58 protein-coding genes, 1 tRNA gene, 1 pseudogene and 1 riboswitch (2 of these 61 cut by a window edge) are annotated in these 57,671 nt (G+C 34.0%); of the genes and pseudogenes, 12 read left to right on the forward strand and 48 right to left on the reverse strand.

The genetic code is table 11. The features are described 5' to 3' along the window. From AB9L17_RS18095 to AB9L17_RS18105, 3 genes are all read right to left on the reverse strand, one after another. On the reverse strand, positions 1-560 hold the start of the coding sequence (locus AB9L17_RS18095; protein ID WP_375199555.1) for an aldehyde dehydrogenase family protein. The gene continues 913 nt to the left of window position 1, outside the view; only the first 560 of its 1,473 coding nucleotides appear in the window; it begins with the start codon at positions 558-560; the stop codon falls past the left edge of the window. A gap of 300 nt (positions 561-860) precedes the next feature. Further along, a complete protein-coding gene (locus AB9L17_RS18100) occupies positions 861-2,480 on the reverse strand; it encodes an amidohydrolase (RefSeq protein ID WP_375199556.1) in 1,620 nt (539 codons plus the stop codon). A gap of 922 nt (positions 2,481-3,402) precedes the next feature. Continuing rightward, on the reverse strand, positions 3,403-4,455 hold the full coding sequence (locus tag AB9L17_RS18105; RefSeq protein WP_068983844.1) for a zinc-dependent alcohol dehydrogenase family protein: 1,053 nt from the start codon (positions 4,453-4,455) through the stop codon (positions 3,403-3,405). Between the two features lie 824 nt (positions 4,456-5,279). Here AB9L17_RS18105 and AB9L17_RS18110 point away from each other — a divergent pair. Next, on the forward strand, positions 5,280-6,110 hold the full coding sequence (locus AB9L17_RS18110) for a glycerophosphodiester phosphodiesterase (RefSeq protein WP_068983845.1): 831 nt from the start codon (positions 5,280-5,282) through the stop codon (positions 6,108-6,110). Between the two features lie 284 nt (positions 6,111-6,394). Here the strand turns inward: AB9L17_RS18110 and AB9L17_RS18115 are convergent, their stop codons facing one another. The 3 genes from AB9L17_RS18115 to AB9L17_RS18125 form a co-directional block, all read right to left on the reverse strand. After that, positions 6,395-6,763 (reverse strand): hypothetical protein, encoded by a 369-nt coding sequence (locus AB9L17_RS18115; RefSeq protein WP_375199557.1) that lies wholly within the window; start codon positions 6,761-6,763, stop codon positions 6,395-6,397. 1,604 nt (positions 6,764-8,367) lie between these two features. Then, positions 8,368-8,763, reverse strand: coding sequence for a four helix bundle protein (locus tag AB9L17_RS18120; protein WP_375199558.1), 396 nt, complete (start codon positions 8,761-8,763; stop codon positions 8,368-8,370). Between the two features lie 2,066 nt (positions 8,764-10,829). Then, positions 10,830-12,563 carry a hypothetical protein gene (locus AB9L17_RS18125; protein ID WP_375199559.1) on the reverse strand — a complete coding sequence of 578 codons (1,734 nt, stop codon included), beginning with the start codon at positions 12,561-12,563 and terminating at the stop codon, positions 10,830-10,832. Positions 12,564-12,804: 241 nt separating this feature from the next. Between AB9L17_RS18125 and AB9L17_RS18130 the strand changes: the two genes are divergently transcribed. Both AB9L17_RS18130 and AB9L17_RS18135 read left to right on the forward strand, forming a co-directional pair. Beyond that, positions 12,805-13,785 (forward strand): hypothetical protein, encoded by a 981-nt coding sequence (locus AB9L17_RS18130; protein WP_375199560.1) that lies wholly within the window; start codon positions 12,805-12,807, stop codon positions 13,783-13,785. Beyond that, positions 13,778-14,056 (forward strand): hypothetical protein, encoded by a 279-nt coding sequence (locus tag AB9L17_RS18135; RefSeq protein ID WP_375199561.1) that lies wholly within the window; start codon positions 13,778-13,780, stop codon positions 14,054-14,056. The genes AB9L17_RS18130 and AB9L17_RS18135 overlap by 8 nt, the downstream gene beginning before the upstream one ends. A 424-nt stretch (positions 14,057-14,480) precedes the next feature. Here the strand turns inward: AB9L17_RS18135 and AB9L17_RS18140 are convergent, their stop codons facing one another. The 4 genes from AB9L17_RS18140 to AB9L17_RS18155 all read right to left on the reverse strand — a co-directional run bounded on the left by AB9L17_RS18140 (position 14,481) and on the right by AB9L17_RS18155 (position 16,265). Further along, positions 14,481-14,876, reverse strand: a complete 396-nt coding sequence (locus AB9L17_RS18140; RefSeq protein WP_375199562.1) for an NUDIX hydrolase — start codon at positions 14,874-14,876, stop codon at positions 14,481-14,483. A 48-nt stretch (positions 14,877-14,924) separates the two neighbouring features. Continuing rightward, positions 14,925-15,494 carry a GNAT family N-acetyltransferase gene (locus AB9L17_RS18145; RefSeq protein ID WP_375199563.1) on the reverse strand — a complete coding sequence of 190 codons (570 nt, stop codon included), beginning with the start codon at positions 15,492-15,494 and terminating at the stop codon, positions 14,925-14,927. A gap of 18 nt (positions 15,495-15,512) precedes the next feature. After that, entirely contained in the window at positions 15,513-15,899 is a 387-nt protein-coding gene (locus AB9L17_RS18150; RefSeq protein WP_375199564.1) for a hypothetical protein, read from the reverse strand. 150 nt (positions 15,900-16,049) lie between these two features. Next, positions 16,050-16,265, reverse strand: coding sequence for a hypothetical protein (locus AB9L17_RS18155; RefSeq protein WP_375199565.1), 216 nt, complete (start codon positions 16,263-16,265; stop codon positions 16,050-16,052). A 380-nt stretch (positions 16,266-16,645) separates the two neighbouring features. Here AB9L17_RS18155 and AB9L17_RS18160 point away from each other — a divergent pair, with 380 nt between their 5' ends. After that, positions 16,646-16,774, forward strand: coding sequence for a hypothetical protein (locus AB9L17_RS18160; RefSeq protein ID WP_375199566.1), 129 nt, complete (start codon positions 16,646-16,648; stop codon positions 16,772-16,774). A gap of 139 nt (positions 16,775-16,913) precedes the next feature. Further along, positions 16,914-17,138, forward strand: coding sequence for a DUF2188 domain-containing protein (locus tag AB9L17_RS18165; RefSeq protein ID WP_375199567.1), 225 nt, complete (start codon positions 16,914-16,916; stop codon positions 17,136-17,138). 200 nt (positions 17,139-17,338) lie between these two features. Here AB9L17_RS18165 and AB9L17_RS18170 read toward each other — a convergent pair whose 3' ends face one another. Continuing rightward, positions 17,339-18,418: an S-layer homology domain-containing protein gene (locus AB9L17_RS18170; protein ID WP_375199568.1), complete on the reverse strand. Its 1,080-nt coding sequence runs from the start codon at positions 18,416-18,418 to the stop codon at positions 17,339-17,341. A gap of 357 nt (positions 18,419-18,775) precedes the next feature. Between AB9L17_RS18170 and AB9L17_RS18175 the strand changes: the two genes are divergently transcribed. Continuing rightward, positions 18,776-19,102 (forward strand): hypothetical protein, encoded by a 327-nt coding sequence (locus AB9L17_RS18175; RefSeq protein ID WP_375199569.1) that lies wholly within the window; start codon positions 18,776-18,778, stop codon positions 19,100-19,102. Between the two features lie 126 nt (positions 19,103-19,228). On the opposite strand, the gene AB9L17_RS18180 is transcribed toward AB9L17_RS18175, so the two are convergent. The 6 genes from AB9L17_RS18180 to AB9L17_RS18205 all read right to left on the reverse strand — a co-directional run bounded on the left by AB9L17_RS18180 (position 19,229) and on the right by AB9L17_RS18205 (position 21,451). Beyond that, entirely contained in the window at positions 19,229-19,465 is a 237-nt protein-coding gene (locus tag AB9L17_RS18180; RefSeq protein ID WP_375199570.1) for a hypothetical protein, read from the reverse strand. 89 nt (positions 19,466-19,554) lie between these two features. Then, the gene (locus AB9L17_RS18185; protein ID WP_375199571.1) at positions 19,555-19,815 is read right to left on the reverse strand and encodes a hypothetical protein; all 261 of its coding nucleotides are present in this window, start codon (positions 19,813-19,815) and stop codon (positions 19,555-19,557) included. Further along, entirely contained in the window at positions 19,816-20,010 is a 195-nt protein-coding gene (locus tag AB9L17_RS18190; protein WP_375199572.1) for a hypothetical protein, read from the reverse strand. Positions 20,011-20,196: 186 nt separating this feature from the next. Beyond that, entirely contained in the window at positions 20,197-20,373 is a 177-nt protein-coding gene (locus tag AB9L17_RS18195) for a hypothetical protein (protein ID WP_375199573.1), read from the reverse strand. A 258-nt stretch (positions 20,374-20,631) separates the two neighbouring features. After that, positions 20,632-20,889, reverse strand: coding sequence for a DUF2442 domain-containing protein (locus AB9L17_RS18200; RefSeq protein WP_375199574.1), 258 nt, complete (start codon positions 20,887-20,889; stop codon positions 20,632-20,634). A 67-nt stretch (positions 20,890-20,956) separates the two neighbouring features. After that, positions 20,957-21,451: a Holliday junction resolvase RecU gene (locus AB9L17_RS18205; RefSeq protein WP_375199575.1), complete on the reverse strand. Its 495-nt coding sequence runs from the start codon at positions 21,449-21,451 to the stop codon at positions 20,957-20,959. Positions 21,452-21,780: 329 nt separating this feature from the next. Between AB9L17_RS18205 and AB9L17_RS18210 the strand changes: the two genes are divergently transcribed. Continuing rightward, complete coding sequence (locus tag AB9L17_RS18210; protein ID WP_375199576.1) at positions 21,781-22,038, forward strand: hypothetical protein; 258 nt, start codon at positions 21,781-21,783, stop codon at positions 22,036-22,038. A gap of 74 nt (positions 22,039-22,112) precedes the next feature. Here the strand turns inward: AB9L17_RS18210 and AB9L17_RS18215 are convergent, their stop codons facing one another. From AB9L17_RS18215 to AB9L17_RS18250, 8 genes are all read right to left on the reverse strand, one after another. Next, on the reverse strand, positions 22,113-22,340 hold the full coding sequence (locus AB9L17_RS18215; protein ID WP_142508885.1) for a hypothetical protein: 228 nt from the start codon (positions 22,338-22,340) through the stop codon (positions 22,113-22,115). Positions 22,341-22,986: 646 nt separating this feature from the next. Then, the gene (locus AB9L17_RS18220) at positions 22,987-23,709 is read right to left on the reverse strand and encodes a M48 family metallopeptidase (protein ID WP_375199577.1); all 723 of its coding nucleotides are present in this window, start codon (positions 23,707-23,709) and stop codon (positions 22,987-22,989) included. A 13-nt stretch (positions 23,710-23,722) separates the two neighbouring features. After that, complete coding sequence (locus AB9L17_RS18225) at positions 23,723-26,824, reverse strand: type I restriction endonuclease subunit R (protein ID WP_375199578.1); 3,102 nt, start codon at positions 26,822-26,824, stop codon at positions 23,723-23,725. 44 nt (positions 26,825-26,868) lie between these two features. Further along, positions 26,869-28,074: a restriction endonuclease subunit S gene (locus AB9L17_RS18230; protein WP_375199579.1), complete on the reverse strand. Its 1,206-nt coding sequence runs from the start codon at positions 28,072-28,074 to the stop codon at positions 26,869-26,871. A 116-nt stretch (positions 28,075-28,190) separates the two neighbouring features. Next, positions 28,191-29,720: a type I restriction-modification system subunit M gene (locus AB9L17_RS18235; protein ID WP_375199580.1), complete on the reverse strand. Its 1,530-nt coding sequence runs from the start codon at positions 29,718-29,720 to the stop codon at positions 28,191-28,193. Between the two features lie 1,010 nt (positions 29,721-30,730). After that, positions 30,731-31,111 carry a hypothetical protein gene (locus AB9L17_RS18240; protein WP_375199581.1) on the reverse strand — a complete coding sequence of 127 codons (381 nt, stop codon included), beginning with the start codon at positions 31,109-31,111 and terminating at the stop codon, positions 30,731-30,733. Positions 31,112-31,206: 95 nt separating this feature from the next. After that, positions 31,207-32,031 (reverse strand): hypothetical protein, encoded by an 825-nt coding sequence (locus AB9L17_RS18245; protein WP_375199582.1) that lies wholly within the window; start codon positions 32,029-32,031, stop codon positions 31,207-31,209. Positions 32,032-32,156: 125 nt separating this feature from the next. Then, positions 32,157-32,768 carry a hypothetical protein gene (locus AB9L17_RS18250; protein WP_375199583.1) on the reverse strand — a complete coding sequence of 204 codons (612 nt, stop codon included), beginning with the start codon at positions 32,766-32,768 and terminating at the stop codon, positions 32,157-32,159. A gap of 116 nt (positions 32,769-32,884) precedes the next feature. On the opposite strand from AB9L17_RS18250, the gene AB9L17_RS18255 reads away from it, so the two are divergent. Both AB9L17_RS18255 and AB9L17_RS18260 read left to right on the forward strand, forming a co-directional pair. Beyond that, positions 32,885-33,355 (forward strand): DUF4365 domain-containing protein, encoded by a 471-nt coding sequence (locus tag AB9L17_RS18255; protein WP_375199584.1) that lies wholly within the window; start codon positions 32,885-32,887, stop codon positions 33,353-33,355. A gap of 846 nt (positions 33,356-34,201) precedes the next feature. Next, positions 34,202-34,396 (forward strand): hypothetical protein, encoded by a 195-nt coding sequence (locus AB9L17_RS18260; RefSeq protein WP_375199585.1) that lies wholly within the window; start codon positions 34,202-34,204, stop codon positions 34,394-34,396. 274 nt (positions 34,397-34,670) lie between these two features. Here the strand turns inward: AB9L17_RS18260 and AB9L17_RS18265 are convergent, their stop codons facing one another. The 4 genes from AB9L17_RS18265 to AB9L17_RS18280 all read right to left on the reverse strand — a co-directional run bounded on the left by AB9L17_RS18265 (position 34,671) and on the right by AB9L17_RS18280 (position 37,935). Then, positions 34,671-35,129 carry a helix-turn-helix domain-containing protein gene (locus AB9L17_RS18265; RefSeq protein WP_375199586.1) on the reverse strand — a complete coding sequence of 153 codons (459 nt, stop codon included), beginning with the start codon at positions 35,127-35,129 and terminating at the stop codon, positions 34,671-34,673. Positions 35,130-35,347: 218 nt separating this feature from the next. Continuing rightward, entirely contained in the window at positions 35,348-35,530 is a 183-nt protein-coding gene (locus AB9L17_RS18270) for a hypothetical protein (RefSeq protein WP_375199587.1), read from the reverse strand. 835 nt (positions 35,531-36,365) lie between these two features. Then, the gene (locus tag AB9L17_RS18275) at positions 36,366-37,133 is read right to left on the reverse strand and encodes a hypothetical protein (RefSeq protein WP_375199588.1); all 768 of its coding nucleotides are present in this window, start codon (positions 37,131-37,133) and stop codon (positions 36,366-36,368) included. A gap of 13 nt (positions 37,134-37,146) precedes the next feature. Next, a complete protein-coding gene (locus AB9L17_RS18280) occupies positions 37,147-37,935 on the reverse strand; it encodes an SMODS domain-containing nucleotidyltransferase (RefSeq protein WP_375199589.1) in 789 nt (262 codons plus the stop codon). Between the two features lie 174 nt (positions 37,936-38,109). On the opposite strand from AB9L17_RS18280, the gene AB9L17_RS18285 reads away from it, so the two are divergent. After that, entirely contained in the window at positions 38,110-38,829 is a 720-nt protein-coding gene (locus tag AB9L17_RS18285; RefSeq protein WP_375199590.1) for a hypothetical protein, read from the forward strand. Positions 38,830-39,774: 945 nt separating this feature from the next. Here the strand turns inward: AB9L17_RS18285 and AB9L17_RS18290 are convergent. Next, positions 39,775-40,764, reverse strand: a complete 990-nt coding sequence (locus tag AB9L17_RS18290) for a tyrosine-type recombinase/integrase (protein ID WP_375199591.1) — start codon at positions 40,762-40,764, stop codon at positions 39,775-39,777. 164 nt (positions 40,765-40,928) lie between these two features. Continuing rightward, a tRNA-Arg gene (locus AB9L17_RS18295) sits at positions 40,929-41,002 on the reverse strand. 406 nt (positions 41,003-41,408) lie between these two features. Here AB9L17_RS18295 and AB9L17_RS18300 point away from each other — a divergent pair. Then, complete coding sequence (locus tag AB9L17_RS18300; protein ID WP_375199592.1) at positions 41,409-42,074, forward strand: hypothetical protein; 666 nt, start codon at positions 41,409-41,411, stop codon at positions 42,072-42,074. 40 nt (positions 42,075-42,114) lie between these two features. On the opposite strand, the gene AB9L17_RS18305 is transcribed toward AB9L17_RS18300, so the two are convergent. From AB9L17_RS18305 to AB9L17_RS18365, 13 genes are all read right to left on the reverse strand, one after another. Then, positions 42,115-42,816, reverse strand: coding sequence for a YqjF family protein (locus AB9L17_RS18305; protein ID WP_375199593.1), 702 nt, complete (start codon positions 42,814-42,816; stop codon positions 42,115-42,117). Between the two features lie 61 nt (positions 42,817-42,877). Next, a complete protein-coding gene (locus tag AB9L17_RS18310) occupies positions 42,878-43,051 on the reverse strand; it encodes a DUF2639 domain-containing protein (protein ID WP_375199594.1) in 174 nt (57 codons plus the stop codon). 101 nt (positions 43,052-43,152) lie between these two features. Further along, a complete protein-coding gene (locus tag AB9L17_RS18315; protein WP_375199595.1) occupies positions 43,153-44,613 on the reverse strand; it encodes a protein adenylyltransferase SelO in 1,461 nt (486 codons plus the stop codon). 133 nt (positions 44,614-44,746) lie between these two features. Beyond that, the gene (locus AB9L17_RS18320) at positions 44,747-45,250 is read right to left on the reverse strand and encodes a metallophosphoesterase (RefSeq protein ID WP_375199596.1); all 504 of its coding nucleotides are present in this window, start codon (positions 45,248-45,250) and stop codon (positions 44,747-44,749) included. Positions 45,251-45,262: 12 nt separating this feature from the next. Then, positions 45,263-45,856, reverse strand: coding sequence for an XTP/dITP diphosphatase (locus tag AB9L17_RS18325; RefSeq protein ID WP_068983908.1), 594 nt, complete (start codon positions 45,854-45,856; stop codon positions 45,263-45,265). Between the two features lies 1 nt (position 45,857). Then, entirely contained in the window at positions 45,858-46,607 is a 750-nt protein-coding gene (gene rph, locus AB9L17_RS18330; RefSeq protein WP_375199597.1) for a ribonuclease PH, read from the reverse strand. A 130-nt stretch (positions 46,608-46,737) separates the two neighbouring features. After that, a complete protein-coding gene (racE, locus tag AB9L17_RS18335) occupies positions 46,738-47,535 on the reverse strand; it encodes a glutamate racemase (protein WP_375199598.1) in 798 nt (265 codons plus the stop codon). Between the two features lie 10 nt (positions 47,536-47,545). Beyond that, positions 47,546-47,998: a MarR family winged helix-turn-helix transcriptional regulator gene (locus tag AB9L17_RS18340; protein WP_068983911.1), complete on the reverse strand. Its 453-nt coding sequence runs from the start codon at positions 47,996-47,998 to the stop codon at positions 47,546-47,548. A 74-nt stretch (positions 47,999-48,072) separates the two neighbouring features. Further along, the gene (locus AB9L17_RS18345) at positions 48,073-48,294 is read right to left on the reverse strand and encodes a helix-turn-helix domain-containing protein (RefSeq protein WP_004226437.1); all 222 of its coding nucleotides are present in this window, start codon (positions 48,292-48,294) and stop codon (positions 48,073-48,075) included. A 247-nt stretch (positions 48,295-48,541) separates the two neighbouring features. Continuing rightward, complete coding sequence (locus AB9L17_RS18350) at positions 48,542-49,000, reverse strand: acyl-CoA thioesterase (RefSeq protein ID WP_375199599.1); 459 nt, start codon at positions 48,998-49,000, stop codon at positions 48,542-48,544. A 449-nt stretch (positions 49,001-49,449) separates the two neighbouring features. Next, entirely contained in the window at positions 49,450-50,202 is a 753-nt protein-coding gene (sdhB, locus tag AB9L17_RS18355; RefSeq protein WP_375200812.1) for a succinate dehydrogenase iron-sulfur subunit, read from the reverse strand. Between the two features lie 32 nt (positions 50,203-50,234). Beyond that, a complete protein-coding gene (sdhA, locus tag AB9L17_RS18360; protein ID WP_375199600.1) occupies positions 50,235-51,989 on the reverse strand; it encodes a succinate dehydrogenase flavoprotein subunit in 1,755 nt (584 codons plus the stop codon). Between the two features lie 66 nt (positions 51,990-52,055). Further along, positions 52,056-52,670: a succinate dehydrogenase cytochrome b558 subunit gene (locus AB9L17_RS18365; protein ID WP_068983915.1), complete on the reverse strand. Its 615-nt coding sequence runs from the start codon at positions 52,668-52,670 to the stop codon at positions 52,056-52,058. 272 nt (positions 52,671-52,942) lie between these two features. On the opposite strand from AB9L17_RS18365, the gene AB9L17_RS18370 reads away from it, so the two are divergent. After that, positions 52,943-53,377, forward strand: a complete 435-nt coding sequence (locus AB9L17_RS18370; RefSeq protein ID WP_068983916.1) for a YslB family protein — start codon at positions 52,943-52,945, stop codon at positions 53,375-53,377. A 465-nt stretch (positions 53,378-53,842) separates the two neighbouring features. Here the strand turns inward: AB9L17_RS18370 and AB9L17_RS18375 are convergent, their stop codons facing one another. From AB9L17_RS18375 to uvrC, 4 genes and pseudogenes are all read right to left on the reverse strand, one after another. Beyond that, a complete protein-coding gene (locus tag AB9L17_RS18375) occupies positions 53,843-54,280 on the reverse strand; it encodes a CZB domain-containing protein (RefSeq protein ID WP_375200813.1) in 438 nt (145 codons plus the stop codon). A 45-nt stretch (positions 54,281-54,325) separates the two neighbouring features. Beyond that, a pseudogene (locus tag AB9L17_RS18380) lies at positions 54,326-54,667 on the reverse strand (methyl-accepting chemotaxis protein); the annotation flags it as partial. A 563-nt stretch (positions 54,668-55,230) separates the two neighbouring features. Further along, positions 55,231-56,457, reverse strand: a complete 1,227-nt coding sequence (locus AB9L17_RS18385; RefSeq protein ID WP_068983919.1) for an aspartate kinase — start codon at positions 56,455-56,457, stop codon at positions 55,231-55,233. A 114-nt stretch (positions 56,458-56,571) separates the two neighbouring features. Beyond that, a riboswitch (Lysine riboswitch) is annotated at positions 56,572-56,750 on the reverse strand. 238 nt (positions 56,751-56,988) lie between these two features. Next, positions 56,989-57,671: the 3' portion of an excinuclease ABC subunit UvrC gene (gene uvrC, locus AB9L17_RS18390; RefSeq protein ID WP_068983920.1), read on the reverse strand. The gene runs 1,105 nt beyond the window's last position; only the last 683 of its 1,788 coding nucleotides appear in the window; its start codon lies beyond the right edge, outside the window; it ends in the stop codon at positions 56,989-56,991.

The raw sequence follows: 57,671 nt of genomic DNA on the forward strand, positions 1-57,671 counted from the left end.
AAGAGTTTAACAGCAGTAATCGGTGTAACTTCTGATGGTTTTAGTATAAAAGTATTGCCAGCCGCTAACGCCGGAGCAATCTGCCATGCCGCCATAAGGAGGGGGAAATTCCATGGAACAATAAGACTACACACGCCGATAGGTTCACGAATGACGATTGTTTGAACTGAATCGCCTACATTATATATTTCGCCTTCTGATTGAGTAATAAGACTTGCATAGTATCGGAAACACTCAATTGCATTTTGAACATCTGTTTTTGCAGCAAGTAACATTTTTCCACTATTTAATGTTTCTAGCATTGCTAAATCATCTGCCTCTTCTTCCAACAGATTTGCGATTTTATGCAAATACTTTGCACGAGTTTTAAAAGGGAGTTGTGACCAAATTCCACTATTGAAAGTACTACGTGCTACTGAGATTGCATATTGTGCATCCTCAGCAGTACCGTCAGCTACTACTGCAAGTAGCTCACCATTTGCAGGATTTTTCACTTCTCTTTTTTCTTTAGAAATTGAAGTAATCCATTTACCATCAATATACATCCTAAGTTCCAACATTTATCTCTTCTCCTTTTCGCCAGTCGATATAGGAAACGATGATACTTACTAGGAAGCTCTTATATTCTGATTTGATCCTACGGCAATAATTTGATTTTCACTAACTTCTCTAATTAGTAATTCAATATCAGCACGACGTTATTTCATTCTTTTAACTCAATTTCTAAACAGCAAAACAAGTAGGATCTCGGTATTGCATGAATGTTCTGTCAACACAACATTTGTTAGGCTTAACTTTTAAAATTTCCTAACACAAAAATCTTGTTAAAACATTCTTTTCAAGTTATACGAAATGTTATGCTAAGCTTTTACTAGAGCTTCATTTTTGTATAAAATTTGTCCATCTATAATCGTCATCTCTACTTTTAAATCTTTTATACTATTATTGTTTTGACTTAGAATACTATTATCTAATACTACAAAATCTGCTAATTTCCCTACCTCTAAGCTACCTTTAATATCTTCTTCGAAACTCGCATATGCTCCATTGATCGTATATATTTTTATAGCTTCCAATATTGTAACTTTTTGATTCACTCCAATTTCAGAATTACTGCTACTTATTCGATTGACTGCTGTATGAATGCCTATTAGAGGATTATAATCCGTAACTGGTGCATCAGAACCACCTGCACATATAATACCTTTATCAATAAAGTCACGTACTGGATACATATAATTAACTCTTTCCCCATAATTCTTCACATAAATATCTCCAAATTCAAACGGGAAAGGTGGATTTGGAATTGGAATAACACCAAGATTCTTCATTCTATCTTGTAAATCTGGTGTAGAAATTCCCGCATGCTCAATTCGATGGCGATGATCTTCTCTTGGGTGCTCATTAAGCGCTTTTTCTACACAATTCAAATACATTTCAATTGCTCGATCCCCCTGAGCATGTACTGTTATTTGATAGCCTTTTTTATGAGCTTCACCTAATACACGATAGATTTCATCTTCACTATAGTAAAGAATTCCATGATCATTTGGATTACTTGTATATGGCTCTCTTGTTGCAATAGTAGGACCTGTACTACTTCCATCCGTAAATATTTTAGCTGGACCAATTTTAAAGCGTTCATCACCCGTACCTGTTAGTACCCCTGCAGATAGCATTTTCCCTACAAATTCATGTGAATTATTTAAAGTACAAATGATTGCATAAACACGAACAGCAATATCCTTATTTTTTACTGCTTCCTGTAAAAGACGATAAGTATCTGTATCAGAAACACCTGCTTCATGGACACTAGTAATACCGGCTTGAACAAAATGATCAGAGGCTATTTTCATCGCTTGTCTTAACTCACCCTCTGAATATTTAGCAATTTCATTCATTCGCATATTCGCTTTTTCAATTAATTTACCTGTTAATGCACCATTAGCATCTCGCTCAATTACTCCCCCATCAGGATTGCTTGTATAAACATCAATTTCGGCTAATTCTAATGCTTTACTGTTTACAATAGAAATATGACCACAAGTACGAGTAATCATAATCGGATGTTCTGAAGAAATTTCATCTAGCTCCTTAATAGATAAGTAACGCTTTTCTTTTATTGTCGTTTCATTAAAGCCCCACGCTCGAATCCATTGACCTTTAGGAACAGTTTGAACTTTTTTTCGTAATTCCAGTTTTATGTCCTCATTTGAAGTAATATTTTGAGCCTTGCAACTGATAGCTAGTTGGTTTAATCCATACATAACTAAATGAATATGAGCATCTATAAACCCTGGGAGCAATGATTTTCCGCACAAATCAATAACTTCTGTTTTACTGTCTATCAGTTGCTGTACCTCTAAGGTAGAACCTACAAAAATAATACGATTTTCCTTAACTGCAACAGCTTCTTCAATTCGAGAATCCGCATCCATTGTAATCACTTCACCATTTATAAATACTAAATCTGCTTTCATTTGTTACATCCTCCTTCGACTCTTTGAATTAATCTAATAAATATGATTCTATTATGATAGAACATTTTTTCCTAAATCATCATTTTGCAAAACGGTACTTTTTCTAGCAAAAGCACTCATCCAAGCATGACTAGACTAAAAAATGCAGTAGAAGCTAACTGAATAATGAGACTATAGGACATAATATTTAAAAGCGCTATCCTTTTGCAACAATCACTTTTTAAAATTTTGTGTTAATCCAGCTGCACTAGACATAAGCATGCCGGAAGTTGGAACCAACGCAATTAATAAACCAGCTGCACCAATAATTCCTATAATCCATGGAATCAAATGTTTTTATTGCTAAATGTAACAGAGATAAATCTCCATTTTCTAAACCAAGTGTAATAATAGCCCCTGAAAAAACAATGAAGAATTGTATAGAAAGGTAGAGTAATTTTTTGCGAAGATTTTTTTCATTTTTTGCAGATAGAATAACCATGAAGCCACGCGGAAGAATATAAAAACCAATAGCCTAATTAAAACAGTAGAAATAAACCAGGAATTAAACAAACCTTGATTGCCAATCACATCAAAAACCAATTTCAATGATGGATGTATAGCGGTTGTTAAGTAACTCATGTGTCCATCAGCACATAATCAGCCATTACACTAGCTTCCAAAGAACGTATAATAATATAAGTTTTTGTTGACTAATAAAATCACTGTATCTAATGTCCGTGAATGTTAAATGTTGGGTAAATCTTAGATGAAGTCATTAAAAAAATCATTAAACCGTACAAATAGATCATTATAAAATTACCTCTTTACAAATATTGTATAAAGGATATTGACGATCATAAGCAAAATGACTGTAGCCAAATTCATTATTTAATCGAGGTTGTCTACCGCCTGAGCTAGTTAAAATAAACCCCTTATACATTCACCACTTATTAACAACCGTAACACCCATATTTGCATAAGTCCCCATGGATTCAATTACACTTCCCGCTTCTTCTATAGATATTGTTTGAGTTACTAAATCTTTAGGACTTAATATCCCATTTTCAATCATTCGTAACATTTGAGGAAATCTTGGTGCTTGCATACCATAAGAGCCAACAATCTGTATTTCATTAATGACCATAAGATCAATAGGAACGGGGATCATCCCTTTTTCATTACTGGTTGTTAATCCTATTTGTAAATGGCGCCCTCTTTTAGCTAAGCTATTTATAGCTGATTGACAAGTTTCAGTTATTCCAAGAGCATCCACCGACACGTGAGCACCGCCTTTTGTTAATTCTTTAATCAACTCAGCAGCATTTTCTTTTTTAGAATTGACTGTGGCTACAGCACCTAATTTCTTTGCAAAAGCTAATTTTTCATCATTAATATCAACTGCTATAGCGTGTGCTCCTAGTGCTGTAATAATTTGAATTGCAGAAAGGCCAACTCCCCCACAACCATGGACAGCAACCCATTCCCCCGGTCTTACCTGTGCTTGATCAGTAACCCCGTGAAATGCCGTCATAAATCGACATCCAATACCAGCTGCCTCAACAAAGTCAATATTTTCCGGTAAAATTACTAGATTGGTATCAGCATTAGGGATATGAACAAATTTTCCGTATCCACCCCAAATGGTGATTCCAGGTAACGTAATGTTATCGCAAACATTATGGTGTCCAGCTTGACACATAGGACATGTGCCATCACCTTGAGTAAAAGGAACAATTACTCTGTCGCCTTTCTTGAACCTTGTAACGTCTTTCCCAACATCTTCTACAACACCACAAAACTCATGTCCCATTATATGAGGAAGAGGAGTCTCAACTCCCAACCAATTCCAATGCCCTAACCAGCTGTGCCAATCACTTCTGCAAACTCCGTTAGCTTCAACACGAACAATTACTCCATCTGCTGTGTTCGTTGGATCTGGCATATTTCTAATAACTAATGGCTTGCCGATTTCTTCTAAGACAAGTGCTCTCATAAAATCCCCGCCTTTTATATTTTCTTTACTTTACCAGAAATCAGAATTTTCCATCATCTCTCATATAGTTAAAATAAGAGAGTATTTTTTTTTACATTATGTCCATTGTGAAATCAAAGAGAACAGTTTATCAAGTTTAATGTTACTTTCACTTATTCATAGACTTACTGATGCAGCAACCAAGTCTAAATATACTTGTAGTAGTGCCACCTCTCTTCCCTCACATTGAATCTTACTGCTATCCTAAAACAACAAACGATTAGCTGGTTAGTTCAAAATAACATCAATCTTTAGAAAACAGCCGAAAATTTATTACAAAGCTATAAGGTGTTCGAGTGGGCATACAATCGGCATTCGTTTGCTTCAGTTATTTTCCATTCATTACTGTTACTCGAATTATTTATCTTAATTAAAGTACTACCATCCTCACGTCTCAAAAAAATCAGGGCAGTTCGATACAGAACAGACAAGTACCACATTCGTACCACTTTTATTTGTGTAGAAACTTTTCATTTTATATCCTTTTCTAACGTATTCTCAAAAAAGGAAAAGCGCCTAAAACCCTTGATGTCAAAGGATTTGAAGCGCTTTTCAGTTAGTTCAAACTTATTCTATCTGAACCTTGAAACGTCGTAGGTGAAATGGAGTAGTAGAGTATATCTATTCTATTAATTACATTAGTAGCTTTGTAAAAAAATCTAAGAGAAAAGATCGAATTTAGTTTACACAGTCTTTATTAAGCTTTAAATATATCTACATACTAGTTCAACATCCCTTTTCTAAAATATAGTTGAATACATATTTTAAGATAGGAGATGGAGAAAATGAGTAAAAAATTATTAATAGGTGCAGGGTTGGCATTATCATTGTTATTCACCCCGTTCAATCAAGCGTTTGCAGAAAAACCAACAGTAGGCGAAAGAAAACAGGTAGAAAATGTAGCACACCGTGGTGCAGCAGGTTATGCACCTGAAAATACGATTGCTGCTTATGATTTAGCAGTTGATATGAAAGCCGATTATATTGAAATAGACGTTCAAAGAAGTAAAGATGGGGAATTAGTATCGATTCATGATACAACAGTAGATCGTACAACAGATGGAACAGGAAAAGTAGGGGATTTAACACTTGAACAGCTTAAAAGTCTTGATGCAGGTAGTTGGAAAGGGGAACAATTTACAGGAGAACAAATTCCAACATTTGAAGAGATTCTTGATCGTTACCATGGGAAGGTTGGAATTTTAATAGAATTAAAAGCTCCAGAGTATTACCCTGGTATTGAACAACAAGTGGCAGAGTTAATAAAAGAACGAAATCTCGATAAACCACAAAATAAAAAAATCATCATTCAATCTTTTAACTTCGAGTCAATGAAAAAAATGAATCAGCTTCTTCCTCAAGTTCAAATTGGTGTATTAACTTCTAATCGTGCACATACAACTACGGATGCTTTAAAAGAGTTTTCTACCTATGCGGATTGGTTTAACCCAAGCTATGGAATTGTGACAAAAGAGTTAGTGGATCAAGTTCACTCTAATGGTATGAAAATTGGATCATGGACGGTACGTAGTCAAGAAGCTGCAGACTTTCTATTTGAAATGAAGGTAGATGCAATAATTTCTGATTATCCAGATTATGTAGATCCTAGAAATTAATCTTTTTGTAGAGAAGTTAAGAAGGAGTAGTTGCTACTCCTTTTTTGTTTGGACGGAAATCAATCTTTTAGTTATTTGGCAAGAGTACGCCCCCTTTGACACGGTGCTAACATCAACATGAACGTTATTCAGCTTTGCTGATATACTGTTGCTGTAATCCTGTCTTTTGAACATATAAAAAATGCCTTCAGCATATTCATCAAAATCAACATAATCGATTTTCCCTATATACCGCATTCTTCGTTCACAAAAAATTTTATAATAAGGACTAAAACAACAAATTGTTACCGATTTTTATTTAAGTATTGTAATAAATAATCAACAATCACAAATATCGTTATATAAATACTACCTATTGAGGAAGTTAGATAAAAAATATCTTTAAAAATATCAATATTAGCTAAACTAAATAGTATTGAAAAAATGAATGCGCAAATTAAGTGTTTAATATATATAAATACAACATTTTTATTTCTACTGTATTTTTCAATCACAATTGATACCACCACAGCTACAAGCATGGCAGGTGCAGTAAAGGCAGTACCATAAATACCATATGAAATGCTATACGTATATTCAATAAATAATGGAATAATAAATATTCCTAGAATTAATGTAATGACAGCTGAAATAATTTTGTTTTTCAACATCACACTTCACATCCCTGATTCATTTTTTATGCTTTTAAAAAATGCCATGGAAATAAGACATAATCAACAATATGTAAAAATTCAATTCATCATTAAATTTATGTACCTCTTTATTAAATCATATAACCACAGTAAATAGTAAAAATTTTACTTTTTTCATACGAATTTATAAGTAATTTTTAAACCAATACGGCAATTAAGTAATCTAGGTCTTTATTGTTACTAGAATAGATTCGTCATACGATAAATGCCAAGACATTTCATTTCAGCAACTGCTTGTATTGCGTATGTTCTAGTAATGAATCGTCAATTGTTACTATATCGGACGATTTGTACATAATTAGCATTTACAATCTTGTATTTACCAAGTGCTTACTTCGTTGCATTCGCTTGAGCTTGCGTTGAATAGTTGCCTGATTGAACTCGATACAATTTGCAATCATTAACACCTTCTACAGCTTGCTCCTTATCGTTAACAATAAGTTGAACTTTATTTTGCTATTACTCGGGTACAATAACAGTACCCTCTAACTAAAAAAGCCTTACAACCGATATGGCTGTAAGGCTTACATTGACGTCCCAGGAGGGATTCGAACCCCCGACCGACGGCTTAGAAGGCCGTTGCTCTATCCTGCTTTTAATTCAGGCTTTATAGGGTGCGAAGGCAATTTTTCAAATTGTTAGGGATTCGTTCTTTTTACGAACTTAGACCGTATTCATCTTCAATATCATATTATCATTATTTTTTCTTATTTTAAAGGCACTTTTTAATCGCACTTTTACGCTTCCCAAACAATAATTCAAGTATTTTCTCTGACACTACCTTCCTAATTTCGCTCTCAGTTTGTATCTTATTCAAAAATAACAATTTTAATCATTTTTAGTTTTCAAACTTTTATTCGCAAATTAATTCGCATTTTCCAACATTTTTTAATTAATATTGAATGAAGTGTAAAAAAATCTTCAAGAAGGAAATACTTTTTACTCTGTGTTATTTTTCGAAAATTCAAATTTTATATTTTCATTTGCAATCATAATTTCATAATTTTATTTATAGAAAACATTCATCTTTTATTGTCTATTTTTTTGCGTACTCTGTGACAAATTAACATTATAGTTAATGAAAAGACCGTTTCAACATTTTACTCTTTTAAAGTTTCTATTTTTCCGTACTCTGTGGCATTTATGACCTTTTTTATTTTGAAATTCATGACTTCAGTAAAAATATTAAAAAAACTTCTTAATATTCCTTGCTCAATACCTATACAAAAGGATTTAGTGCCATTGTCGACACTTTTGCGTACTCTGTGACATAATTAACATTATAGTTAATGAAAAGACCATTATATCAACATTTACTCTTTTAAAGTTTCTATTTTCCCGTACTTTGTGGCAGATATAAATACGCTTATTGGTATGTACAAAAACACTCGTTTAACTATGTACATTTTTGATTTACACTGTATATCACAACTTTACATAGAGGGGCGAGCATGATAACCTTGTTCGGCCAGTTCTTGCAATAGTTGGCTTTGGCTGTCTAATCATGCGAGTAGAGGTCTCCACGAACATGTGAGTTGTCCTCAATCCTCTCCCCTGCATTTAATCTATGCAACCTCATTATTACTTTTCAGCTTTCTCATCATCCCTATTAACATTTTAATAATTTCTTGCGTCAATTCAGTTGCTTGATTATATTGTTGTTTCGAGATATAACCATTCTGCAACGATACATCTAACCAGTAAATTAATTCGTTTGCTGAACCAATACTATTATTGTAGAAGCTATTCTCTTTCAATGGAAAAATCTGTCCATTTCCTTCCGCTAAATTAGCCCCGATGCTCGTACATGAACGAGTTGTCTGCGATGACATCGCATATTTTTCCTCGGATGGATACTGTTTGACCAGATGATATATTATCTTATTTAACTCCATACATTTTCCATATACTTTTAAATTCTTTGGATTTTTTACTCTAATCTCTTCATTTTTATATGCCACCTTTTTCTCTCCTCCCATTTTTTATAATGCTATTCTATATAACTTTTCGAGCCTTTTTATTAATTATTTTTATAACGCCTTTTTCTGAATACCTGGCGATTCAGTTCTCTGAGCAAATAGTTCCCTGCAGATTATATTTGTAGCAATAGATATTACCTTTACTTGCATCACCTCTTTTTAGAGAATCCACAATGTGTCCCCAAATCCATAAAAAAATCCTACAGTTTCATCACTTGTTGCCCTACAAAAATGGAATCAACGTTTGATGGTACTCCTCTTTATTAATATCTTTCGTATACACCATAACAATTTCTCTAAACCCATTCGGTTCTTGTTTATCTACAATTTGTGCACCAATATAATTGGAGTCACCTTCAAAATATTTTTCTATCGTTTCTAAAATTCTCTGAGTTCTTTTTTATTTTAATTCTCATCCCTTCATTTTATTTTTTGGAAACGCAAAAAAGGCTAACCTATTTAGCTTACACAACCACATAGATAGACATTAATTAGCATAGGTATGTCCTTGCAAATCAACTCTAACTATATAGATGTATTAAACTAAATACGTTAGCCTCTTACTAACATCAGATAATAATACATTTAAAAATAAATGTATAGATTAGTTTCAAAAATCTCCTTAGACAACTAATCATTTGGCGTTGCCTATGTCCATAATTTACATTAAAGCTTGTTTTATGTCAATAACTTTTTTATCAACTATTGCTTTACTGATGAAACTTCTCAGAAGTATACTCGTTGAAAAATAAAGACAATGATAATATTCGGCTACTACATCAAATTTATAATATTTATAGGAGATTTCATTACCTCATTAATGGGATTATCTAAAGCATCTGAAATTTTTATAAGCAAAGGACAATTATTTAAAATTATAAATATGGTATTTTGTACGTTCATTAGACGCATTTCATAACATTTCACCTCTGCCAAATTCCACTTTTCAGAGAATGTTGTTTTGCACACTCGTTCGAAAAAAGAATGTTTTGTATCAAGATGGTCTGTAAAAGAATTAAGATATTCAAAGATACAATTTTTTAATGTGAAATGCTCTTCTTCCAGTAGTATCAAGGATTTGTAAGTATAACAACTTTTTGAAAACATAAACCTATATAGTGTAAAAAACAAACCCAAATTTCAAATTAAAACTAAAAGTCAAAACATTTAATTTCAAAAAAATAAAAACACTTTTAACCAAACAGCAAGCTGTTTAAAATCCTACCAGCGTATACTAACACCATATGTCTCTATCTAATGTTTGGTAGTTATTGACCCGTTTAGTGAAGAAAACATACTTCAGGGTATATAGCAAACCCATAATTTTTTTAATTAAAAGTGGTTTTTTAATTTTTAATTATCTTAGATGTTTGGATTTTATGTTTTTTGTGTGCATGTACTAAGTAGGTTGATAGTACATGGCTATCCATCTAAGAACAATGAATAACACAACACACCTTATATATATTGTATAGGTCAATGCATTACATCCAATTATATATAAGTACCAAATTCTATGAATACCCCAAGATATTAAAAAAAACCCACTTCTAACAAACAGCAAGCTGTTTTATAATCCCTCCAAATGTATATCAGCTCCCATATGTACCTATCTCCAAAGTGTATAATGTTTCCTTATCCATTTCGTCTACCCATCACCTCTGGTAAACTAATATGATTAGGGAACGATATAACCCAAATCATGTTTTTGATTATGAGTTTTTTTAATTCACATGGTATGAACAAAAATTACAATACACCGTTATTGCTATAGCAACCAAATACCCCTCCAGAACAAAGATTATTAACAATTAGTATATAATCTCATAAGTGAAAATTCCTTTTAACTGTTCATTAAAATGTGTAAAAGTTGTAGTGAATTTTATCTCTCCTTTATATAAGGATTTAGATACAACTTTCTTAGAGAAATAGATATGATATTTCTCCATTCTTTTTTTCAAACGAGAGTGCAAAGATACTTTTGTCTTTCACATCCGTATTCAATTACGATATACATACTTTTTATGGAAATGAAAAAAGATGCCTAATTAAACGACATCTTTGGATTTTGAACATTTTTTAAAGTTAAATTTTTGTTTACAATTTTCTATTTGATTGGTTGTCAAAAATGGTTCAAGATGCTTTACAATTCTGGAGAACTGTGATTTATCTAAAATTCCAACTTTGTTTCTAATTTCCTTCTTTCGAATACTATCCTTATGGGTGTTAACACATTCAATCAAGACCTCTTGAACCAAGTTGATTTTCTTCACAAATTCAGACTGTTCTTCACGTTTGGTGTTGTCATATTTTTTTCGTCTTTTCTCAAACTGCATTTCCTGTTTTACGTATTGAACATTTTCCAATTGTTGCATAACGATATCTACTTCTTCATTACTATCGCAAAATAGATAGATTTGAGCATTTTTCTTCATATCTCGATTAATTCGTTTAATGGCTTGATATATTTCTCCTGCCACCGCTGTCTTTCTTATGGTCTCAACATCCTGATTCTCAAAAATACAAATGTTTTCCATAGGCTTCCCACTTAGGGTTTGGAGATAAAAATATTTCAACGTATAGTCTAAATAAGAGTAATTTGGTGTTTTTAAAATAACAACTATATCAAAATCCCGAAAATTATTTCTTCCTATAATGTTCCCAAAATACTCAATTTCAAACTTTATATCGAAAAAAGCCTCTAACTCTTCTATCTTATCGCCTATATAAGCAAACTTAGTTAAAAGAGCTTCTTGCACCTTACTCACGCTATTTTTCTCTGTAACAAACAAAATCTTACTACCCTTGTTGAATTCAATTTCCCCCAACATTTCCCCATAAAAGTTAAGATATTTTTCTAACTGTCCTTTGCTTGTATTTATATTAAAATGTTTCAAAACCGTTTGAGAATAATCAAATACAAGAGGTTGATTTTTAATCCGAAAAATATCCTGATTAAGTTTATAGGTCGCATCAAAATTTCCGTTTGCATCTAAAATTACATTATTCTCTAACATGCGAAAAGAGATATCTTCAAAAGTATGAAGTGTATTTTCATAAAAAAGCCCTCCATTTTTTAATAATTGCTGTATTTTTATTAATAATCGCTTTTGAGCTTGATTATGAACGGCGGTAATTAATGATTCTATCGCTCTTCTATATGTCGTATAAATACTATCTTCGAAGTCCAAGTAGAATATTTCTCGTTTGTTAACTGCATTCAACAATGTGGAATAATGATAATATTTCCCCTTTAGTATTTCAGCTAATGCTATCATTTCTTTCCCTTGTTTATATAAATCAAAACTGCACCATAAAGAAGAAACTTCTTCAATGGTGATTGAGACTCTTTCTACCAAATCGATATATTCATCTATAATTAAAATTTCACGCTCTTTCAATAATTCTGGGTGTAATCTCCTACAAAATTGTTTGTACATTGAATGACTACAAACTATGATTTGAGCTTCTTTAGCCTTGTTTAATCCATTTTTCTTTTTATTATCTTCTCCTGTGATACCAACCGCCACTTCCCTGCCAGCAAATTTATTGATACGATTCACGGTCTCCTCAAGCAGGTTATCTTTAATAAAACGTTGTACATAGATAGCTTTATAATTAAAATCCTTTGTCATTTCCCCTAAGAAACGTTGACTTTCTCTTGATTTTCCACTTCCAGCCTCATAAGGGAAAACTGTAAAAGATTCTTTGCTCCAATTATCTTTATTAACAATTTGTTGACGTAATTCATCAAAATCATAACTATTTGATACTTTATTCAATACTTTTTCTCTCCTTTTTTATGCTATCTCTAACATACCAACAGGAGCAAAAATTATACATAGATTATCGGTTCTATAACGTCTGACGCTTCACAATATGCTTTATCCTATATTGAATGAGATTCCGCCCTTATCTCACTACTTCGCACTATGTTCGACATAGTTAGTACGAAACGTAGGAATTATTCTTCCTATTCTGCTTATCATATAAAAATATCATTTTAAGGAGGTTTCAAATTATATGAATAATCATTTTGCAATTGCTGTTGACAGTGGCAAACACACGACAAAAAGTGTGTTTTCGATTAATGGCAATTTACACAAATATAAATTTAGAACTTTAGTACAAGAGGTTCAAGAACTGGGGGTAGAGTTAACACCAACGAATCAAATTGTTGAGTTAGATGGGAAAACCTTTTTGATTGGGGATATGAACTCGGAGGCACAATCTAACTATGATATATCCAAACAATCTATAGAGCACTTATTATGTATTTACCTTTCAATTACAAAGTACCTTACCAAAATAGACAGTAAGAACAGTGGCATTCCCAGTCTTCGTCTTGCAGTAAATGTCCCACTTAACATCTATAAAAATTCGGTTCTGAAAGAAGAATATGAGCAATTTATACAGAACCAACAAAAAAACATCTCACTCCGAGTGAATGGCAGGGCATTTATTTTCCGAATTGATAAGATTATTTTATTACCTGAAGGGACGGGTCCCATTTATCAACGAATTAATGAATTTAAATCAAAACGGTGCCTTATCATCGATGTAGGGGGATTGAATTCTAATTATTGCATGTTTGAAGGGCTTGTGCCTATGTTGGATTCTATGGTCATAGGTAATAGTGGAATTAATATACTACGCTCCAAAATAGCTGAAAAGATGGCTTCACATTATGGTATCACTGTCTCTGATGCAGATGTTGAGCATATTTTGAAAGAAGGCTATCTATATGTAAATGGGGTGAAACAAGAGGAAAGTAAGGGGATTTTGCAAAAACTTATCGAAGCTCATGTAACAGAAATATTTAATTTCGCTAAATCACGTAGCATCACCTTTAACAATATTTCTGTTATTTTCTGTGGTGGTGGCTCTCTTTTGCTGAAAGATGCAATCCTTAGTCAATTTCCAACAGCAGTAATCGAACAAGACAGTCAATACGCAAATGTGCTTAGTTTCTTTAGAGTACTGGAAGTGAAGAAACTTGTCTAAATACAAGGTTTCCATTAGTTTTAAGCAAAATACTGTTCATATCTACGAGTTTATTAAAACAAAAGAAAATATAAGTAGCTATCTCTGCAAATTAATAGAAGCAGATATGAATCGTGAACATTCATCTTTAGATTTGGAATCACAGGTGGAGCAAATAGTGCATAAACTTCTTCAAAATCAAAAGTTTTTACAGCCATTCCCAATAAATTCTAATGAAAGTAAAGATAATCTTTCTGCAGAAGATATCGATTTAATCAATAATTTATTTTAACGGAGAGTCCAAAACGACTCCCCGTTTCTTTTTTCAAATATTTTATCCCTATTCATCTATTCTATTAGGTTCCGTATTTTTTTTGTAATACATAAATCTTTCAAAGGTATGAACAATTTCATAAATTTTATGAAAGGGTTATGAACAGTTACCAAAATAATACGATTAGTTATGAGCTTTTTGTTTTTAGTATTTCAATTTTCAATACATAAACCTTTCAAGGTATGAACAATTTCATAAATTTTACGAAAAGGTTATGAGCAATTACCGAAATAATACGAATAGCGAAGAGTTGTTGGAAGTTTTTTGTTAATTACCCAAATACATTTATAAAACAATCCCCATTAGTTTCACTCTTAACATGTACTCAACTAATAAAAAAACATCATTAATGATGACTATTCTTCTTCAACTAAAGCCTCCGTTACTTGAAGAAGGATTGAACTTTTATAGCAACTTCTTTCGGTTTAACATCAATAGATGATAATCTTTTTATATCTACCCACATAGGCAAATAAGTTCCTCTATCACTCTCTTTGTCTGCGTACTCTTCACCTTGTCCAGTTCCGAATATTCCATTAATGATTTCAGATAAGAAAAAGTATTGGGTTCCGTTATATTCAACTTTTGCTATACACTCGTTGACCTTTACTTCTACTCCCAATTCCTCAAATGCTTCTCTTTTTGCTCCTTCTTCTGGTGTTTCTCCATTTTCTATTCCACCACCAGGAAAAACATAATAAACAGAGCCACCTCTAATTCTTTGAATTAACCCAACTTTATCATTTTCTACTATTACTACCGAACCTCTATCTCGCATAGCCGTAACCTCTTATTCATTCAAATCTTACTAAAATATTCTGCACCGTTAGTTCAACAACTTCTTTAAATCAATTCTTGTGTAGGCTTTATTATAAGTCGTACCATCATCATTATAAAATATGGCTTTTTTTAAATATGGGTCGGAGATAGGTTCGTAACCATGTTTGCTAATTAACTTTATCATTCTGGGATTTTCTATTGGGTCAACACTCACAAATATCTCAGAATGACCTAAACTCTTTACAATATCTTCTCTATACCGAATCAAATCTGAACCTATACCATTACCCCTATAATCCTCTTTTACATATAAGTCACTTAATTTAGGAAGCAAAGAGCCTTTCAATTTAAGAACTCCAAAACCCAATATAAGTGAGTCTTGTTCAGCGATTGCCAAATATACTTCCCTTTTTGCAAATTGCTTTAAATAATTCGTGAATAAATCTTTATTATTTCTAATATCACATAAACCCGATAAGTCGTTTTCATTCGCTAATCTTATTATGTAGTTCATTGTTATTTCCACTTCCTTATTCTTCAATAAATCACTTTTATAAATATTCAATTCTTTCTTCAACAATCCTGCTTCGTTAGTGGAACAAGGATATCCTTCCATCTTACTCGTACAATCACCTTATTCCCTTTTGTAATTACAGCCACAAGAATCACATTCACATTTATACCAGCCACAAGTTTCACATCTGGAATGAGTCTTATGGCTGACCATTTCCCCGCAAGAATGACAATTATTAATATAAGGCTCATTTACTTTTTTAGCCTGACTATTCTTATAATCAGTTCTAAGTTTTTTTATATCCCAAGTATAAACGTTAATAAAACTTCTTTTTTCAAATCTACTGTTATCTTCGTAATGATAATCTTCATCAATGATATCTCGAATAAATACTCCATGTTCCTCTTCAAATTCAACTAACAAACTGGATTTATTTTGTGAATCAAAATTTACTATTTTTCCCTTGCCATATGTTTCGTGTTCTACCCTATCACCTAACTTAAACATATTTCCCCCTCCTTTTTAGGATAAAGATTCTCCACTTATAAATCATTTTCCTTCTTCAATCAAACTGCTCCTTTAGTTGAACAAAGATATTTTATACTAAAAAAAGCATTGGAAAACCAATGCCCTAACCTACTTATTTTCCTCTGTAATCTAATCAGTACAGGGAGAAATCAATATTTGCAATCCCTTATCCCCATAATCCCACATTTTCAGCCATGGATATGTATCTTGAGGCAAAATAAATAATCTTACTTCTTGTGGCTTAATTGGGCTCTTGTCTTCAGCTATACAGCCGTGAATAAACGTACCAGGGTGAATAGAAATTTCTCTATTCGTATCATTACAATACTTAAATTTTACTTGCATTTAAGCTCTACCCCCATTTTTTTCATACGATAATTTGATTCAATAATTGAATTATTATTACTAACACCCCTTTCATTCTTCTATTTACCATCCATCTTTAAATATCGTTCTCTACTATGTCTAATTGATAGATAAAGAAATTCTTTTAGAGTTATATATAAAATATTATTATTTCCAAATTTTCTATTTCAAAGTCGTTTCACTTTAGAATAAACAAGGTAATAGATAAAATTATCGCTATTAAAAATTACACACAAGACACAACATATAGTTATATCTGATTTCATAAACACTATATATTGATAAAATTAATCTTAACTGCTATAATACTAAATTGTGGGGGGATATACTTTCAATCCAATAAACAGGAGGTAATGTACATGGTTAAGATAAAGATAAATAAATCACAGTTAAATAGTGCAATAAGAAAAATAAATAGAGAGATGGACAAACAGGTAAAAAGAGAAGTTCAGAAAATCGAACGTGAACTAAAAAGAAAATTAAAGTAAAAAAGCCCTTATTTGTTTTGCAGAACAAATAAGAGCATATGTTTAAAATATCTAAGTAAATAATAATACAAATTGAAGTAAATAAACAGAGGATAATATGTTCCCCTCCCACAATTTTATATGACAGGAGACAATTTAAATGGGGAAAAATCAACATATTACACCGCATTCAAATGGCGGTTTTCAGGTTAAAGGGGCAGGCAATTCAAAAGCTACCAAAATATTCAATACGCAACATGAAGCTATTCAATATGGTCGAGACATTGCTATAAACCAAAAATCCGAATTGGTTATACACAATAAACAAGGGCGAATCCGTGAAAAAAATAGTTACGGAAACGATTCTTATCCACCAAGAGGATAATATTATTTTACGACTATATTAATATGATTACCTATAGAGACAGGAATTAGCTATTATTCCCTGTCTCTTATCTAATTACAATAATTTTGTATATTAAAAAGAATTAATCAGCATATCCATTATTAATAAATTCTTTTAAGACCCTTAAACCTTCTTTGCACATCTATCCCTTGTTCTTTTGCCTCTTAGCTTTTTTTCAGTTATTTCTTTTTGCCAACTTGGAAATACACACTACTGTCTACTTCAATAAGTGTTACCTTGACAGTTCTTCCATTTGCAGTGAATTTCTCAGGAATGTCATTATTGTTACAGTAGTTCCACACTTTTTCAGCATCATCTTCAAAATACAATTTGAATAGTTCTTTGGAAACAACTGGAATGCGATAAGATTCTGGAAGAACTTTTGTGTCTTCCCATCCATAATATTTAAAAGTTACTTCGTTTACACTATCTCCACCGTTTACTACAATGGCATGTTGTTTACCATTAATACCAAAGAAATGTCCACCATCAGTAAAACCTAATTCATTTTGAAGTGTTTCAAAGTTTTTCGCTGAATCAGGACTCCATTTTGATGTTAACACTGGGGCAGTCCAGCCATCAGGGTATGTTGTACCTGTAGGTGGTTTGGGAGCTTCAGGTTCTATACGGAAAGATTCATCCAATGTACGAGCCATCATCAGTGAAAACTGACTACGAGTGATGAAGTCGTTTACACCAAATTTACCATTGCTATAGCCAAATGTGATTTTGTTATTAGCTAATAATTGAACATATTCATAAGCCCAATGTGAAGGTGGTACATCTGGGAAGTTTTTATCAGAATAACCTTCAAATTCATACGCGATAGAAAAGATTTTTGCCATCTGACCCCGTGTTAAGTTCCCTGAAGGTTCAAATACTTTTTGTCCATATGCATTGACTTTACCATTAATAATACCTAACTCAACAGCTTTAGCGATTTCTTCATAGCCATCTTGTCCAGGTTTTAAATCGACAAATCCAGGGTTAATGACTTTTGAATAATCTGTAATACCTTTGCTACGTAATAACATCTGAACTGCTTGCAATCGAGTGATGTTTGCATTTGGTTTAAATGTTCCATCAGGGAACTCTTTCGCTATTCCTTTTTCTGCTAAAAACATAATTTCTTTATAAGCATTATGTGTTTTTGGAACATCTGAAAATGTAGTTTGAGTTTGAGCATTTGCTTTTTGCATAAATGTTAAACTACTGAATAAAACTAAAACCACCGTTATGTACGTTACTAACTTTTTCACAAAACTTTCCTCCTATAAAACAGAAAATATGATAGCATAATGGTAAGTATATAACACTAAACCCATAAGTTAAAATACAAACCAAAATTACCATATATTATATTAAACTATCATCAATATTTATTCAATTAACATTTTTCCGAATAATATACTTAGATTTTATCAAGTAGTAACAGGTGTACTTTAAACCCATGGCCAAAAGTAAGAATAAAGTTAAATACATTGGATTTAGAAAGGCCTACATTAAACATTAATAAACTTGCAGAAAGGCAATGCATCCCAAAACCTTAAATACTTTAAATACTTTAAATACTCCTTATTTATAAACATTATTAATAATAAAGGATGTGTGTTGTAATGCTTGATACTAACAAAGAAATTGACATGTATGGACAAGATATTGATGACATCATTAAGTTAAGTCCATTTGAAAGTACGTACCTTTTACATATCAGAAGTCAAATCGAAAGGGAATTGCACACATTAACGAACGAGGAAAAAATCAAATTATACAGTTACGATTTGAAATTAATTAAAAATGCAAAAGAATTAGCAAACCATATTAAAGAAATTTATGATTTCAAATTGTCCAAAGAACCACTTCAAGAATGGTGGTGGCATCTTGATAGAGTAGCATCAGGAGAGATTACTTTTACTCTAACATCTATTTTTAAAGATGAATGAATGAATGAATTAATAAATACTTTGTATTAAAAAACGCTAAGAAAACTTGTTTATTTGCTAAATCGGGGATATTCTATTCTATGCAAAAACATTATCATCTTCGAATATCCCCTCTTAATTTACGCTTCAGTAAACTAAAAATTGTTCTAATTCTTCTGGAGACAAGTCCATAGGTTTTACTTCTCTCCCCAATTCTTCGCTCTTATTTTTGCAATAATCTGCTAATGCACGTACTTTCACTTTCGGTTCACCAGGAGGGCGTGTTATAGCGTAGATTCCGTCTGGAAAATCGCCATCGAATGGGTCTACCTCCATTATTCTTTTTTCCATTTCTTCCTGTGACATCCCTTTATGCTTTTTCATATAAATACCACACCTTCAATAAGTTATTTTCTCAAAAATCGAATGCTGAAAAGTTAGTCTCTTTCCAAAACATGCACTATGAATCTCTATCATTCTTCCCCCATTACTAATCTGGTCACCACAACCCTAAATTTATAGAAGTCCTTATTTAATTTCGCCTCAGAATAGATAGCATTATGCCAAGCCTTATTCCAGACACCTGCTCTTTCCCAAAATAATTTTATTTCTTTTTGAAATTCATCCACCTCCATGTCTTTATATGTTTTATCAGTTTCTAAGAAGATTTCAATTTCTTCTAAGTTCTTATCATAAGTAATTTTCAATTGGATTAATTCATCGCTATTTTCCACCTAAAACCCCACACAATAATAAAAAAATAAGATACTGATATACAATAGAGCTAATGCACCACGAAGTCTAACTTGCCTTCTTTGATGTGCCTCTATCATGGCTATTGCTCGCTCATTATCCTTTAAGACGCTAAAGCCCATATTCGGCACACTCATTTTTACTCTATTGGGGTTTTCTCCTTTTTTACTTTCCAAAGCCACATCATCCCTCTTTTCACCTATTTATTGAATAATGAATCTTCCCTGTTTCCCTTTCTATAAATCACAAAAATAGAGAGTAGAGCCATCATAAAAATGAAAATCATAGTACAAATACTTACAATAGTTAAAGCTAACATTTTCTCACCTCCCTTCATTATAAAATCCCGTTAATAACCCCCCTCATCTTTCCAATAAAATATCGAAAAGTTCTTCTCTTATAGCAAAAAATGCCTCTTCCCTGTCTACTTCATCAAATCCATAATCTCTAAGCTGTACAACAGTTTGTTGTATCCATTTAGAATCCACTTCATCAACAACCACAGCTTTGTTAAAAGTAAAATCAATACTGTTCTCCATCTCCTAAGCCTCCTGATGAATCTTCATATTTACTGATAGTTATCTGTAATTTTGACTATAGGTAAAAATAAAAAGACGTTGAATATAGTCATCACTATACTTCAACGTCTTACGTAAATTTATTATGTTTAATTTTTTCATTTACCAATCTGAAATGAATACAACACACTATACATTCCCGTTTCAAACTGAACACCTCCCATATATATGAATGCATTAAGTATATCACCTTAATCGATATTAATGGATATTTTTTTCTTAAAAAAAGTCAATATCTTTGCTTTCTTGATACAGTACAGCAGGCTCGAAATCTACTCCATTTGGCCAACAAACTGTCCCAGCAATATCATCCAGGGTTACTTGTAAAAATAACTCCAAATTGTCTCTGACCTCAGCCAATAAACCACTATTATCATCTTTTAAAAATTTTCGAATATCCAATATACGTGATTCTTGCCTATCGAACATCAACAACAATTTAAAATTTCGTGTTGGGATGACAAAAGTAATTCTCATACTCTGCACCTGCCCTTCCATATTTTAATCTCAAAACAATAACACACATTAGTACATTGTCCCAATACTAATTGAGTAGATTACTCAAGTTATATTTAAATCTTGTCCGTTTAAGCTCCTGTGGAATGGCAATTCCATTTTCTTTTACCCAATCCAATGAAAAACTCTTACGTTCCCTTCCATTATAAAAATGATATACAGGTACAGCCTCTATATAATACGTCTCATTCACATCCCTAAAGTTGAATACAAATCCAGCCTTTACACCATCTATGTTGCTAAATCGGTACAATGATTCGATTTGATAGGATTGGATGGCTCCAAATGGAATGGATTTTCCTTTGTGACTCTTCAATTCTAAAAGGTAGATGTTTGGCTTTTTATATAAGATAAAATCACAGGGATTTTTCACGTTTGCAAAGCCTAAATTGTCATCTTTTAATCTATAGACAAATAGGTACTCTTTCTCTAAAACAGAGGCATAGAAGTCCTTCTCGAACTGTTTCCCAGGGTTTGAACTCTTTCCTTCTTTTCTTTTACTCTCACTTGCGGTAATGGTCATACCTTTCCTCCTCTCTTTTTCATTTTCTATTATGATAGAGGATAAACATAGATTTTATAACGATTGTCCAGTTTTACTATTACTGATTAAATTTCAGCCTATATCGAAAAAGGTATGAACTTTTTCATACCTTTTTCGTAATTCCTCTGAAATGTTATGGTCTTAATACGATAAATTAAGAACTGTTATGAAATTATTTCGTACTTCTCTCGCAAATGTTCAGATATAGTTATGGTACAAACGCAATTGAACCCACTTAATTATAGGAGAATCTCTAACACTACATGCTACAATATGTATACTAAAGTGTTTCGTTTGGAGGTTATGAAATGAACAATTTACTTGAAGTAATAGATATTAAATCAAACAATGGATTATATCGCATTTATCTATTTTCTGATAAGAATCCATTGCCAAGACTGAAAATTTATAAAATAATCGATGAAATTGAAACTCCTGTGAAAAGTATGTACGAGGAACTAAAAAAATTGAATGCTGAATTTTCTTTTAAAATTGATTATGAACCTGTAGGTAGAACACGAAGGAATTCAGTAAAGAATTCATTAAACTATATAAAAACAAGATGAAGGCACTGGATTAATACCAATGCCTTCATTTTGACAATACAACCTCATCTATCATGTCGAGCCTGTTTCCGATACTAATCTTGTTGAAGCAACTGAAACAATTCGTCCTTCGATTCTTGTGGCAATATTTTAACGAAGTCCTGTAATCCCAGATTGTACAAACACAAAGAAAGCATTTTCGCCCTTTCATCATCAAATGGTAGGAAAACACCATCCACTAACTCCAATTTATTTTCCGCTGGTGTATACTCTTGATATATCTCATAATTCACTGGCTGCCCTGCTCTTTTAGGAATCAACATAATGTCCTAACCCCTTCCCCCATGCTTTTAAACAGCAATTCTCAAACTTCATATATGTAACTTGATAATAATAGATACCTTAACATGTGTTATCGATTATAATGCAAAATACGGTCATATAACCTATACCATTTTCATCATTTAGCGAAACAAGTATGAACTTTTATGAAATTCTTTCTCACATGTTCAGATAAAATTAAATAACAAACACTATTTGAATCCACATCATTAATTGTAACCAAGCTATTATGAAACCAAATAAACTCTCAAGGTCATTTAGTTAAGTAACACCAAAAAGGTCGGTAACTATTTCAAGAAAACGGGATGAATCATATTTAGAAATATTCCTCGATGCCCTCCATTCACTTCGGTACATGCAATATTTTAGAGGGTGTGGTTTATCTCCTTAAATGTTTTAGTTAGCAGATGTTTTTATAATTAAGTGTTTTTTACAATTTTTCACCTATATTGATTTATGACTTCCAATAGTTTTGGAAAACAGTAGAAAAATTTTATATCAACGGTTCAGGTGTGAAAAAAAATACCTTTTTATATAAATTATTTCGATGTGTGAACAAGGGCAAATTAAATACCAAATATAATAAAAAGATAGTTCCCTCGCATATAGCTTGGAAACTATCCTATGTTATAGTTCGCGTACAATTTCTTGGTCTAATATTTTCTTACGTTTTTCCCAATCTGGCATTAGCGTAAATAACAGATTATAAAAGCTATCACTATGATTGTTGTACTTAAAGTGAACTAACTCGTGTAAGATAACATAATCAATGCAGTATTTAGGGGCCTTAATAAGCTCCGTATTAATCAAAATCGTCTTGTTATCGATTTGTGCTGAACCCCAGCGGGCCTTCATCATTCGAATTTCGAGCGATGGTCTTTCTACGCCGTACTTTTTAATTAATGCCAGCATCTTGTCTAACGACTCGTTAAATATTTTGTATGCTTTTTCCTTATACCAGTCATCCATCATTTTCTCTTTTTTCGAGAAGTCTGTTGGATTTTGGACAAGTAAATAGATAAACCCCCTAAAATACTTCACCGCCTCATTTGCTGACTGTTCAACGCGTAAACGGTACTGTTTTCCCAGATATTTGAACGACTCTCCGCTGACGTATTCACGCTCATTCTGCTTTAATGGGAGCACTTCTTCAAATTGCTTTACATTTTTTATTATCCATTGACCTTTACTCCTTACAAAGTCATATATAAAATTCAAAGGAACTTTTTCATTAGCTGAGACATGAACCGTCATATCAGGCTTAATGTTTAAATTCACATTTTTGACATCTTTTCTTTCAACGAAAAAATCAATAAACTTATTGCCAAAATGAATTTGATGTTTCTCCATATTACTCACTACCTTAATAACGTTTGATGGCTACTGTTTTTATTTGTTCGATAACTTTATCAATTGTATCGAAATCTAATGTTATATTATTTTCTTTCGAGAAATCAAACAATAAATCATCAATGTCCTGTGCAATACGGTTGTGAATTTGCAGATTATTATACCAATCCACTTTTTGATGCTGTTTAATAATTTCGTCCATCTTTAACGCTAAGTTTGCAAGGTCTCCATCACCATAAGGAAGCTGTTCATCCTTCGTAGTTAATATATCTCTTGCCACCCCGTAAAACGCTTGTGCGTGACTATTATCTTTAATTGCAATTGGATAAGCTTCTTTGGACTCGCCTTGACGAAACTCTTTTAATAATTCATTCATCGAATTCAAATAATCAGCTTCTGAGATACGCTTTTCTTTGTATTCATCAATAACCGCCTGGATTCGCTCTGAAAACTTTTTATAATAAGCAGGGTTTTCATCCCATTTTGCACTGACACTTTTCGTTAAACGTGTACGAATTGCATCCGCCTTAGCACGTTTCGACCCAAGACGCTCAATCTCTTCCTCAAATGCTCGTTCATTTAAAATATCAACTGGATTGGTAATACGTATAATTTGCTCTGCTGAAATGTATTGGTCCATTAGCTTCTGCATTTTCGCTTCGTATTCCTTATAATCAATTGTATCGGAATAGCGAAGTTTCACGCTTTTCCTTAGCTCTTGAAAGAACTTTAAATCCTTCTTATACTTTCCAAGTTCATCAGGGTGTAAGGTATTATAAATACGCTCTGATTCTAATGAAATGGCGAGTTTACGTCCAAATTTACTTAGCGTATCATAAAAGTCATTTCGCAGTTCTTCATCCTCTAATAACACTTCATATTCTTCAACATCCGATTTATTTCGAATCGGCACAAAAATGTCCCATAATTCTGAATGGTGTTGACGAAGTTCGCCAATAACTGTAATAATATCGTAAATTGCACCTTGAATATCTTCAGGGTCGAAGTTTTCAAATCCAGCGCCTGAATACATCTGTAAGGCTACATCTAACTTTTCAAGTAATCCACGATAATCTATGATAAGACCGTAATCTTTACCCTCATAAAGTCGGTTAACGCGAGCGATAGCTTGTAATAGCGAATGCTCTTTCATTGGCTTATCAATATATAAAATAGAGGCTCTTGGCGCATCGAAGCCTGTTAGCAATTTATCTACAACAATTAATAAATCGATGTCGTCACTATTAATGAATTCATCTTTAATCGTATCTTCATAGGCATCAGCAGTACCATATCGATTCATCATCTTCTTCCAGAAGCGCTGAATTTTATCAGTGGATTCTTCATCAATCGTTTCATGACCTTCACGCTCATCTGGCTTGGAAATTACTACATCACATTTCAAATCCCCTAAATCTTCAAACGCCTCTAAATAACGAATTGCTTCCATCTTGCTATTTGTCGCAAGCATCGCCTTAAATTGCGAGCCTTGTGTTTTATAGTTGCGTATAAAATGCTCATTAATGTCAAAGGCAATCATAGTAATTCTTTGGTCTGAGGAGGCAATTCGTTCGAAATGTGCCCACTTCTTCATTACTTCTTCTTTTTGTTTATCGTTTAAGTTACGTGTAATCATATTTAAACGATTATCAATGGCTATCTTATTCACCGTTTGGTCGACCATTTTCCCTTCATACAACAAAGGAACAATTGCTTTATCATTAACAGCATCTGCAATCGTATACTTATGAATGAGCTTACCAAACTTAATCATTGTGCTCTTTTCTTTCTTCATTAAAGGGGTGCCTGTAAAGCCAAGATACGAAGCATTTGGGAAAACTTTCTTCATCTTATTATGAAGCTCGCCGTATTGTGTACGGTGTGATTCATCAACAAGTACAAAAATATCACGTGATTCAATTGGTTGTTGTTTTGCAAAGGCAGTATCAAATTTATGTACTAACGTTGTAACAATATTAGTATTGCCATCAATTAATAATGAAATTAAGTGATTTCCTGAACTTGCACGACTTGCTTTTAAGCGTGTGTGATTAAATGTCTTATGAATTTGCTTATCCAGCTCTACGCGGTCCGTAACGACAACAATCTGTGGGTTATGACCTGATAGCTCGGATAAAATGGAACGCGCCAGCATAACCATTGTCAGCGATTTACCTGAGCCTTGTGTATGCCAAATAACCCCCGATTGACGATTACCGTTTTCATCTCGCTGTTCAATTGTATTTAGGATTTCTTTAATCGCAAAATACTGCTGGTAACGCGTCACCTTTTTTATATCTTTATCAAACATTATGAAAAAGGCCGTCAGTTCTAATAATCGAGCAGGATGGAACAATGAAATAATATTCTTATCCTGTGTAGTTGGTAAGCGATTTGCTATTACTTGTAACAATTGCTCTAACCAATCTTCCTCTTCTTCCTTCCAAATAGACCAGAACTTTTTAGGCGTACCACACGTTGCATATTGTGTTTCATTTTTATTAGTAGACATTACAATTTGCACGAACTTAAATAATTGTGGAATATAGTCACTTTTTTGATTGCGAATCATCTGGCTAATGCCTTGCTCCATTGAAATCGAAGCCTTTTTACATTCAATCACCACAAATGGAATACCATTAATAAAAAGGACAATGTCTGGACGTGCAAGTCCTCGGCCATCTTTGCGTTCTACTGAAAACTCTTCCACTACATGAAAGACGTTATTTTCAATGTTATCCCAATCAATAAACTGTATTGTAAATGATTGCTTTGAACCATCTGGAAGCAGTTCTGTATAACTTCTTCCTAACATCATTGTTTCATAAATCTTTTCATTCGCTTTCACAAGTCCACTTGTTAAAGGCTCGTCTAAATCACGTATCGCCTGTTGAATATTATTTTCACCGAATTGATATGTGGTACCTTTATATTCATAGCTATTCAGTTTTCTTAACTGCTCTTCTAAAACTGTTCGAAGCAAAACATCATAAAGGCTCCCGCGCATTTGCACTGCTTCTTCAGCTGGAATATATGTATACCCCACGCTTTGTAACACTTCAACCGCGGGCTGTTGACTAATATTGATTTCATCATAAAGTTGCTGAGTGGACATTTCGTTACCCCCAATCTATAAATGAAGGAAAAAGAGTAAGGGCATTACACCTTTACTCTAATTTTCCCTGTTAGAAGTTGTTGCATGAGAGCTTGTTTTTGTTGTTTAATTAATTCAAATTCTCTTTCAAATAAATGAAGTTCTTCGTCTATTCTTTTGAAAAAATACCCAATTGCTTCCTGTTCATCGAGATTGTCTGGAAACATTATATTTTCATTACCCACAATATTTGTATTTAAATTCGTTTGAGAACCTGTCTGACCATATTGCGACCAACTATTTTCAATTCTTAGTAACGCATAATAAAAATAATCTTTATTTATTTTCAATTTATCAAATACAACAAAGCCATCATGAATACATACATCAAAACCTGTAATTATTGGCTTACCGACAGTAGCACATATACTCATGATTATATTATTTTTCTTAACAAAACGACTTTTCTTTATTCCTTCTGCAGATAAAGTTTTTTCTGTATTTAATAATACTTTTTTTGATTTTGTCACATCAGAAATTCTAACCCAACCAATTTTAGAATTATTATCGAACCATTTTTCATCAGTAATAGGTCTTGGAGAGGCCCCTCTATAAACATCTGACAAATTAATTATTTTTTCCTTCTTCCATTCCCCACTATATCCATCTAATCTTACTTCACCCGTCAGCAACTTCTGCATTAATCCTTTTTTCTGTTCTTTTTTCTGCTCAATTAGCTTTTCTTTTAGCTCAATGGCTTTATCCCAAGTATATAAAATAGAAGCTATTTTTTTTTGCTCTGCCACATTTAGAGGTAAACAAATCTCAACCTCTTCAAATTCTTTTTGTCCTAAAGTCTTATTCCTACCAGCTCCTCCTGGCGAAGCTAAATTCAACAAATACTTTCCACGCGAAGATTTAAAGAAGTACGTAATAAAATCTAAATCTAAAATTGCTTTTTTAGGTTTATACATTGGAAATCTATGGGAAGCTATATACCCTTTATCATTCTTTGTAGTTCGTGCTACTGCCATTTCCCATGCAAAAACAATATTAACAATAAAGCACTCTGGCTCTACCCAAAAAACAGACTTGTTTCCTAATTGCTCCCCTGTCACTGCTTCTTTATAGAAAATTCCTTTCCCATGTGACCTAATTCCAATTTGAGTATATTTTTCATCTTTAATTAATTCAACTGGATTTCTAAATCTATCAAAAATATCCTTAACTTTTAAAATACCCCATCCTTTAGGGATTTTCTCTTTACTCATATAAACCATCCTCTATTTATCAAGCTTTTCGTTATTAATCTATTCACTTAAACAAAAATAAATAAGTTTATTACAGGCTCCTTTTACTGAATCATGTAAAAGGAGCTATCTATAATTTACATTCCTAATTCCTTCAAATACTTCTCTATCTCTGCTTCAACTACTTTTAATTCCTCTTTGATATCCGCAATGTTTTGCTTCACTACTTCTATATCAACAGGCTCTTCCTCTTCGAACGTGTCTACATAACGTGGAATATTTAAATTAAAATCGTTCTCTTTAATTTCCTCAAATGTTGCTACATATGAATACTTATCAATTGTTTCTCGGTTATCATATGTCTCCATAATTTCTTGCAAGTCTTCTTCGCGCAGTTTATTTTGATTTTTACCTTTTTCGTAATGTTCTTCACTCGATGCATCAATAAATAACACATCTTTACGCGTCCGATTTTTCTTAAATACAAGTACACACGCAGGAATATCTGTGCCATAGAAAAGCCCTTTTGGTAAGCCAATAACCGTATCAAGCAAATTCATCTCAATAATTTGTTTACGAATTTTGCCTTCACTTGCACCTCGGAATAACACCCCATGAGGTAAAATAGTTGCCATTGTTCCTTTCTCGGATAAAGAATAAAGCATATGCTGTATAAACGCATAATCACCTTTTGAAGTCGGTGGTACACCCCACTCAAATCGGCGATGTTCATCTAAACTTGCATCCATCTTAAACTTGCTATCTGTATTTTCTTCACCTACAAAACCCATTGTCCATTTATCTAATGAGAATGGAGGGTTCGCTACGATTTTTTGGAACTTCATTAGCTTGCCCTCTTCTAAATGAAGTGGGTTTGCTAATGTGTCTCCCCACTCGATATTTGCATCATCAATACCATGTAAGTACATGTTCATTAATGCTAATGAATGCGTTGCACCGTTACGCTCTTGTCCATAAATCGCTACCTTCTTGTTAGGCACTTGCTTAGCTACACGAATTAATAATGAACCTGACCCACAAGTTGGGTCATAAATACGGTCATTCTCTTGTGGTTTTACTAAACGAGCTAATAATTCCGATGCCATTGTTGGCGTGTAAAATTCTCCACCTTTTTTACCTGCATCAGACGCAAAACGTTCAATCATATATTGATAAGAATCACCAATAATGTCTCCATCAGCTACAACAGATGGTCTAAGTGTTAATTTGTTGAAGTCCTCTAATAAGGAACGTAACATTGCATTTCGCTCTTTTGTTTTCCCTAAAATCGCTTCGCTGTTAAAATCGATATTCCGAAACACTCCACGAAGCTTACCTGTATTTTCATTTTCAATACGTTCTAACACTTTATTGATGATTTCACCGATTTCAGCATCATTACGTTTGCTGTATAAGTAGTCGAAAGTTGACTTTTCATCTAATATAAAGCGTTCACGCGCTATTGCTCGTTGAATACGCTGTTCATCACCGTCATAACGTGCTGTATATTCTTCTAAATGCTCTTTATATGAGTCACTCAAATATTTAATGAACAGCATTGTTAAAATGTAATCCTTATAAATACTCGAATCAATTTTTCCGCGGAATGTATCTGCGGCCTGCCACTGTACACTATTGATTTGTTCTTGCGTTACTTTTTCAGTCATGTAACTTCCTCCTAATTCGTTCCTTGTAGCACTTTATTTGTTAGTACGTGAAAGAGCTTCTTTTTCTTCAATTAAATCTGTTAACAGCTGTTTTTCCTTCAAATGACGCTTATACAGTTGAACAATGTTTCGTTGCTTTTCAAGTTCAATTTGCTCTATCGGTATCGCACTGTTGCTTTATTCTACCTGGGATACATGGTCCCAGCTGGACCTTTTTCTAATCTTTCTTTACGAAAGTCGTATTCATATACCATGCTACATACTAAGGTAAAAAGCATTCTGTTTGCACCTCTCTCACCGCAAATGTAGAAGGTATTAATAACCCCGTACTTTTTTAATAGTAAACATTTTGTAAGTCGCTTTGACCGCCTCAGGAAGACTCTCTTTACCCCTTGTAGTTATTAAGCCAACCTTAAATCATATAACAATATTACTGTAATTGTAAATGTTTTTCTGCTGTATCCTATATATTTTCTAATGGATTAATCTCTACCGATATGCAGTTCCCCTTATATCGAACTTCTTCATTTAATCTTTATTGAATCATTATTCGGCTATTTTTAATACAGAATCTTAACTCTACAAAAGCTATATTTCTTCTATCACTAACAATACATAGTAACTACAATCACTGCGACCTGCACCAAAGCTTAAAATACGTAATTTTCATAGGTATGATTAACGTTATAAGAGCATGAAAAAAAGGCACTGGATATCCCACTGCCTTAACGACGTGTCATACGAAAGAATGGTGGCAAAAGAGAAAAAAACGAAAAAAAATAAGACGAGTGATAATCATACCTTTTTAGATTTTATTTTCGATGTACCATCTTTGTATAAACCGGAATTAATTTTCTTACCCTTCAGACTAATCCTCTGTTCATGTATTTTTTTAGTGCCTTAAGAAACAAGTTTCTTGATTGCTTCAATTGCCTTTAATATACTTATTTTTTGCTTGCTGTATTTGTTGTACTACAAGGTCAAAACGGTCGTCCATTATATCAATATCTTTAAATATCAACTTTTCCAAAATGTTCATTGCACGCATCTTCCCTTGCATCTTTAGTAACCTTTTTTAAATTCTCCATTTCATGTTTAATAATAGTTGTTATCCATGAATTTTCAAATCCTTCTAATATCAATTCAGAATATATTTTATCATGTTTCTCTAAAAGTTCATTTCTTTCCGCTATCCGCTTATCTTTATCCTCTTTATTTATATGAAAATCTTCTATGATAACTTTATATCTTTCCAATGTTGATGATAAATCAGTCAATTCCCTAAAATGCTGTCGAAGATGTACATTTTCTTTTAACTTTGCTAAAGTCTGCTTCAATTTTTGTTCTGTTTTCTTAACAACCTGTTCTTCAAATACTACAACCATGTTCAATTGTTCGTCGCCCCTTCTTTTAAAAAAACATAAATTTCCCACCCGACTATCAACCATAGGAGATTTATGACTCTGTTTAAAATTAATTTTATAAATTATTTAATCACCTTGATACAATATTCTCCCCAATAATTCTCATTGTCTCCACATATATCATGTAACCATATGTACATTAAAATTACTTCAAGAAACTGCTTCTTCCCTTTTATAAAAGTCTTCATTGAAATTTTGGTGTAAAGAGTATTTAAATTAAAGAGATTTGTTTTTTGTTTATAATCATAAATATAAGGCTGCCAATTTTCACTGGTTTTAATTTTATGTTTTACTGGCCATAAAGAATCATCATCAGAAAAACGTAATAAATAATTAGAAGCAAACGCCCAAATATTCACTTTGTTTTTACTCCAAGTTCTTTCCAGCCAATCATTTATATCTTCAGTCAAAAATATCGAAGGATTATTTAACTCTTTTTCACTTTCAATTCGATGGTAATCTTTTATAAAATTGAATAACATCTCTGTCTGACCTTTTAAAAATGGGTTCTTTTTTATAAGATGGGCATAACAATCATATGAACAAGTCCTAAATTCATGTTCAGTGTTATATAAAAGAAAAAGTTCTTCTTTTCTTAAAAAACTTATAATAGAACGATGGATTTGCTTTTCATGAACATCATAAATATCGACAAGCCATTCTTGAACAGCATCTTCATACTTTTCCAATTGATTTCTAAATTTCACTAACCGTTCTTCATTTAAGAATGTTTTTTGTTCCATCTCCTCAATATTCAAATATTGATTAAAATATTCAAAAACATAATTCACACAAACACGTATATTTTCATTTTTTGAATCAATATCATATTCATTTATTTTATCTTCTCTTTTTCTTTTTGAAATGTATTCTTCAAGAGAAAACATTTTCATCACATCCCTCTTTATTTCTCCCAAAACCCTATTGTTCTTAAGAACAGTTGCTCCGCACTATCTAAACTTTCATTTTTTCTTTAAAACTTAATCGAATCCGTTACTCTTTTATTATTTTGTTACGGGGCAAAATCTTCATCAAAGCACATATCACAATAGCCTGACTGGTCATATTTGAAAATGGCTTTCCTCTCCTCATTTAATCCTTCGGGGGTGAAACTATACGCACGAACTCTTTGTAAATCGAATTCATCATCGTGATAACGGTAAACCATTAAAACATTCGACTTTTGAATCTTATTCTTTCGCAGAATCAATTCATTTAGATAATCTACCCTTTCAGCAGATTTAATGTATTGTATTCCTATAACATTATGCGGAATATATCCTTCTTCTGTTTGCGAAAATAGCTTTTCTATTGTTTCAACATCTTTTTTCGGGATACTCTCCCTCTCCAAATGTAAGGCAAGATATAAAAAATGTTCATCATCAAATCGGGCATCCCACTTCCACCAAGATAAATCCATTGGTCGGGGACGCCCTTTTGATTTATCAAACTTCGAATCTTCAATGAATGCATCGAAGCCAAGCATTTCTCTTAATTGAGCAAAAAAGTCAATTTCCCTTTTTGTAAACATAGAAACATTATGTAAATGGGATAAGTTCATTCTGCGATAACTCCTTACATACCCCTCGAAAAATTGCATGAGATTGAAATAATATTTATCCATAAATACCTTCCTCTTTATATAAATCGAAATTTCAAACTTCTATATTTTAATTCTATGTTATTATTTGATATTAGGAAAGTCTGCATAAAATTTATAAATTCTATGGAGGAGTGGCAATGCCAAATACTGATTGGACAAAACTTAGTTCTTTACAAGTAGGAAAATACGCAGAGTATTTTGCAAAAATGGAATTTGCATCTTATGGATTAGAAGTTTACACAACAGAGGTGGATGATAGAGGTATCGATTTTATTATAAAAGATAAGAATGGTCGTTTCTCTGAAATACAGGTCAAATCTCTTAGAGGTACAGGCTATGTGTTTATGCAAAAAAGTAAATTCGACATTACGAATAAAAACCTATATCTGGCTCTATTAATTTTTAATGTTGGTGCAATGCCTGATGTTTTTCTTATCCCTTCACAAGCATGGGAAGTACCGAATGAAATATTTGTTGACAGAAATTATGATAAACCAGGACAAACAAGTAAACCAGAGTGGGGAATTAATATATCTAAAAAGAACTACCCCATTCTCGAATTCTTTAAATTTGAGGAAACAATTAAAGACTTTTTAAATGAAAAGTAAATATAATGTTAGTCTTTGAATATTAAATATTTTTTATAAAAACAACCACTTTAAGACTTTGTAAAAACAAGGAAGGTGGTTGTTTCATAACGCAAAAGGGTGTCGTTCTCATAAAAAATGTCCTTTCTATGCACGAACCCCCAAAGCTCGGCAGTCTATATTTTACCAAATTTTTAATTAAACTGAAAGTGTGGCAGGATTATAACGAACTCCTGTAAGCCCATATTGAACAAGCACAATGCAATTAGTCTTTCCCTTTCATAATTAAATGAAAGGAAAACCCCGTCCACTAATTCTATTTATTTTCCGCTGGCGTAAATTCTTCATACATCTTATAATTTATCGCTTGAGCTTCTTTCTTAGGAATTAACATAAGGTCATAATTCCCTCCTCCAAGTTTTTGAATAACAATTTAAAATTTCGTATTGGCATTACAGAAGTGATTCTCATTTCCTGCCCCTACCTTTACATAATTCCATATCAGTTTTGAAAAGCATTATCACAAACCATGTATACTTGACTTGATAATAACAGATACCTCCTCCTGTGTTATATACAGCCATGTTGTAACCTATACCATTTTCATAATTTAGCGAAAAAAGTATGAACCTTTTCATACTTTTTCTGCATTTACCCCAAAGAATTATGGAATAAGCATGATAAAATAAGAACTTTTATGAAATTATTTCGCAGATGTTTAGATATAGTTATGAACAAACATTATTTGAATCCACATTGTTAATGTAGTCTAACTATTAAATGAAACCAAATAAACTCTTAAACGTAAATTTATTTAAGAAAAATTATAAAGGTCAGTAACTATTTCAGGAAAAAGGGATGAGTCATATGAAGAAATGGTGGCAAAGAAAGAAAAACAAAACGAGAAAAAGTAAGAAGAGTGATAAAAATTATACCTTTTTAGATTTCATTCTTGATGTACTATCCTGTATACCAGAATTAATTTTCTTACCCTTCAGATTAATCTTCTGGTTGCTTAGAGGCATAGGCAGATTCATTGGAGGCGTATTTGATTTTGTATAAGATTAAATACATGCCCCTATTGAAATAAGGTACTGGTAACCCCCATGCTTTGTTCCTGTTTAACTACATACGGTATTATGTGTATGTTCAGTACGGAGATTCTGGAACAGAGAAGAGAAAGTAAGTAACCTTAGAATAATTAAAAACTTATAATTATATGTTTTTATCCCTTAAAATGTCCATTTAGTATGAAGAATCTGGAACACCCTTTGAAATCAAAATAAAGAGAACTAATAAAAAATCATAGTTCTCTTTTCTAACTTTTGTTCATGTATTAATTTAGTGCCTTAAGAAAAACATCAACTTTACTGATTATTTTAATAGTATCTACATGTTTGCTATGCCCTTTCCATTCACTATCCAGTAATGTCTGTATAAGTGCTAACAAACTCTCTCTTGCCTCCATTGTTGGCAGTTTTCCTCTAATCAGATATTCGTTATATACCAACATCTCTTGAATACTCTTCGCTGGAAGGTCCTCCTCAAATGTGTCGATATCAACTAAATCGGTTATCTGCACGCCAAGTGCTTGAGCGAGGTTCTTTATAATTGGATACGAAGGGGCACGTCTAATACCCTTTTCAAGTTTGTTGATATAGCCTGCATCCATTTTTGCCAGTTCGCCTAATTGCTTATAAGTGAGATTTCGGACTTGCCGATAGTGCTTGAGACGCTGACAAAATGTCCTTGAAATCTCTCGGTTTCCTTTTACAGTCGTAGTATTTTCATTCATATACAGTTCCCCCTGTTTAATTTATCTAATCCACAATCGCATTAGAAATTCCAATAATGATGATTTCTAAAAAATAGAATCCTTTGTCATTAGAAACTTGCTATATTATAGATTTGGTATGCAAATTTATTCGATAATATCAGAGAGGAAAAGTAAGATGAAGCATAAAAACCTTTCACTATAAACCGTGGATGCATCAGATAAACTAATTTTTCTGTTCATTCCCTATTAATTTCTTTATCCATCACAACAAGCTTACATACCCCTGCTTTAAGTAGAAGCTGCACATCTAAAAAAGCATCAGCAAGCTCAGACTCTTTATAAATTTCCTTTTCAAAAAAGTTGACCTGTGCTTCATACGTAACAACGTGGATGTTTTTTAACATCTGATATACAGTCATTCTTTATCCTCCCCTTGTTTATCCAACATTTTTCCCTCTCAAAAATCAATGGAAAAATAATTCCATTTTGACTATAGACAAAAATAAAAAGACGCTGCATATAGTCATCGCTATATCCAACGTCTCATGTACATCTACCATGTTCAATTTTTGAAATTGCCAATCTAAAATAATTTAAATGCTTCATACATTCCCTTTGCAAAAGAAACACCTCCCTATGTGAATGCATTGAGTATACCACTTTAATCCATGTCGAGGAAGGCATTTTCTATTCATCAAATTTTTTTCTATTGCACCTGATAGAATTACTATATTCATTCTATTTCATCATTTGATACCATTATATACATTGATATATTTCCAATTTAAACAAATACTTATTTGAGATTTTAAGGCTAAAGGGAAATAGAGATAATCTATAGTAGCTATATAGAAGAAACGGAGTGAAAATCGAATGCGTTCTAAAATTGTGCCGACATTAGAATCAGATGGTTGTATTACGTATAAAGAAGGATTACCATTTCCAATTGTCCATTATCCTTCAAGTTGGGGTTCATTTTTTGGTTTTCAAGAAACTGAAGATAGTCATGTCTGCCATTGCTCCTGTCAATGAAAAGCTTGGAAGTATACCTTAAAAGACCGAAGGACAATCAGGTTTTCTCCTGATTTCCCTCCAGTCTTGACCATCCTTTTTATCTAAGGATACACTTTTTTTAGTTAGGGACAATGTTTTTTAGGAGTGTACAAAGAAGAAGGATGTAAGTGTTAAGGTACAAGAATAAAATCCAATTATATTTTCAAGACTCACCTTAATCAAATTCATCCAAAAGCCTAACTATATGTTGATATTCCTTTTAACCGTCTCCCATTCTTCTGAAACAGAAGAATTTATTCCACGAAATATTTTACTGGATAATTGAATACCCATACTTGCTACAGTTGTTTCATAGCGAAAAACTAAATTTAGAATTATTGATATTGCTTTCTTATTGGCCTTTAAACCATTTGCCAAAAAAATCTGTCTAAACTCATTGAAAATCTGTCCACATGAATGTCGAAGAACTTCTAACTTAATCCACGAAACTACCAACCCCGTAGTGAATAGGGTCTGAGCTACTATTGCTAAAAAGTTTAGATTCGTGTCTCTAAGTAAAATCAACAAGAACCAAATAATAATATAAAGAAGCACTTTAACTCGCTCCAATTTGCACATTCGTTCAGTTATCCTTAATGTAAATAAGCTATTCTCAAAAACATTCATTCCTAATCGAAGAATAGAAGGCGATTGCGAATTGTTATAATACAAATTTGTTTCTTCATCATCGAGCTTTATCCCAAGCGAATCAGACAACAAATGGACTCGTCTCTTATTTTGTGCTTCCCTCAACGAAAAGATGCTTAACCCGTTACTAAAAACAAAATATAAAAATGTAATGAGGATAAATAAAATATTCATTAGATTGTTTATATCTACATTTTTACCTGTAAAGAATACTGCAAAAGAGCAAATCACAGACGACCAAAAAAGGACACTGCTTACTACACTAATTTGCGAAACCCTATTAAAATAATTTTCAACTGTATCAATTCTTTCTGTTGCCATCTACTAATCCCCTTTAAAAGTTAGGAAATAATTTCTTAATTTCAGATTCTGCAGAATAAGGCCTACCATTTCTTTCATATTCTTTTGTTTGTTCTATAATTTTTTTGGCTCTATCCACCTTTTGCTTATAGCCCTGCGGGTCATTATAATTATACGTCAACTTCTCAAATGTACTGTAAGTGAAATCCTTTAAACTATTACAATTCCAATAATAATTTTCGACAATCCAGTTTTCTAATGCGTATGAAGTTAAGTAACTTCCATTTAACCTGTTCCAGTATTTCATCAACCTCACCAAAGGTTTTATCTTTGATTGATATCTGATATTTGCATTAGTCAACTTTTCGTTAAAGGCATTCGGATTTGTTGCAATCCATTCTTCATATGAAGAAGCACTTGATGGAATATAGATATTTCCCCAATAATCCTGCTTGGCAGGAACTAATTCAAATTTAATATGATTAAGTTCAAGTACAATTGTGGGATGTGATTGATGAATCTCAGAACTTCTATAGTAATAATTCACAAAGTTTTTTAAGTAGTTTAGTAAAGTTTGTGGTTTATATTCTTTCGGGTTTTTGAAAATAACCATATAATCAACATCTGAATATTCATCAGCTTTTCTCGGTAAAATTGTTCCTCTTGTATATGAGCCGAATTTAAAGTGACCTATTAATTGGCCATCAAAATACCTATTCAATCTATCTGATAACGTTTCAATAGACTTCTTTATCTTATCTTTTTCATCTTGCTTTAAGTTCAATTGACTCGATAAATTATCCAAATGCGATTGTACACTCATTTGACCAGCCCTTTCGTATTTCTTTATTATAGTCAAATTCTATCATACAATCGACTAAAGGCAAACATATATTCTTTTTGGAATAACCAATAATCCCAAATAGTTAATATTAAGATATAATTTGGTTAAAAGGAAAAGAGATGAATAAAAAGAGATATTAATTGGAGGAATGTTATGAAATACTTATTTACTGATATTTCAACCCATATTGATTTAGGTTTTGGAATTACGGCCACAAACTTCAGACGTACAGCTATTTTTCTTGATGAAAACTATAAGGGTGGCTTTAATTCAGGTGAAATGCCAGTTTTATATCTATTTAGGCATTCAGTAGAATTATATATAAAATCGCTTATAACCATTTTTCATAAGGAATTGAGATTGCCCTATAAAGATGGTGAACTTGCTTTTGATAATGATATTCCATATATAAAAGTGAAAAAAGAGTGGAAGGAAATATCAAAATGCCACGATATATCTACTCTATACAAGTATTTTATGGAGATATTAGAAGAAAACAGAGAATCATTAGCACTTAAAGCCCCCGATGCTAATTGGGATATTATCAAACCTGAAAATCAGATATACGTTGATATGATTAAATCATATGATTTTGATAGTACTTACTTTCGTTATCCTTTTACAAAAAATAAAAATGCGGATAAAAAGAAATATAACGTTGAAATGATTGATATTGAGGAAGTAACAAAAAAATTAAACCCTAACAAGCAAGAGGTAGCTTTTCTTATTTTTAATGATGACGAAGAACTCGTTGAGGCACATATTAGCAAAAAAACTGAATTAGATGATTTGATTGATGCAATTAAGGAACTATCTTCATACTTCAATAACATTCATGCTATGACAAGGGCAACTCTTTGTGATAGCTGGTAAATTACTGCTATATTAGCCATTGTGTTTAAAGGGAGCGGTGGTGATAAATCTGCGTGTAGTTAATGAAATATCTTTGATTTACAAAAAGAGCCACACCGCTCTACCTGAAGTTTTGGCTCTTCATTTTTAAATCCTTCAATAATTGCACTGAACGATTAGTTAGTTGTCAAAAATTTATTATGCGGTCTCTTATTAATTTTAGGTTTTTCCTCATACGGTAAGCCAGCATTTCTTAAAATCTGCCAATTAGGTCATACTTCTTCTTGCATTTTCATTTTATTTAAGACATATTCAATTCTTCTGTTTTGAAATTCACTGACTGAATCCAAATGTTTTTCCAGGTAGAGCTTTGTTTTGGGTAGTTTATTTAACTTCTTCTCAAAAGAGCTTTCCTTCCTATCATTGAACCTATCTCGGATAATGTAATGCGGATAGACATTTTGTCTTCATTCAGCAATACATCTAAGGCATTAATAACCTCATCTAAGATTTCGTTATCTCACTTAGTCCAATCAATTCAATTTATTTAGGAATGCCTCAAGTAAACCTTTTATCATCTTCCCTATTTAAACTCTTTGTTGATTAATGATTTTTTCACGCTTCTCCATATCATCAATCCATTCATATTCTTCATTCTCTTCTATTGATTCTTGAATGAGTTCGATATTTTGTTCAAGGATTCTTCAAAGAGTTCTCTTTCTATTTCACTACTATATATGGCAATCCCCGAGTAGAGTCTGTTTCTTGCTAAGATTGCTTCATGGTCTTCAGTTTAAAGGAATACATGGAGTATAAAATTTAGAGCACTAATTACACATTGGAACTCTGAAAATCGAGTTCCAATTAATTTCCACCCTAAAATCAACAATAAATTTTAACTGGGCCAGATATTGATGTCTTTGTTTTAGTGATTGGCTATAAACATTTACTTTAGCAACCAATTAATTAATTTCTTTCAACCAAAAATTCTCTTAAGCTATTTGATACTTCGTCAACATCCAAATCTAAATACTGGGTTGTGACTTCTAAGTTAGAATGTCCTAATGCTTTAGATATTAATGCAATATTAGCTCCTTTGGAAAGTAAATTTTTAGCAAATGCTCTTCTAAGTGCATGTGGGTTAATGTTTTTTAAGCCAAATTGTTTGCTATACTTTGTTAATTGTTTTGAAATTGCATTATTAGTGGATTTTGTATCTAAAGGAGTTGCTTTATAGGAAATAAAGATATTCTCGTTGTTTTGATGATAATGTCGTCGAATTTTATTATTTTGTTGAATCAACACTTGATACAACTGAATTAATTGATTATCAATCGGTAGCTTCAATAACTTATGATTTTTTAAAATCTCCCCTTCTAAAACCAACGTTTTTTCATCAAAATCGATATGTTTTTCTTCAAGTTTTCCTAAAGTATTTATTCTAATCCCAGTTTTATACATTGTTAATATTGCTACTGCATCTCTTAGACCTATAAAAGTATTTAAATCTAAAAGAGAAATCAATAATTGTACATCTTTTTCATTTGCTCCAGCTTTTACTTTTTTATCTACTTTGAGGTTCACATCTTGCCAAAATTTTGACTCATACCAACCATTTGTATAACATTTACTTAAGAATGACTTAAGTGCTTTTAATCTGGTTAATTTTGTTTGATTTGAAACTTGCATGGTTTCAAGCCAAGAATAGATTGTATCTAATGTTATTTCATTTAAAAACGTAATAGCCTGTACATCTTTTAAGTGATTTACAATTGTTTCATAGTCTTTTATTGTTCGAGGTCGAAGACCACTGGAAATCATTTGTCTTTTCACAATTTGAATCGCATCTTTTATCATTTTTGAATTATTTTTCACATGCTTAACAGTTGCCTCATTCTCAAACTTTAAAAGGTTTAAATCAACATCTACTTCAAATAGTCCCGACTTTTTAGTCATAAAAAAAATCCTCCATTCAAGAATTGATTGGAAGATGATTCTGGTCTCCTAATAAAATTACAAGGGTACAAAAAAGGGATAAAGTCATTCAGACCGAAGCCCTGACCGTATCCCTAATTTCTCTCAAACCCTTATCCCTAAAGGCCTGAAACCTGCTTTTTGGACGTCCCAGGAGGGATTCGAACCCCCGACCGACGGCTTAGAAGGCCGTTGCTCTATCCTGCTGAGCTACTGAGACATGATGTCATCTCTATATAAACTATATTAACGACAATATTTATTATATGTGCTTTAAAGCATAATGTCAACATTAATTTTACTATGAAGGCAAGGTTTGCCTCATGATAAATATTATATGATTTCATATACCCCTTTATGCCATTTCTCAAAACTACTTTTGCTAATCATAACAGATTTTTTACTAAAATAAAAAAGCAAAAAAACTGGAGGATCCTAAAGTGTTTGAATGATTTAGTAGTGTCGTAACTGGTGATGCACAAGGGATTGGCAAAGACATTGTATTAGCATATGCACGAAATAATGCCAATGTTGTAATAAGAATAAAACAGATTCACTTCTTTCATAACTGGGAGTACCTCAGAGTATTCTACACTAGAAAGAATATTAGAAGGAGTTGATATACATTGTTTTCATATCCATATGGAGATTATGGCAATCCTTTAAGCGCGCTATATATTGCTCCCAACACTCAATATACCGCACCAATTCGCCATTTTTTGAAACCTCAGAACGATTGCCGGCGCTGTATTAGTAAAGCTGAAGCTGATTTTATGGCAATGAATCGTTTATTATGGATGGAGCACGTCAATTGGACGAGGATGACGATTATCAGTATTGTCTTTGGTTTACCTGACTTACCCTTTGTGCAGGAACGGCTGCTACGAAATGCGACTGACTTAGGTAATTGCCTACGTCCATTTTACGGTGACCAAATTGCTGATCGCTATTCTGAGCTGATTAAAGAACACCTTATTATTGCAGCACAGTTAGTTACTGCAGCTGCTAAAGGGGATGCAGCAACAGCAGAGGCAAAAGAAAAGGAATGGTATCGTAATGCTAACGAAATTGTAATATTTTTGAATCGAATAAATCCATACTTGAGTGTAGAGGACTTGCAAAAAATGTTCTATACGCATTTAGCTTTAACAAAAAAAGAAGCTGTAGCAATGATTCAGAAAAATTATCAAGCAGATGTACAAATTTTTGATGTCATTGAGGCCGAGGCACTTGCTATGTCGGATATGATTGCTAGTGCCATTGTGATGCAATTTTGCTATCTTTTTTATTAATGTTATTAATAAAACCAGCTTTTTTGACAAAGTTAATTTGTTAATAAAGCTGGTTTTTTATTTCCACTATCGGTGGATAAATTCTAGCCTTTTGTATTTTTGAATAATGAGCTATTGGATGAATTCCTTTTGTTGTTTCATTCACAAAAGGAGCTAGTGTATTGCTTACGATATCAATGTTGACCCGTTGCAACTGCCAAGGCATATGACTTATATCTATGCGAAATAAGGAATTTTTCCATTTCGACCAAGAATGATAACGTTCCACCAACCATTTTTCTAAGGTAGAACTCATTATTGCACTAGAAATCGGTTGATAGGAAATCTTCAACCTTTCAGCCAGCGCTCCGTGATGTAAACTTGTAAAAGAAAAATGGTTTCCTCTTTGTTTTAAAGATATTTTTGAATGGCGATAGGATAGACTGGCTTTTGTAGCTATTTGTACAATAAAACGATTTGTAACATCTAAGTTAAAAAAATAAATACCTTTCATGCCGTTATATGTAACATATGTACGGACATTCAGCTGTAAATAGGAATCCATCCCAGGGAATGGTGGTAAAAATCTCAGCCGTTGTCCTTTTACTTTAAAAAGGACAACACTAAGCCAAGCGTTATTTTCATAGAGATCCAGTTGCAATTCTTGAGGGATGTACGGCTCTATTTCATTAGGTGATATTGGCCAATGTAGAAACAACACATCCTGCCATATTTGCGTCATAATCCACGGTTTGCTCCACATAAAATAACTCCCTTCTGTAGTAAAATTCTTTCCTACAAAGGAGTTATTCAAACGAAAATGATTATTTTTGTTCTGAATCGAACGTTTCTTTTTCAACATATTTGTAATATAAATTGCGTAATTCGGATTCTTTATAATTGCCTAAATGACTTTTATATTGTGGATGCACCAAAATTCCATGGTCTCGAAGTTGCTTAACAAACCAACCTTTTGAATACTTATACACGTCACGCATTCTCCTTCACATATATTCATACATAGCGTATGCTTCAGAGTTTTATGTGGTTACGGTTATTGTACATAAAAAAACGAAGGAATTTATCCCTCGTTTTTAACTTATGTGCCACAAAAAGTACGATATGGTTGGTTAGATGGTGTTGGTAAAGTAGCATATTCCTGCTGCTCCTTAGTATGTGCAAAAGGCTGTGCAAGAACATTCAGTAATCGTTCCATTACACTGTAGTCTCCACATTCAACAGCAGCCTCTAATGCTTCTTCTACACGGTGATTTCGTGGAATTACTGCTGGATTATGATTCCGCATTAATTGGTGAGACATGGCTGTTGTTTCCTGTTGTCTTTCACGTCTTCCAAGCCATTTCTGATGCCATTCTTTAAATTCTTTTGCACTAAATAACGTTGATTCATCAAATTTATCGAAGGTTAATGCAATAAATGTATTCGTATAGTCTGCCTGATACTGCTGCATTAACGATAGAAACTCTTCAATTAGTGCTACGTCCTGATCTTCTTCGTTAAACAACCCAAGTTTTGCTCGCATACCTGTTAACCAGTTTGCATAATACAGCTGTGGATATTGTTGTAATGTCTCTTGAGCTAGGTTTATGGCATCTTCCTGATTTTCATCGATTAATGGTAATAATGATTCAGCAAAACGTGTTAAATTCCATCCCCCGATATTAGGTTGGTTACCGTACGCATAACGACCTTGTCGATCAATCGAGCTAAATACTGTCGCTGGATCATAGATATCCATGAAAGCGCAAGGACCATAATCAATCGTCTCCCCACTAATGGCCATATTATCTGTGTTCATGACACCATGGATAAAACCGACTAGTTGCCATTTTGCAATGAGAGTTGCTTGCTTCTTCATGACTTCCTGAAGTAGATAGAGATAGCGATTTTGAGCTTGATCAACATTTGAAAAATGACGCTCCAAAGCATAATCTGCCAAAGCTTTTAGCTCCTCTTCAGTTCCCCAATTTGCTGCGTATTGGAAAGTTCCCACTCGCAAATGACTACTTGCAATACGAGTTAAAACTGCACCAGGGAGCTTGGTTTCACGAATAATCGTTTCGCCTGTAGTGACGACAGCCAAGCTTCGAGAGGTTGGAATACCGAGTGCATGCATTGCTTCACTAATAATATATTCACGTAGCATTGGACCAAGTGCTGCTCTACCATCTCCACCTCGGGAATAAGGGGTTCTTCCTGAGCCTTTCAGCGCGATATCAAATCGTTCATGATTTGGTGTTAATTGTTCTCCTAACAACAGCGCCCTTCCGTCTCCTAGCATATTAAAATGCCCAAATTGATGACCAGCGTAAGCTTGCGCAATAGGCGTGCCACCAGTTGGGCTGTTGTTACCCGCAAAAATCGCGACCGCTTCTTCTTTTTGTAGAGCATTGAAATTTAATCCAAGTGACTGTGCTACCGCTTCATTTAACACTACTAATTTTGGTGAACGAACTGGATTTAAAATGAGCGATGTATAAAAAATGTTTGGTAGGCGGGCATAGCTATTATCAAAATTCCATCCTATTGTATTGTCCATGTTTTCTCCTTTGTCGTTTATAGTTATTTTTTCTCCTTCATCATAAACAATTCATAGCCATTTTTACCATTTAGCTTTCTGCTAATAAAACAAAAACGCTTTGAGTTATTTTAACCTAAGCGTTTTTGTTCCATCATTTTCGTATAAACTTGTGAGTGGAAATACAATGATTATCATCCGTAAAGAACTTTACTTCAAAATACGTATTTTCAATCTCGACAAGGGCAAAGCTTTTTTCTTTACGACCACGTGGTTTTAATAAGCTCCCCGGATTTAAAAATAAGACATCCTCAATCATTTCAGCAGCAAGTATATGAGAGTGACCAAAACACACAATTTGCGCGTCTACTTCTTTTGCACGATATGATAATGACAAGATTGAAGTTTTAACATTGAATAAATGACCATGTGTTACAAAGACTGTTACGTCCTCTAAATCGAATACTGCTTCATCTGGAAAAGCTTGATCAATGTCACAATTCCCTCGCACTTTCTTCATACCATCCAATGCTTTATGTGAGAATGGAAGCTCACTATCTCCACAATGAATGAAAGTATCGATATTTGGATAGAAGCCACGAACTTTTTCAATCACATCACTATCGCCATGTGTATCACTCATGACTAGTATTTGCATGGATATCACCTCTTATTTTATAAGATTTGGCAATTGTTCCTTCAACTTACGAATCGCATTCCCACGATGGGAAATTGCCCCCTTTTCTTCGGCTGTTAGCTCAGCCATCATACGGTTTAAGCTTTGGACAAAGAAAACAGGATCATAACCAAATCCATTTGTACCACGTTTTTCGTGTGCAATGACACCTTCACAAGTACCAAAAACTGTTGTCGTTTCAAAACCTGGCCCTGCAATAGCAATGCAACAGCAGAAACGTGCTGTACGTTTTTCATCTTCGACATTTTTTAGGTTTTCTAATAGTTTAACCATGTTTGCTTCATCATCATGATCACCAGCATAACGTGCAGAATAAACACCTGGCTCACCATTTAATGCGTCAACAGCTAAGCCACTATCATCAGCAATAACAATTGTGTTTAGCTCTTTCGCCAATGCTTCTGCCTTTAAGATTGCATTTTCCTCAAAGGTAGTGCCTGTTTCTTCTATTTCCATTTCTGGTGCAACATCAAACATCGTTACTACTTCATAGCCAAGTGGACCAAATAATGCTTCGAAATCTTTTGCTTTTCCTTTATTTTTAGTGGCAATCACTACTTGATTCATGTTATTCATTTCCTCCCACTTTGTTAGCCAAATCACCTAGTGTCTCTTTTTGAAGTGCAATCAATTGTTGAATGCCCGCTTCACCTAACGCCAGTAGTTCATTTAACTCTTCACGAGAGAAGGTTGCTTCTTCACCTGTCCCTTGTAGCTCAACAAATCGTCCTGCTCCTGTCATGACGATATTCATATCTACAGCAGCAGCAACATCTTCAACGTAGTTTAAGTCTAAAATTGCTCCATGATCCTCTACAATACCAACACTTGTTGCAGCTAAATAGTCTGTCACCGGGAATTTAGCTAATTGTTTTTCTTCTGCAAACTTAGCAATTGCTTGCGTCATCGCTACAAATGCGCCTGTAATTGAGGCTGTACGTGTGCCTCCATCTGCTTGAATCACATCACAGTCAATCCATACAGTACGCTCACCAAGTGCTTCTAGGTCAACTACAGCACGTAATGCTCGACCAATTAAACGTTGGATTTCCATTGTACGGCCATTGACTTTGCCACGAGATGATTCGCGTGGTGTACGTTGTGCTGTTGCACGAGGTAACATCGAATATTCTGCCGTGATCCAACCTTTACCTTGTCCACGTAAAAACCCAGGTACCTTATCTTCAATCGTTGCTGTACAAATTACTTTTGTATTGCCTACTTGAATTAAAACTGAGCCTTCCGGGTGTAATAAATACTCACTATCTATTTTCACGGGACGCAGTGCATCTACATTTCTTCCATCAAATCTTGTCATCATTTTTTCCTCCTAAAAACTTTCGCGCCCTCATCTTACCATAATTTTATCCTTCAAAAAAGTACTCAGTCCCTTATGTACATTGCTAAAAACGGCAAAAATCAGCTTAGCCCATTGCTAAGCTGATTTTTTATTTTAATGTAATACGTTTTATATTGAGAGTTCCTTGCTCAAGCCAATTTTCAGCAATCGAACGGAAAATTGGAACAGAACCGGTTGCAAAAAATTTATGAGCAGGCACTGCATCTTGGTCAGCCAAAGTACCATTATACGCAAGCATTTCTTGAACATCCTTTGCTGTTTCCTCTGCGGAAGATAGTACAAAGACTTCTTCTCCGACCACAGCTTCAATTTGCTTTTGCAATATGGGATAATGTGTACATCCTAGTATAACTGTATCAAATTGTTCATTTTTCAACGACTTTAAGCCTTCTTCAATTAGTTTATTTGCAAATTCACCTTTATATTCGCCACTTTCTACAAGTGGTACGAATGTTGGACACGCCAATGGAATAATATGTGTTGACGTATTCAGTGACAATAATGCTTCCTCATACGCCGCACTTTTAATTGTTCCTTCTGTTGCAAGCACAACGACTTCATGTCGCTTCGTTTTCTTTACAGCTGCACGTGCGCCAGCATTAATAACGCCTAGTACCGGAAAAGGCATATTTCTTTGTAAACTTTCGAGTGCTACTGCAGTCGCTGTATTACAAGCAATGACGAGCATTTTGATATTCATTTTCTCTAGTGCTTTTGCCATTTGCCAAGTGAAGTTTCGTACTTCCTGACGAGTTCTCGGACCATAAGGACATCTTGCTGTATCACCAATATAATAGATCGTTTCATTTGGTAATCGCTTCATTATTTCTTTTGCTACGGTTAAACCGCCTACTCCTGAGTCAATAACGCCTATCGGGGCATTCATACTTTCCGCCTCAATCCTGTTTCATGTGTACATGTAGTTTTTCTAAAAAGCTTGATAATTGCTCGACTTCTTGTTCGTTAAAACCAACAAGCTTTTCTTGCAAATATTGCTGTCTTTTTTCAATTACTTCTTGAATAATACGTTCGCCTTTTTCGAGAAGATGAACAACAACGACACGACGATCATTTTCGTCACGCACACGTTTGACTAATTCATTTTTCTCCATTCGGTCCACTAAATCTGTCGTTGTACTAAAAGCTAAGTATAATCGGTTTGACAAGTCGCCAATTGTTATATCTCCAAGCTCTTCTAACCACTGTAATGCAACAAATTGTGGCGGCGTAATCGCATATTGTGAAACAATTTCTCTTCCTTTTTGTTTCACAATGGCCGCTATATAGCGTAATTCCTTTTCAACCGTTGTAACGGTTTCAGGTGAGTGCTTTGTTACTTCATCCGACATATAACTATTTCACTCCTAAAAATACGTTGAATAGTTCTATTTTGTCGTTTTTTTTCTGAAATAGCAAGTGTCCATTAGTCTAATTTGAATTCTTCTAAGCGTAACAGCTCAATTAACGCCTGAGATCGATTTGTTACACCTAACTTTTGAATTGTGTTGGAAATGTGATTTCGCACTGTTTTTTCACTAATACCAAGTTGCTCTGCAATATCCCTCGTTGTTTTTTCAGCTAATAAAAGCGCAAATATTTCACGTTCTCGGTTTGTTAAAAGAGAACGATGATGAGAGCCATTCATTTTCAGTTACACCCTCCTCCCCCGCACGTATTGTAACTTATGTTAAGGAACGAGGAGCGGTGACGGCTATTTTGATGAATATCACATGTTTCCTGAAAAAATTTGAAAATCGTTTCCATAAATCCGTAAATTCATGTGAAATGGCAATTTCATCAGCTGAAATGTTTGTTAATAGCGAAAAAATACCCTATTACTCACTATCTATTTTTTAGCTCCGTAATCTCAATAGTTTGAATCGACTTTTCTGTTACAGAATCGCCAGGCTAACGAGTTGAGCCCTTGTTTCTTCAGATAGAGGTACACTCTTCCCAGTCCGAGGATCCATTTGCACTATCGTACCACGACCCGTAAAGCAAACCTCATCATGTTGATTTTTCGCTAAATAATGGATATCCATCGATGAGCTTCCTACTTTCGCTATCTTCGTATAAATTCTTAGGACGTCATCAAAGAAAACTTGCTTCACGTAGTCACACTGTAAGTCGGCTACGATTGGAATACTATCCACAGTTTCATCACTTGCTGATGGCATTAGAATTCCTAAATGGCGAAAATAATCAATTCGTGCCTGTTCAAAATATGTAAAACTAACTGTATTGTTCATATGACCGAACATATCCGTTTCTGAAAAACGTACACGCACCTCAGTTAAAAACGAAAAATCCTTTACCCATTCCTGAAAATCTCCAATATAACTTGCTTTCATCTTAGCCATCCCCCTAATTTTGATTCACTTCTTCTAAGTAACATACAGAATTAGCGAACAATAATGAATATATATTCATTATATAAGAAAACGTTAAATTGTCATATAAAATCCGAATTTTCACTCACTTTTTTTCAACAAACTGCCTTATCTGCGGGATCAGTCAACTATCTTTATTCAATCATTACTCCTTTGCTTAAGCTGTATTTGTAAGAGTACTGTCTTTATATCAAACAATTAGGGGAGGCGCAATGTGAAGCTTCCTCAAGCGCTTCGCCGATTGACTACTGGGTCTCCTTCACAAATATCCTAAAGAACTCTTTTAGTTTATTAATCTTTATCCAATAACGCCACTTAGGATAGAATAGCCTGTAAATCACTTATTTTAAAATAGAAAAAACTCCCTCACACATTTAGTGTAAGGGAGTTTGGGCGTAAAGCTCGTACTATTAGTCTACGAAGTGGTCAGAACCGAAGAAGTTACGGAACATTTGCACTGTAGTTGCACGGTTTAATGATGCGATAGATGTTGTTAAAGGAATACCTTTTGGACAAGCAGCTACACAGTTTTGTGAGTTACCGCAGTTTGCAAGGCCTCCATCACCCATAATTGCATTTAAACGTTCGTCTTTAATCATGGCACCCGTTGGATGAGTGTTGAATAGACGTACTTGTGATAATGGTGCTGGTCCGATGAATGAAGCTTTTTCAGACACGTTTGGACACGCTTCCATACATACACCACAAGTCATACATTTAGATAATTCATAAGCCCATTGACGTTTACCTTCTGGCATACGTGGACCTTCACCTAAATCATAAGTACCATCGATTGGAACCCATGCTTTAACTTTTTTAAGTGCATTGAACATACGTTCACGGTCAACTTGTAAGTCACGAATTACTGGGAATGTTTTCATAGGCTCAAGGCGAACTGGTTCAGTCAATTGATCAATCAGTGTTGAACAAGATTGACGAGGACGGCCATTGATAACCATTGAACATGCACCACAAACTTCTTCAAGACAGTTCATGTCCCATGCAACTGGTGATGTTTTTTCACCATTTGACGTAACTGGATGCTTTTGAATTTCCATTAATACAGAAATGACGTTCATACCATGACGGTAAGGAACTTCGAATTTCTGCCAGTAGCCATTGCCACCTTGTGTATCTTGACGTAAAATTTCAACTTTTACCATTCTTCCAGTATTAGCTGCGATATCCATAATTCTTAGTCTCCTTTCGCAGAGTAATCACGTTTACGTGGCGGGATTAATGAAACGTCAACTTCTTGGTAAGTGATGATTGGCTCACCAGTAGTTGGATCAAATTTCGCCATAGTTGTTTTTAAGAAGTTCTCATCATCACGTTCTGGGAAATCTGGCTTATAGTGAGCACCACGAGATTCGTTACGTAATAATGCACCTTTTGTCATTACTTTCGCAAGTAGTAACATATTTTTAAGCTGACGTGTAAAGTGTGCACCTTGGTTGCTCCACTTTTGCGTATCGTTGATGTTGATGTTTTCCCAACGTTTTAGAAGATCATCAAGTTTTTTCAATGTATCTTCTAGTTGGTTGTTGTAACGTACTACTGTCATAGTAGCAGTCATCATTTCACCAAGCTCTTTATGAATCAAGTAAGCGTTTTCTGTGCCATCCATTTTCATGACAGCATCCCATTTTGCTTGCTCTTCTTTTACGCGAGCATCATAAATTTCTTGCGGAAGATCTTCAGCATGCTTTTTAAGATGTTTAACATAATCAACTGCGTTTGGACCAGCAACCATACCACCATAGATAGCAGATAATAATGAGTTCGCACCAAGACGGTTTGCACCGTGTTGAGAGTAATCACATTCACCAGCTGCAAATAAACCAGGAATCTCAGTCATTTGGTTGTAGTCAACCCATAATCCACCCATTGAATAGTGAACTGCTGGGAAAATTTTCATTGGTAATTTACGTGGGTCATCACCTACGAATTTTTCGTAGATTTCAATGATACCACCAAGTTTTACATCTAATTCATGTGGATCTTTATGAGAAAGATCTAGGTATACCATGTTTTCGCCGTTAATACCAAGTTTTTGGTTTACACAAACGTCGAAAATTTCACGTGTTGCAATATCACGTGGTACTAAGTTACCATATGCAGGGTATTTTTCTTCTAAGAAGTACCAAGGTTTACCGTCTTTGTAAGTCCAAATACGTCCACCTTCACCACGAGCTGATTCTGACATTAGACGGTTTTTGTCGTCTCCAGGAATAGCTGTTGGGTGAATTTGGATGAACTCACCATTCGCGTATGAAGCACCTTGTTGGTAAACGATAGAAGCAGCAGAACCTGTGTTGATAACAGAGTTTGTTGTTTTACCGAAGATAATACCAGGGCCACCAGTTGCCATAATAACAGCGTCTGCACGGAATGATTTGATTTCTTCAGTACGCATATCTTGCGCTACGATACCACGACAAACGCCGTCAGGATCGACTACTGCACCAAGGAATTCCCAGTGCTCATATTTGTTCACTAAACCAGCTACTTCGTGAGAGCGAACTTGCTCGTCTAGCGCGTATAGTAATTGTTGACCAGTTGTCGCACCAGAGAATGCTGTACGGTGCATTAAAGTACCACCGAAACGACGGAAGTCAAGAAGACCTTCTGGAGTACGGTTGAACATAACACCCATACGGTCCATTAAGTGAATAATACCAGGGGCTGCATCACACATACCCTTAACTGGTGGTTGGTTTGCTAAAAAGTCCCCACCGTATACTGTATCATCAAAGTGGATCCAAGGAGAATCCCCTTCACCTTTTGTATTTACCGCACCATTAATTCCGCCTTGCGCACATACAGAGTGTGAGCGTTTTACAGGAACTAATGAGAATAAATCAACTTCAGTACCAACTTCAGCTGCTTTAATCGTTGCCATCAGACCAGCTAGACCACCGCCGACAACAATTATTTTGCTTTTCGCCATGATTATTTCTCACTCCTCTTAAAAAATTGCAATGATTGAATGGACTCTATAGTATCTTCAATTATATTAAACGAAAGATAAAATAGCAGCCACACCAACTACACTTAGAATTACGAAAATAATGTTTGTTACGTAAGTAGCAATCTTTTGAGACTGAGGAGATTGTGTAATACCCCAGCTTACTAGGAATGCCCATAAACCGTTTGATAAGTGGAAAGTTGCTGATAAAATACCAACAATATAGAATCCAAGCATAAATGGATTCGCAACGATATCTGCGATCATATTGAACTCAACATCTGCACCTAACGCTTTTTGGATACGCGTTTGGAAAATATGCCATGCAATGAAAATCACTAAGAATACACCAGTGAAACGTTGTAATGAGAACATCCAGTTACGGTATGTACTGAAACGCCCTGTGTTTGGTGAAGCAGTGAATGCAATGAAGACACCATAGAATGCGTGGAACAATAATGGGATATAAATAATTACCCATTCCATTACTAACAGAAGACTATGTGGAATTAATTCCATCTTACCTACTGCATCATTGTAAGCTTGTTCACCACCAACAGCAGTGAAGTTCATTGACAAGTGGAACATCAGAAACAGACCTACTGGAATGACACCAAGTAGAGAATGTAAGCGACGCCATAAAAACTCTCGATCTTTCGACAAGACTGTTACCCCCCTTAGTACTTAAAATAGCACAGCAAAAGAAGTCATCATTTTGTAAATGATACCTCATTGACTGTGTATTTCATCATGGTACAATATTATGACATGTTTATTGTACTCTCAAGAGCTACGAGCGTCAAGGCAACTCGACGTTTTTCGCAGCCCTTATTAAAGAAATAATCTAGTACTTGGTGCATCGTTTTTTCTCGAAAAAACTACCTTTACTTTATTAACGTCAAATTTTAAGAAAATTCTAAGAAAGAAGGATTTCAATGTTAAACACTTCATCTCCTACAATCTCATCATTTGGTTATGAGATAATCCGCGATCATATTCTATCTACCATTCTTGGCAAACATGAAGATGACGTCCTTTATTGGGCAGGAAAAGAGCTTGCTCGAAAGTTTCCATGTAAAAGTCAAGATGAACTTATCGCATTTTTCGCAGATGCCTGTTGGGGTAATTTAGAGCTTATGAAAGAATCGAAGGATGGACGTATCTTCCAACTGACAAATGATCCAACACTGTTACAAATCGGTTTACGTAGCTTTAGACTTGAAGCAGGATTTATAGCTGAACAAATCCAGCAAGCAAAAGGTTATTTAACTGAATGCTATGATGAAAAGCGTGAAAAGCAACAGCACGTTATGTTTACAGTAAAATGGGACGTTAAAGAGCGAATCATGAACACCGTTCCAACAGAATAAAACGAAAAGGATTGTCGTTCCAAATTGATGGATGACAATCCTTTTCTAGTTGAAAAACAAAATGCTCAAGGAAATCTTTGTATGGCTATTCGGCTGGTTTTAGCCTTCGTTCCTCTTATTGCTGATCCCCAAGGAGCGTCCAGCCTCCACTCCATTCAACCACTTCACAATAGTATGTATCTTCTGGCATATAGTGATAAAACAAAACTTAAGCAACATCTGTTTTCTGGGTGAAAGCGGAGTGTCAGCGGTAACAGGTGTACAATCTTGTCACTGTTATAAGTCTTTTCTGTTCAATTTATGATGAGTAGCCTGGAACGGGAGCCACCTTCATCTAAAGCTTTACAACATTCAACTTAATTTAAAAGGACACCTTAATTTCATTGACATAATAGTTTTTCAAGCCCGATTGATGAAGACTAATAATCAGTTGGAAAGAAAAAAACCACTAATTAAAGTTTTACTTTATAGTTGAGCATGTCTTTCTTTTAAAAGTACATCTATTAACGACATAAATGCTTCCAAAATATTAAGTGAATGTTGAATCGTTTCCTCTAAATTAATAATTGACAACTCATTAACTAATTTTTGAGCAGCCGTATGTACTAATTCATGAGGTTGTTCTATACGACGAAACTCTGGTAAATTCTGATATTGCTCAAAATGTCCATAATACCATTTCCCAAACGCACATTGATGATGCGTTTTTAACGCTTCTTTATGTCCTGCCTTTTGAATAGCATTTCGCAAAAAACTAGCATGATCCATTAATCTTGCTGACAATTGGCTGATTACCGTTTGCTCTGAGGGCTTTTGAATTGTCGGTGCAATAACATGTAACATTTCAAATACTTGATTCTGTATTATTTCCGAGAAGTCACTTGTATGTGATAATTCTGTCATTGTTATAGCTAAACGATCTACAGCTACTACATTTTCTTCTGATACAGTTGTTATTTGATGAATTCCATGTGCTACTTCTTCAATATTTTTACTTGTTACTGTCAAATTAGCAATATTACCTTTCATGATACTTAAAAAATCAGTGAAGTAATGTTCGACTTGTTCAATATTTTTTAATGTATTATGTAATTGCTTATCGATGATTGATCGAATCTTCGTCATTTCTTGCAATGAATCTTTCGAGCTATTAGCTAACTTTCCTACCTCCATCGCGACAACATTGAAGCCCTTCCCTTGCTCACCTGCACGTGCAGCTTCAATAGAGGCATTTAAGGCTAGTAATTGTGTTTGATCGGCAATCCCTGTAACACTTTTACTAATATCATTCATTTTAATCATTTCATTGTCCAGCTGTTTTGTTGAATGAGCTCCTTTAGCTAACAGCTCCTGAACCATTTCACCTTTTATAATAGATGATTCCATTTCCTCTACAAGTAATAACGAATGCTGTTTTATTTCTTGAATATTTGCATTAACATTTTGCTCAACCGCAAGTATCTCTTCTGAATTGGATGACATTTCTTCAGCCATTGCTGAAATATCTACTACATTTGTTGAGACACTTTGAACCTTTAAAGCCGTTTGACAATTAATTAACTCCACATGTGCAAGTACAAAGTCCAAAATCGCATTTCTCACATCGATGCTTTCTTGCTCAAGTTCCAATTCCTGAATTCGCTTTTTTAATATTTGTATTTCGGAATCGTTGTGTATCTCAACGCTTTCAATTGGCTTTTGAAATAAACCTAATAATGCCATAGAAACCTCCACCTTTTCCTTGTTAAAACATATAATTACATTTTACTATACAATAATATCAATAGATAAAATATTAAATTAATATAAAGAAAAAATAGGATGTGCCTTTTATTGACACATCCCATTCATTATTATACGTAAAGTGCATGTTCTAAATTGAATTCATCGTGTAATGCATTTGCTGCACGAATCATTTCGTCCTGAGGTACAACAACAGATACTTTTATTTCAGATGTACTTACCATTTTTACTGGGATACCTTCACGACGCAAACGATCAAACATACGAGCAGCAACGCCTGGATTAGATGCCATACCTGAGCCAACTATTGAGACTTTTGCTAAGCCGATTTCAAAATCAGCAAAACTAAATCCTAATGATAATTTACTATCTTCTAAGACACGTAATGCTTCTGCAAACTCCTCTTTTAAAATGGTAAACGATACAGTCGGCTTTAAGCCATCTATTATGGCTTGTACAATGATATCGACGTTTATGCGATTTTTTGCAAGTATTGTGAACATATCTGCTAACGAAGCATCAGAATAAGCATCATAACCAACCGTTAAACGAATAACATCTGACTCATAAGCAACACCACGAACTATTAAATTTTTCTCCATTTCAACTTCCTCCTTCAATAAAGTACCTACTGTATCTACTACGCTCGACCGAATAATAACTGGGATTTGAAATTTCTTAGCTAACTCTATAGCTCGCGGGTGTAAAATTTGTGATCCTAAATTTGATAGCTCTAGCATTTCGTCATAGGAAATTTCTTTTAGCTTTTGTGCCCTAACAACATGACTTGGATCAGCTGTATAGACTCCTTCCACATTCGTGTAAATATCTACGCGCTCCGCTTCCAATGCCGCCGCGATAGCTACAGCCGTCGTTTCCGCTCCGCCTTTACCAAGCGTCGTAATATTCTGTGAATAATCAATACCTTGTTCCCCCGCAACGATTACGATTTGTCCTTGTGCAAAATGCTCTGCTATTCGACTAACATCAATATCATCGATACGCGCATTGAAATACATATCATCAGTTTGAATACCTGCCTGCCAACCCGTTAATGACACTGCATGATATCCTTCTTCCTGCAAAGCAATCGCAACTAACGCACTTGATAGTTGTGAGTTTGTTGAAAGTAGTACATCTAGTTCACGCTTAGACGCACTATCTGATAAATCACAAGCCATCTCTGCTAATTCTTTCGCCATACTCCTCATTCCCGCAGTTACAACGACAACATCATAGCCTCTTTCCTTTTCAGCTATCGCCCTTTTCGCAACATCTTGAATATGCTTTGTCGATGCTAATGCAGCACTACCGAATTTCATCACAATTCTCGCCATACATATCATTCTCCTTCGTATTCAATCATTTCGGTGTCTCTAGAAAACTAAAAAAGGCAGCCCTCACATAACGTGAAAGCTGCCTATAACATGTACAATAATAGTTACTTGCGCATGTGAGATAGCTCTCCGAAACGTTTAGAATCGACAGTTTTACATTTATTAAATGCAAAACCAGCACAGCATCGGAAACAACGATGCTCCACTTCGGCAAGCTTCCCTTTCATACATTGTCACTGGACTTGTTCGTCCTCTAATGTACTACTCTTGAACCTCGCACCTCTATCATCACTTAAATAGTGAATGTATTTAATTTTGCCTTAGCGAAAAAAATTTGTAGTTTATACATTTGAAACATCTACAATAAGCTAAGGAGTCGTATATAACATTGCTATTTTAGATCAATGTTATATACAACCTTAGCATATGAATAATCCTTTGACAATGACTCTTGTTGAAAAGGAATTCCATCTGCATTCATTTCACCACCTTCAGAGATGGGAGTCTTCTGTAGCTGACGCTTTGCTTTCGCTACAAAGAACTATCTGCTGAATGAAAATAGGCGTAAATATTGCTAGCTAGATTAGCAGGCATACCGGCTTCTTGTAACGCCAACTCACTTGCCTCACGAATTTTTTTGACAGAGCCAAAATGCTTAAGTAATTGCTGTTTTCGCTTTGGACCAACACCCTCTATATGATCGAGAACAGATTGAATGGCATGCTTCTCGTGCTGCTGTCGTAAGAAGGTAATGGCGAAGCGGTGTACTTCGTCCTGAATACGTTGCAGTAAATAGAATCCATCACTTGTGCGCTTTAACGCAATTACTTCAGGTGGGTCACCAAATAAAAGCTGTGACGTATTATGCTTTTCATCTTTTGCTAATCCGGCAATTGGAATGACTAGGCCAAGTTCATCTTCTAATACTTCTCGTGCGACTTCCATTTGCCCCTTCCCACCATCAATTAGTACTAAATCCGGCAAAGGTAAACCTTCTTTTAACACTCGTGTGTAACGACGTCGTATTACTTCTTGCATTGCTCCGTAATCATCATGTTTGGCAGCTGTGCGTGTTTTGTACTTTCGATACTCCTTCTTTGCTGGTTTTCCATCGATAAATACAACCATTGCAGATACTGCATCTGTTCCATGCATATGACTATTATCAAAAGCTTCTATTCGTAAAGGCGTTGAAATACCCATCGCTTCACCGA

The sequence above is a fragment of the Lysinibacillus sp. RS11 genome, assembly GCF_042019215.1.
Classification (GTDB): Bacteria; Bacillota; Bacilli; order Bacillales_A; family Planococcaceae; genus Lysinibacillus; species Lysinibacillus xylanilyticus_A.

Excerpts from the sequence above, each read along its gene's own strand:
- AB9L17_RS18320 (WP_375199596.1), bottom strand. The coding sequence starts at position 45,250 with ATGCAAATACTAGTCATGAGTGATACACATGGCGATAGTGATGTGATT.
- AB9L17_RS18200 (WP_375199574.1), bottom strand. The coding sequence starts at position 20,889 with ATGAGAATTACTTTTGTCATCCCAACACGAAATTTTAAATTGTTGTTG.
- AB9L17_RS18215 (WP_142508885.1), bottom strand. The coding sequence starts at position 22,340 with ATGTTGATTCCTAAAAGAGCAGGGCAGCCAGTGAATTATGAGATATAT.
- AB9L17_RS18205 (WP_375199575.1), bottom strand. The coding sequence starts at position 21,451 with ATGACCATTACCGCAAGTGAGAGTAAAAGAAAAGAAGGAAAGAGTTCA.
- AB9L17_RS18280 (WP_375199589.1), bottom strand. The coding sequence starts at position 37,935 with ATGAGTGTACAATCGCATTTGGATAATTTATCGAGTCAATTGAACTTA.
- AB9L17_RS18160 (WP_375199566.1), top strand. The coding sequence starts at position 16,646 with ATGGTTAAGATAAAGATAAATAAATCACAGTTAAATAGTGCAATAAGA.
- rph (WP_375199597.1), bottom strand. The coding sequence starts at position 46,607 with ATGACAAGATTTGATGGAAGAAATGTAGATGCACTGCGTCCCGTGAAA.
- AB9L17_RS18350 (WP_375199599.1), bottom strand. The coding sequence starts at position 49,000 with ATGAAAGCAAGTTATATTGGAGATTTTCAGGAATGGGTAAAGGATTTT.
- AB9L17_RS18285 (WP_375199590.1), top strand. The coding sequence starts at position 38,110 with ATGAAATACTTATTTACTGATATTTCAACCCATATTGATTTAGGTTTT.
- AB9L17_RS18210 (WP_375199576.1), top strand. The coding sequence starts at position 21,781 with ATGAACAATTTACTTGAAGTAATAGATATTAAATCAAACAATGGATTA.
- AB9L17_RS18195 (WP_375199573.1), bottom strand. The coding sequence starts at position 20,373 with ATGGAGAACAGTATTGATTTTACTTTTAACAAAGCTGTGGTTGTTGAT.
- AB9L17_RS18275 (WP_375199588.1), bottom strand. The coding sequence starts at position 37,133 with ATGGCAACAGAAAGAATTGATACAGTTGAAAATTATTTTAATAGGGTT.
- AB9L17_RS18265 (WP_375199586.1), bottom strand. The coding sequence starts at position 35,129 with ATGAATGAAAATACTACGACTGTAAAAGGAAACCGAGAGATTTCAAGG.
- AB9L17_RS18345 (WP_004226437.1), bottom strand. The coding sequence starts at position 48,294 with ATGAATGGCTCTCATCATCGTTCTCTTTTAACAAACCGAGAACGTGAA.
- AB9L17_RS18220 (WP_375199577.1), bottom strand. The coding sequence starts at position 23,709 with ATGGAGAAACATCAAATTCATTTTGGCAATAAGTTTATTGATTTTTTC.
- AB9L17_RS18315 (WP_375199595.1), bottom strand. The coding sequence starts at position 44,613 with ATGGACAATACAATAGGATGGAATTTTGATAATAGCTATGCCCGCCTA.
- AB9L17_RS18235 (WP_375199580.1), bottom strand. The coding sequence starts at position 29,720 with ATGACTGAAAAAGTAACGCAAGAACAAATCAATAGTGTACAGTGGCAG.
- AB9L17_RS18305 (WP_375199593.1), bottom strand. The coding sequence starts at position 42,816 with ATGTGGAGCAAACCGTGGATTATGACGCAAATATGGCAGGATGTGTTG.
- racE (WP_375199598.1), bottom strand. The coding sequence starts at position 47,535 with ATGAATGCCCCGATAGGCGTTATTGACTCAGGAGTAGGCGGTTTAACC.
- AB9L17_RS18375 (WP_375200813.1), bottom strand. The coding sequence starts at position 54,280 with ATGACAGAATTATCACATACAAGTGACTTCTCGGAAATAATACAGAAT.
- AB9L17_RS18225 (WP_375199578.1), bottom strand. The coding sequence starts at position 26,824 with ATGTCCACTCAGCAACTTTATGATGAAATCAATATTAGTCAACAGCCC.
- AB9L17_RS18175 (WP_375199569.1), top strand. The coding sequence starts at position 18,776 with ATGCTTGATACTAACAAAGAAATTGACATGTATGGACAAGATATTGAT.
- AB9L17_RS18340 (WP_068983911.1), bottom strand. The coding sequence starts at position 47,998 with ATGTCGGATGAAGTAACAAAGCACTCACCTGAAACCGTTACAACGGTT.
- AB9L17_RS18145 (WP_375199563.1), bottom strand. The coding sequence starts at position 15,494 with ATGGAAGGATATCCTTGTTCCACTAACGAAGCAGGATTGTTGAAGAAA.
- sdhA (WP_375199600.1), bottom strand. The coding sequence starts at position 51,989 with ATGGCGAAAAGCAAAATAATTGTTGTCGGCGGTGGTCTAGCTGGTCTG.
- AB9L17_RS18270 (WP_375199587.1), bottom strand. The coding sequence starts at position 35,530 with ATGACTGTATATCAGATGTTAAAAAACATCCACGTTGTTACGTATGAA.
- AB9L17_RS18260 (WP_375199585.1), top strand. The coding sequence starts at position 34,202 with ATGAAGAAATGGTGGCAAAGAAAGAAAAACAAAACGAGAAAAAGTAAG.
- AB9L17_RS18130 (WP_375199560.1), top strand. The coding sequence starts at position 12,805 with ATGAATAATCATTTTGCAATTGCTGTTGACAGTGGCAAACACACGACA.
- AB9L17_RS18155 (WP_375199565.1), bottom strand. The coding sequence starts at position 16,265 with ATGCAAGTAAAATTTAAGTATTGTAATGATACGAATAGAGAAATTTCT.
- AB9L17_RS18245 (WP_375199582.1), bottom strand. The coding sequence starts at position 32,031 with ATGTTTTCTCTTGAAGAATACATTTCAAAAAGAAAAAGAGAAGATAAA.
- AB9L17_RS18290 (WP_375199591.1), bottom strand. The coding sequence starts at position 40,764 with ATGACTAAAAAGTCGGGACTATTTGAAGTAGATGTTGATTTAAACCTT.
- AB9L17_RS18385 (WP_068983919.1), bottom strand. The coding sequence starts at position 56,457 with ATGGCGAGAATTGTGATGAAATTCGGTAGTGCTGCATTAGCATCGACA.
- AB9L17_RS18230 (WP_375199579.1), bottom strand. The coding sequence starts at position 28,074 with ATGAGTAAAGAGAAAATCCCTAAAGGATGGGGTATTTTAAAAGTTAAG.
- AB9L17_RS18255 (WP_375199584.1), top strand. The coding sequence starts at position 32,885 with ATGCCAAATACTGATTGGACAAAACTTAGTTCTTTACAAGTAGGAAAA.
- sdhB (WP_375200812.1), bottom strand. The coding sequence starts at position 50,202 with ATGGTAAAAGTTGAAATTTTACGTCAAGATACACAAGGTGGCAATGGC.
- AB9L17_RS18110 (WP_068983845.1), top strand. The coding sequence starts at position 5,280 with ATGAGTAAAAAATTATTAATAGGTGCAGGGTTGGCATTATCATTGTTA.
- AB9L17_RS18180 (WP_375199570.1), bottom strand. The coding sequence starts at position 19,465 with ATGAAAAAGCATAAAGGGATGTCACAGGAAGAAATGGAAAAAAGAATA.
- AB9L17_RS18150 (WP_375199564.1), bottom strand. The coding sequence starts at position 15,899 with ATGTTTAAGTTAGGTGATAGGGTAGAACACGAAACATATGGCAAGGGA.
- AB9L17_RS18325 (WP_068983908.1), bottom strand. The coding sequence starts at position 45,856 with ATGAATCAAGTAGTGATTGCCACTAAAAATAAAGGAAAAGCAAAAGAT.
- AB9L17_RS18250 (WP_375199583.1), bottom strand. The coding sequence starts at position 32,768 with ATGGATAAATATTATTTCAATCTCATGCAATTTTTCGAGGGGTATGTA.
- AB9L17_RS18370 (WP_068983916.1), top strand. The coding sequence starts at position 52,943 with ATGTTAAACACTTCATCTCCTACAATCTCATCATTTGGTTATGAGATA.
- AB9L17_RS18310 (WP_375199594.1), bottom strand. The coding sequence starts at position 43,051 with ATGCGTGACGTGTATAAGTATTCAAAAGGTTGGTTTGTTAAGCAACTT.
- AB9L17_RS18105 (WP_068983844.1), bottom strand. The coding sequence starts at position 4,455 with ATGAGAGCACTTGTCTTAGAAGAAATCGGCAAGCCATTAGTTATTAGA.
- AB9L17_RS18100 (WP_375199556.1), bottom strand. The coding sequence starts at position 2,480 with ATGAAAGCAGATTTAGTATTTATAAATGGTGAAGTGATTACAATGGAT.
- AB9L17_RS18165 (WP_375199567.1), top strand. The coding sequence starts at position 16,914 with ATGGGGAAAAATCAACATATTACACCGCATTCAAATGGCGGTTTTCAG.
- AB9L17_RS18140 (WP_375199562.1), bottom strand. The coding sequence starts at position 14,876 with ATGCGAGATAGAGGTTCGGTAGTAATAGTAGAAAATGATAAAGTTGGG.